At 33.6% G+C, this 57,671-nt stretch carries 50 protein-coding genes, 1 pseudogene and 1 riboswitch (2 of these 52 cut by a window edge); of the genes and pseudogenes, 45 read left to right on the top strand and 6 right to left on the bottom strand.

Annotation, left to right across the window (positions count from 1 at the left end; translation table 11 throughout):
- The 12 genes and pseudogenes from priA to ACM6UH_RS09005 all read left to right on the top strand — a co-directional run.
- Positions 1-1,180 carry the 3' end of a primosomal protein N' gene (gene priA / locus ACM6UH_RS09060; RefSeq protein WP_048787290.1) on the top strand. It extends 1,229 nt beyond the left edge of the window, so 1,180 of the gene's 2,409 nt are visible here — the last part of the coding sequence; its start codon lies off the left edge, out of view; its stop codon occupies positions 1,178-1,180.
- Positions 1,181-1,579: 399 nt separating this feature from the next.
- Entirely contained in the window at positions 1,580-1,894 is a 315-nt protein-coding gene (locus ACM6UH_RS09055) for a hypothetical protein (protein WP_225310421.1), read from the top strand.
- Positions 1,819-2,514, top strand: coding sequence for a GNAT family N-acetyltransferase (locus ACM6UH_RS09050; RefSeq protein WP_002483513.1), 696 nt, complete (start codon positions 1,819-1,821; stop codon positions 2,512-2,514). Before ACM6UH_RS09055 ends, ACM6UH_RS09050 begins: the two co-directional genes overlap by 76 nt.
- Positions 2,515-2,813: 299 nt before the next feature.
- Positions 2,814-3,302, top strand: a complete 489-nt coding sequence (locus ACM6UH_RS09045; protein WP_011303300.1) for a peptide deformylase — start codon at positions 2,814-2,816, stop codon at positions 3,300-3,302.
- Positions 3,295-4,227 (top strand): methionyl-tRNA formyltransferase, encoded by a 933-nt coding sequence (fmt, locus tag ACM6UH_RS09040; RefSeq protein WP_002483511.1) that lies wholly within the window; start codon positions 3,295-3,297, stop codon positions 4,225-4,227. The genes ACM6UH_RS09045 and fmt overlap by 8 nt, the downstream gene beginning before the upstream one ends.
- Positions 4,228-4,229: 2 nt before the next feature.
- Positions 4,230-5,534: a 16S rRNA (cytosine(967)-C(5))-methyltransferase RsmB gene (gene rsmB / locus ACM6UH_RS09035; RefSeq protein ID WP_225310433.1), complete on the top strand. Its 1,305-nt coding sequence runs from the start codon at positions 4,230-4,232 to the stop codon at positions 5,532-5,534.
- 3 nt (positions 5,535-5,537) lie between these two features.
- Positions 5,538-6,631, top strand: a pseudogene (gene rlmN, locus ACM6UH_RS09030) (23S rRNA (adenine(2503)-C(2))-methyltransferase RlmN).
- 4 nt (positions 6,632-6,635) lie between these two features.
- Positions 6,636-7,379, top strand: a complete 744-nt coding sequence (locus ACM6UH_RS09025) for a Stp1/IreP family PP2C-type Ser/Thr phosphatase (RefSeq protein WP_048787288.1) — start codon at positions 6,636-6,638, stop codon at positions 7,377-7,379.
- Positions 7,376-9,430, top strand: a complete 2,055-nt coding sequence (gene pknB, locus ACM6UH_RS09020; protein ID WP_048787287.1) for a Stk1 family PASTA domain-containing Ser/Thr kinase — start codon at positions 7,376-7,378, stop codon at positions 9,428-9,430. Before ACM6UH_RS09025 ends, pknB begins: the two co-directional genes overlap by 4 nt.
- Positions 9,431-9,716: 286 nt before the next feature.
- Complete coding sequence (rsgA, locus tag ACM6UH_RS09015; RefSeq protein WP_048787286.1) at positions 9,717-10,592, top strand: ribosome small subunit-dependent GTPase A; 876 nt, start codon at positions 9,717-9,719, stop codon at positions 10,590-10,592.
- Complete coding sequence (gene rpe / locus ACM6UH_RS09010; RefSeq protein ID WP_011303294.1) at positions 10,593-11,237, top strand: ribulose-phosphate 3-epimerase; 645 nt, start codon at positions 10,593-10,595, stop codon at positions 11,235-11,237.
- A 5-nt stretch (positions 11,238-11,242) separates the two neighbouring features.
- Positions 11,243-11,878: a thiamine diphosphokinase gene (locus ACM6UH_RS09005; RefSeq protein WP_037538558.1), complete on the top strand. Its 636-nt coding sequence runs from the start codon at positions 11,243-11,245 to the stop codon at positions 11,876-11,878.
- Between the two features lie 98 nt (positions 11,879-11,976).
- On the opposite strand, the gene rpmB is transcribed toward ACM6UH_RS09005, so the two are convergent.
- Entirely contained in the window at positions 11,977-12,165 is a 189-nt protein-coding gene (gene rpmB, locus ACM6UH_RS09000) for a 50S ribosomal protein L28 (RefSeq protein WP_002483503.1), read from the bottom strand.
- 250 nt (positions 12,166-12,415) lie between these two features.
- On the opposite strand from rpmB, the gene ACM6UH_RS08995 reads away from it, so the two are divergent.
- From ACM6UH_RS08995 to recG, 5 genes are all read left to right on the top strand, one after another.
- Positions 12,416-12,787 carry an Asp23/Gls24 family envelope stress response protein gene (locus ACM6UH_RS08995; protein WP_002483502.1) on the top strand — a complete coding sequence of 124 codons (372 nt, stop codon included), beginning with the start codon at positions 12,416-12,418 and terminating at the stop codon, positions 12,785-12,787.
- A 14-nt stretch (positions 12,788-12,801) separates the two neighbouring features.
- Positions 12,802-14,460: a fatty acid kinase catalytic subunit FakA gene (gene fakA / locus ACM6UH_RS08990; protein WP_048787285.1), complete on the top strand. Its 1,659-nt coding sequence runs from the start codon at positions 12,802-12,804 to the stop codon at positions 14,458-14,460.
- 333 nt (positions 14,461-14,793) lie between these two features.
- On the top strand, positions 14,794-15,459 hold the full coding sequence (sdaAB, locus tag ACM6UH_RS08985; protein ID WP_011303291.1) for an L-serine ammonia-lyase, iron-sulfur-dependent subunit beta: 666 nt from the start codon (positions 14,794-14,796) through the stop codon (positions 15,457-15,459).
- 12 nt (positions 15,460-15,471) lie between these two features.
- Entirely contained in the window at positions 15,472-16,341 is an 870-nt protein-coding gene (sdaAA, locus tag ACM6UH_RS08980) for an L-serine ammonia-lyase, iron-sulfur-dependent, subunit alpha (protein ID WP_002483499.1), read from the top strand.
- 2 nt (positions 16,342-16,343) lie between these two features.
- Positions 16,344-18,389 (top strand): ATP-dependent DNA helicase RecG, encoded by a 2,046-nt coding sequence (gene recG, locus ACM6UH_RS08975; RefSeq protein ID WP_048787284.1) that lies wholly within the window; start codon positions 16,344-16,346, stop codon positions 18,387-18,389.
- A 163-nt stretch (positions 18,390-18,552) separates the two neighbouring features.
- On the opposite strand, the gene ACM6UH_RS08970 is transcribed toward recG, so the two are convergent.
- Entirely contained in the window at positions 18,553-20,115 is a 1,563-nt protein-coding gene (locus tag ACM6UH_RS08970) for a M4 family metallopeptidase (RefSeq protein WP_069803794.1), read from the bottom strand.
- A 356-nt stretch (positions 20,116-20,471) separates the two neighbouring features.
- On the opposite strand from ACM6UH_RS08970, the gene fapR reads away from it, so the two are divergent.
- The 10 genes from fapR to ffh all read left to right on the top strand — a co-directional run bounded on the left by fapR (position 20,472) and on the right by ffh (position 31,850).
- The gene (gene fapR / locus ACM6UH_RS08965; RefSeq protein ID WP_011303287.1) at positions 20,472-21,041 is read left to right on the top strand and encodes a transcription factor FapR; all 570 of its coding nucleotides are present in this window, start codon (positions 20,472-20,474) and stop codon (positions 21,039-21,041) included.
- Positions 21,034-22,020, top strand: a complete 987-nt coding sequence (gene plsX / locus ACM6UH_RS08960; protein WP_002483495.1) for a phosphate acyltransferase PlsX — start codon at positions 21,034-21,036, stop codon at positions 22,018-22,020. Before fapR ends, plsX begins: the two co-directional genes overlap by 8 nt.
- Positions 22,013-22,939, top strand: a complete 927-nt coding sequence (gene fabD, locus ACM6UH_RS08955; RefSeq protein ID WP_061046346.1) for an ACP S-malonyltransferase — start codon at positions 22,013-22,015, stop codon at positions 22,937-22,939. The genes plsX and fabD overlap by 8 nt, the downstream gene beginning before the upstream one ends.
- Positions 22,932-23,666 (top strand): 3-oxoacyl-[acyl-carrier-protein] reductase, encoded by a 735-nt coding sequence (gene fabG, locus ACM6UH_RS08950; protein ID WP_002483493.1) that lies wholly within the window; start codon positions 22,932-22,934, stop codon positions 23,664-23,666. The genes fabD and fabG overlap by 8 nt, the downstream gene beginning before the upstream one ends.
- Before the next feature lie 243 nt (positions 23,667-23,909).
- Entirely contained in the window at positions 23,910-24,143 is a 234-nt protein-coding gene (locus ACM6UH_RS08945) for an acyl carrier protein (protein ID WP_002483492.1), read from the top strand.
- Between the two features lie 251 nt (positions 24,144-24,394).
- Complete coding sequence (rnc, locus tag ACM6UH_RS08940) at positions 24,395-25,105, top strand: ribonuclease III (RefSeq protein ID WP_002483491.1); 711 nt, start codon at positions 24,395-24,397, stop codon at positions 25,103-25,105.
- Positions 25,106-25,348: 243 nt separating this feature from the next.
- On the top strand, positions 25,349-28,918 hold the full coding sequence (gene smc / locus ACM6UH_RS08935; RefSeq protein WP_047503582.1) for a chromosome segregation protein SMC: 3,570 nt from the start codon (positions 25,349-25,351) through the stop codon (positions 28,916-28,918).
- Positions 28,915-30,135: a signal recognition particle-docking protein FtsY gene (gene ftsY, locus ACM6UH_RS08930; RefSeq protein ID WP_011303281.1), complete on the top strand. Its 1,221-nt coding sequence runs from the start codon at positions 28,915-28,917 to the stop codon at positions 30,133-30,135. The genes smc and ftsY overlap by 4 nt, the downstream gene beginning before the upstream one ends.
- Positions 30,122-30,454 (top strand): putative DNA-binding protein, encoded by a 333-nt coding sequence (locus tag ACM6UH_RS08925; RefSeq protein ID WP_011303280.1) that lies wholly within the window; start codon positions 30,122-30,124, stop codon positions 30,452-30,454. Before ftsY ends, ACM6UH_RS08925 begins: the two co-directional genes overlap by 14 nt.
- 28 nt (positions 30,455-30,482) lie before the next feature.
- Positions 30,483-31,850 carry a signal recognition particle protein gene (gene ffh / locus ACM6UH_RS08920; RefSeq protein WP_011303279.1) on the top strand — a complete coding sequence of 456 codons (1,368 nt, stop codon included), beginning with the start codon at positions 30,483-30,485 and terminating at the stop codon, positions 31,848-31,850.
- A 125-nt stretch (positions 31,851-31,975) separates the two neighbouring features.
- On the opposite strand, the gene ACM6UH_RS08915 is transcribed toward ffh, so the two are convergent.
- A complete protein-coding gene (locus ACM6UH_RS08915) occupies positions 31,976-33,274 on the bottom strand; it encodes an LLM class flavin-dependent oxidoreductase (RefSeq protein ID WP_048787219.1) in 1,299 nt (432 codons plus the stop codon).
- A gap of 21 nt (positions 33,275-33,295) precedes the next feature.
- A complete protein-coding gene (locus ACM6UH_RS08910; protein ID WP_011303277.1) occupies positions 33,296-34,048 on the bottom strand; it encodes a 3-oxoacyl-ACP reductase in 753 nt (250 codons plus the stop codon).
- A gap of 106 nt (positions 34,049-34,154) precedes the next feature.
- Positions 34,155-34,253, bottom strand: a riboswitch (TPP riboswitch).
- Positions 34,254-34,466: 213 nt separating this feature from the next.
- On the opposite strand from ACM6UH_RS08910, the gene rpsP reads away from it, so the two are divergent.
- The 4 genes from rpsP (at position 34,467) to rplS (ending at position 36,656) form a co-directional block, all read left to right on the top strand.
- Positions 34,467-34,733 (top strand): 30S ribosomal protein S16, encoded by a 267-nt coding sequence (rpsP, locus tag ACM6UH_RS08905; protein WP_002483484.1) that lies wholly within the window; start codon positions 34,467-34,469, stop codon positions 34,731-34,733.
- Between the two features lie 225 nt (positions 34,734-34,958).
- Positions 34,959-35,465: a ribosome maturation factor RimM gene (rimM, locus tag ACM6UH_RS08900; RefSeq protein ID WP_002483483.1), complete on the top strand. Its 507-nt coding sequence runs from the start codon at positions 34,959-34,961 to the stop codon at positions 35,463-35,465.
- Positions 35,465-36,202, top strand: a complete 738-nt coding sequence (gene trmD / locus ACM6UH_RS08895; protein ID WP_002483482.1) for a tRNA (guanosine(37)-N1)-methyltransferase TrmD — start codon at positions 35,465-35,467, stop codon at positions 36,200-36,202. Before rimM ends, trmD begins: the two co-directional genes overlap by 1 nt.
- Positions 36,203-36,305: 103 nt before the next feature.
- Positions 36,306-36,656 carry a 50S ribosomal protein L19 gene (gene rplS, locus ACM6UH_RS08890; protein WP_002483481.1) on the top strand — a complete coding sequence of 117 codons (351 nt, stop codon included), beginning with the start codon at positions 36,306-36,308 and terminating at the stop codon, positions 36,654-36,656.
- Positions 36,657-36,794: 138 nt separating this feature from the next.
- Here rplS and ACM6UH_RS08885 read toward each other — a convergent pair whose 3' ends face one another.
- Together ACM6UH_RS08885 and ACM6UH_RS08880 are read right to left on the bottom strand one after the other, a co-directional pair.
- Positions 36,795-39,416, bottom strand: a complete 2,622-nt coding sequence (locus ACM6UH_RS08885) for a YfhO family protein (RefSeq protein ID WP_048787217.1) — start codon at positions 39,414-39,416, stop codon at positions 36,795-36,797.
- A gap of 42 nt (positions 39,417-39,458) precedes the next feature.
- On the bottom strand, positions 39,459-42,038 hold the full coding sequence (locus ACM6UH_RS08880) for a YfhO family protein (protein WP_047503595.1): 2,580 nt from the start codon (positions 42,036-42,038) through the stop codon (positions 39,459-39,461).
- A gap of 367 nt (positions 42,039-42,405) precedes the next feature.
- On the opposite strand from ACM6UH_RS08880, the gene ylqF reads away from it, so the two are divergent.
- From ylqF to pyrH, 14 genes are all read left to right on the top strand, one after another.
- The gene (gene ylqF, locus ACM6UH_RS08875) at positions 42,406-43,266 is read left to right on the top strand and encodes a ribosome biogenesis GTPase YlqF (protein WP_047503598.1); all 861 of its coding nucleotides are present in this window, start codon (positions 42,406-42,408) and stop codon (positions 43,264-43,266) included.
- 6 nt (positions 43,267-43,272) lie between these two features.
- The gene (locus ACM6UH_RS08870; protein ID WP_047503601.1) at positions 43,273-44,043 is read left to right on the top strand and encodes a ribonuclease HII; all 771 of its coding nucleotides are present in this window, start codon (positions 43,273-43,275) and stop codon (positions 44,041-44,043) included.
- A gap of 107 nt (positions 44,044-44,150) precedes the next feature.
- Positions 44,151-45,317 carry an ADP-forming succinate--CoA ligase subunit beta gene (gene sucC / locus ACM6UH_RS08865; RefSeq protein WP_011303271.1) on the top strand — a complete coding sequence of 389 codons (1,167 nt, stop codon included), beginning with the start codon at positions 44,151-44,153 and terminating at the stop codon, positions 45,315-45,317.
- Between the two features lie 21 nt (positions 45,318-45,338).
- A complete protein-coding gene (gene sucD / locus ACM6UH_RS08860; protein ID WP_011303270.1) occupies positions 45,339-46,244 on the top strand; it encodes a succinate--CoA ligase subunit alpha in 906 nt (301 codons plus the stop codon).
- 306 nt (positions 46,245-46,550) lie between these two features.
- A complete protein-coding gene (gene dprA / locus ACM6UH_RS08855; RefSeq protein WP_011303269.1) occupies positions 46,551-47,426 on the top strand; it encodes a DNA-processing protein DprA in 876 nt (291 codons plus the stop codon).
- A 203-nt stretch (positions 47,427-47,629) separates the two neighbouring features.
- Entirely contained in the window at positions 47,630-49,696 is a 2,067-nt protein-coding gene (gene topA / locus ACM6UH_RS08850) for a type I DNA topoisomerase (protein ID WP_011303268.1), read from the top strand.
- 154 nt (positions 49,697-49,850) lie between these two features.
- Complete coding sequence (gene trmFO, locus ACM6UH_RS08845) at positions 49,851-51,158, top strand: FADH(2)-oxidizing methylenetetrahydrofolate--tRNA-(uracil(54)-C(5))-methyltransferase TrmFO (protein ID WP_047503612.1); 1,308 nt, start codon at positions 49,851-49,853, stop codon at positions 51,156-51,158.
- Between the two features lie 118 nt (positions 51,159-51,276).
- Complete coding sequence (gene xerC, locus ACM6UH_RS08840) at positions 51,277-52,167, top strand: tyrosine recombinase XerC (RefSeq protein WP_011303266.1); 891 nt, start codon at positions 51,277-51,279, stop codon at positions 52,165-52,167.
- A gap of 3 nt (positions 52,168-52,170) precedes the next feature.
- A complete protein-coding gene (gene hslV, locus ACM6UH_RS08835; RefSeq protein ID WP_047503615.1) occupies positions 52,171-52,713 on the top strand; it encodes an ATP-dependent protease subunit HslV in 543 nt (180 codons plus the stop codon).
- 112 nt (positions 52,714-52,825) lie between these two features.
- Entirely contained in the window at positions 52,826-54,238 is a 1,413-nt protein-coding gene (hslU, locus tag ACM6UH_RS08830; RefSeq protein WP_047503618.1) for an ATP-dependent protease ATPase subunit HslU, read from the top strand.
- Between the two features lie 23 nt (positions 54,239-54,261).
- Positions 54,262-55,035 carry a GTP-sensing pleiotropic transcriptional regulator CodY gene (gene codY, locus ACM6UH_RS08825; protein WP_011303263.1) on the top strand — a complete coding sequence of 258 codons (774 nt, stop codon included), beginning with the start codon at positions 54,262-54,264 and terminating at the stop codon, positions 55,033-55,035.
- 238 nt (positions 55,036-55,273) lie between these two features.
- Positions 55,274-56,062, top strand: coding sequence for a 30S ribosomal protein S2 (rpsB, locus tag ACM6UH_RS08820; RefSeq protein WP_002483467.1), 789 nt, complete (start codon positions 55,274-55,276; stop codon positions 56,060-56,062).
- Between the two features lie 93 nt (positions 56,063-56,155).
- Complete coding sequence (gene tsf / locus ACM6UH_RS08815) at positions 56,156-57,034, top strand: translation elongation factor Ts (RefSeq protein WP_037538543.1); 879 nt, start codon at positions 56,156-56,158, stop codon at positions 57,032-57,034.
- Between the two features lie 134 nt (positions 57,035-57,168).
- Positions 57,169-57,671, top strand: the 5' portion of a protein-coding gene (gene pyrH, locus ACM6UH_RS08810; RefSeq protein WP_048787216.1) for a UMP kinase. 220 nt of this gene lie beyond the right edge of the window; the window shows 503 of its 723 coding nt (coding positions 1-503); the start codon lies at positions 57,169-57,171; its stop codon lies off the right edge, out of view.

Below are 57,671 nucleotides of genomic sequence, written 5' to 3'. Positions count from 1 at the left end.
ATGGCGTAGTGAGTATCATCAATGTCCTTTAATATTAGGCAGCGCGACACCAAGTTTAGAATCATTTGCACGAGCTGAAAAGGGTGTATATGAGTTACTATCGTTACCTAACAGAGTTAATCAACAAGCTTTACCTGAGGTAGAAATTGTAGATATGAGAGAAGAATTGAACTCTGGAAATCGCTCTATGTTCTCTAATCAATTACGAGATGCAATACAACAACGCTTAGATAATCAGGAACAAATTGTACTCTTTTTAAATCGACGCGGTTATGCTTCATTTATGTTGTGTAGAGATTGTGGGCATGTTCCACAGTGTCCGAACTGTGATATTTCATTGACTTATCACAAATCAACAGATCAATTGAAATGTCATTATTGTGGTCATCAAGAAGTACCACCTAATCAATGTCCTAATTGTGAAAGTGAGCATATTAGACAAATGGGTACTGGCACACAGAGAGTTGAAGAACTTTTACAAGAAGCGTTTCAAGAGGCTCGTATTATACGGATGGACGTGGATACTACTTCTAGAAAAGGTGCTCATGAAAAGTTATTAAATGATTTTGGTTCAGGAAAAGGGGATATCTTGTTAGGGACACAAATGATTGCTAAAGGATTGGATTTTCCTAATATTACGTTAGTAGGTGTTTTGAATGCTGACACAATGTTGAATTTGCCAGACTTTAGAGCAAGTGAGCGAACATACCAATTGTTAACGCAAGTTGCTGGTCGAGCTGGTCGTCATGAAAAAGAAGGACAGGTGCTTATTCAAACATACAATCCAGATCATTATGCTATTAAAGATGTCCAAGAAAATGATTACACAGCCTTTTTCCAAAAAGAAATGAATTATAGGAAAATTGGAAAGTACCCACCGTATTTCTTTTTAATTAATTTTACTATTGCGCATAAAGAAATGAAAAAAGTTATGGAAGCATCCAAGCATATTCATAAAATATTACTGCAACATTTAACAGACAAAGCACTTGTACTTGGCCCATCTCCGGCCGCATTATCAAGAATCAATAACGAATATCGCTTTCAAATATTAGTGAAATATAAACGAGAACCTGCATTACACGAAGCATTAAAATATTTAGACGATTATTATCATGATCAATATTTAAAAGAAAAATTATCTTTGAAAATAGATATCGCACCGCAGATGATGATGTAATATTGAGCACGTTATATAACGAAGCTAATGTATACTGACTTTTGTATAAAAATATTAGAAAAAAGAACAAATTGTTTTGCTAGGTAAATGATTAGCCATTAAAATAGTTTGTTCTTTTTTTTGGACAAAAAAACATAAAAGTTAGATATAAATATGAAGTATAGTGATGGCGCTATGGATATAATCTTAACAATTAACTAATATTTATTAAAATTTATAAAAAATAATTTGCTACATTTTTTTGCATTTAATATTAATTAAAGTTATATTAAAGAGTAACGAGTCACGCATAAATGATTAGAGTACGTATTGAGAACGACAATAACGATTAAGAAAAGCAACCGACTAAGTGAGAAATGAGATCAATATCTTTTTATGTCTAATCTAAGGAGTACGCCTATGAGTTTAATTCGAAATAGAAAAGCAATTGGATTAAGTATCAATGAGTTGTCAAACAGAATTACGTCCTTTTACGATATCGTATTAAATCCAGAGATGATTAAGCAAATTGAACAACAACAATTAACACTCAATCAAAATGACGCTAAAATATTAGCTGAATTTTTAATACGACTGCGGAAGATTTACTTTAGTATAGTAACGTTAGTTTATGCTTTAGGGAAAAAAGGAGTGTTCATGTGCGATATAATGAGTTTAAGCAACCCATTGGTGAAGAACAAAATGAGTTTAAACAAGCTCATTTACCCAATGTGAAAGTTTTAGAAGGGCAATATTGCAGATTAGAAAAGTTAGCGCAATGTCATATTCAAGATTTATTTAATTATTTTTCTGATGAAGCGGATGCGCCGAATTGGACATATTTACCTGATGAGCAACCTCACGATTTTCAAGCATTTGAAAATTATATAGATAAGAAAATCAATTCTACTGATCCGTATTTTTTCGCCATTATTGATAAAGAAACATCTGAAGCAGTGGGCATTTTATCTTTACTCAGAATTGATCGCCATAATGGTTCAATTGAAGTTGGTCATATACATTACGCTAATGTCATGAAACAAACACGTATTGCCACGGAAGTGCAATTTTTATTAGCCAATTATGTATTTCAAACATTAGGTTATAGAAGATATGAATGGAAATGTGATGCTTTAAATGAACCGTCTATTAAAGCTGCCCAACGGCTAGGGTTTAAATTTGAAGGTATTTTTAGAAATCATAAAGTGTATAAAAATCGTAATCGTGACACATATTGGTTAGCAATGATTGATAAAGAGTGGCAGCAAAATAAACTTAAATTTGAAAGTTGGTTAGCAGCACAAAATTTCGATGAACTTGGTAATCAAGTGAATCGGTTAACGATTCTAGATTGATGAAAAACAATAAGCTTAAAGAACGATCAATGCTCAATATATAATGAAAAATGTAAAGGTTTGAAATATGTCTTGTATACTATGAACATCGTTTTAAAGTGCAGTATAGATAAAAAGCCCATTTAAATATGAGCAGATATCTATTTCTGCACTTTTTATATTTTATGAAGATAGATTGAATGAAGACTTATCCTACTACTTACTCAATATGTTCAGTAAAGTATTCTTTCAATGAATGGTGCAATTTCCACTAAAATAAGTTATAATAATATGATGAATTTTTATGAGGAGAAATCGATATGACAATCAAACAACTTGTAACAAGCAAACACCCTATTCTTAATAAGTCTATACCGGATGTGACAAAATTTGATGAAAATTTAGAACAATTATTGTTAGATTTAGAAGATACAATGTATGATGTTGAAGCATCTGCGATATGTGCGCCGCAGATAGGTGTTGCACAAAAAGTAGCGATGATAGATATGGAAATGGATGGATTGTTACAACTGATTAATCCTCAAATTATAAGTGAATCGGATACAAAAGTGACTGATTTAGAAGGGTCTATCAGTATACCTAATGTTTATGGTGAAGTGGAAAGAAGTAAAATGATTGTCGTTAAGAGTAATGATAAAAAAGGTAATGAAGTTGAGATGACTGCATATGATGATATCGCGAGAATGATTTTACATATGATAGATCATTTTGAAGGAAGATTGTTTACTGAACGTGTAGAGAAATTTTTAAGTGAAAGTGAAATGGAGGCGTATTTTGATAATGAGTAAAGTCATTTTTATGGGAACACCAGATTTTTCAACAAAAGTGCTAGAAATGTTAATTGCTGAACATGATGTGATTGCAGTAGTCACGCAACCAGACAGACCAGTAGGTAGAAAACGTGTTTTAACACCTCCACCAGTGAAAGAAGTTGCAATTAAGCACGGTTTACCAGTATATCAACCAGAAAAATTAGCCCAATCATCAGAGTTAGAACAACTTATTGACTTAGAAGCAGATTTAATCGTAACTGCAGCCTTTGGGCAAATATTGCCTGAATCATTATTAAATGCGCCAAAGTTAGGGGCAATCAATGTCCACGCGTCGTTATTACCTAAATATAGAGGTGGAGCGCCGATTCATCAAGCTATCATGGATGGTCAAACAGAAACAGGTATTTCTATAATGTATATGGTTAAGAAATTAGATGCAGGAGATATCATTTCTCAACAAGCAATAGAAATTGAGCACCAAGATGATGTCGGTACCATGCATGATAAATTGAGCTTTTTAGGTGCAGAATTATTAAAAGAGACTTTACCTTCTATTATTAATGGTACAAATAACCGCATTACACAGAATGAAAGTGAAGCTAGTTTTGCTACTAATATAAGTAGAGAACAGGAAAAGATTGATTGGTACCAATCGGCTGAAGTTATTTACAACCATATAAGAGGTCTGTCACCATGGCCAGTAGCTTATACAGTTATGGATGATGGTAACATGAAAGTATATGCATCCCGAATTGAAAAAGGTAAAACAGGTGAACCAGGTACAATTATTGAAACAACGAAAAAAGCAATCATCGTTGCGACAGGTTCCGACGATGCAATTGCATTAACAGATATTCAAGTTGCAGGGAAAAAACGTATGTTAACTGCAAACTACTTAAGTGGCGTGCAAACTTCACTTGTTGGGAAGGTACTAACATGACAATAGAAACAAATGTGCGAGCGTTAGCATTTGAAACCATTCAAGATATTATAAATGATAAAGCCTATAGTAACATCATCATTAATGATGTGTTATCAAATAATGAATTAAATAGAGCAGATAAAGGATTATATACAGAATTAGTATATGGCACGTTAAAAAGAAAATATACTTTAGATTATTTGCTGAAACCTTTTGTTCAAACAAAGTTAAAAGGTTGGGTCAGACAGTTACTTTGGATGAGTATTTATCAATATGTCTATTTAGATAAAATACCTGAACACGCGATTATTAATGAAGCCGTTGAAATTGCTAAATATAAAGGCGGTCCGCATAATGGTAATGTTGTGAACGGTATACTAAGAAATATTATGCGCAGTGACTTACCAGATTTTACTGAAATTACAGATGACAAAAAACGTATCGCGATTGAATACAGTTTACCCAAATGGTTGGTTGATCACTGGACAACGCATTTTGGTATTGAAAAAACAGAAACAATTGCGCAATCATTTTTAGATAAAGTAACTACAACCGTACGTGTTAACTTAACTCGTATTTCAGTAGACGATGCTATTAGAAGACTCACTGATGATTATATTGTAGAACAAGATAGAGAAATCGAAACTTGTCTACATATTAGTGGTAAGCCAATTATTGAATCTCGTATGTTTAAAGATGGACTGATATCTATTCAAGATAAGAGTTCAATGTTTATTGGTGAATTAATGGCATTAAAAGAAGGTGACCAAGTTTTAGATGCTTGTAGTGCACCTGGTGGAAAAGCTTGTCATATTGCTGAAATATTAAATGGTACTGGACATGTTGATGCGACGGACATTCATGAACATAAAATAGATTTAATAGATTTTAATATAAGAAAATTACGTTTATCTAACATTTCTGCATTTGAACACGATGCAACTGAAAAATATGATAAAGTGTATGATAAGATTTTAGTAGATGCGCCATGTAGTGGTTTAGGTGTTTTAAGACATAAACCAGAAATAAAATATGAACAATCGCAACATGCAATTGAATCTTTGGTTGAAATTCAATTGGAAATCTTAAATAATGTGAAATATAATGTGAAACCTGGTGGTACAATGATTTATTCAACTTGTACGATTGAGCAAATGGAAAATGAAAATGTTGTATATACATTTTTAAAAGAAAATAAAGATTTTGAATTCGATCAATTTGAACATCCAATAACTGGAGAAAAAGTAAAAACGATGCAAATTTTACCTCAAGATTTTAACTCTGATGGCTTTTTCATAACTAGGATAAGAAGAAAGGAAAATTAAAATATGATAACTGCAGAAAAGAAGAAAAAAATAAGTTTCTTCCCAATTTTGAAAAGCAATCAATTTATTCATTAAGATACGATGAGATGCAAGATTGGTTGGTACAAAATGGTCAGCAAAAATTCAGAGCGAAACAAATTTTTGAGTGGCTTTACGAAAAACGCGTCGATGACATTGATGATATGACAAATTTATCTAAAGAATTAAGAGAAGTACTTAAAGATAATTTTACAATGACAACCATGACAACAGTTGTAAAACAAGAAAGTAAAGACGGTACAATTAAGTTTTTATTTGAATTACAAGATGGTTATACAATTGAAACGGTCCTTATGAGACATGAATACGGGAATTCTGTTTGTGTAACCACACAGGTTGGTTGCCGTATTGGTTGTACGTTTTGCGCTTCTACATTAGGCGGTTTAAAACGTAACTTAGAAGCTGGAGAAATTGTTTCTCAAGTATTAACAGTTCAAAAAGCTTTAGATGAAACAGAAGAGCGTGTATCACAAATCGTTATCATGGGTATTGGAGAACCATTTGAAAACTATGATGAAATGATGGATTTCTTAAAAATTGTTAATGATGATAATGGACTAAATATTGGAGCGCGTCATATTACAGTGTCAACTTCAGGAATTATTCCAAGAATATACGATTTCGCTGATGAAGATATTCAAATTAATTTTGCGGTTAGCTTACACGGTGCAAATGATGAAATTCGATCACGTTTGATGCCGATAAATAGAGCATATAATGTAGAAAAATTAATGGAAGCTATTCATTATTATCAAGAAAAAACAAATAGACGTATTACTTTTGAGTATGGTTTATTTGGTGGCGTCAACGACCAAATTGAACATGCTAGGGAATTAGCGCATTTAATTCAAAAATTGAATTGTCATGTTAACTTAATACCAGTGAATCACGTACCAGAAAGAAATTATGTGAAGACACCTAAAGAAGATATCTTTAAATTTGAAAAAGAATTGAAGCGTTTAGGGATAAATGCAACAATTAGACGTGAACAAGGTGCTGATATTGACGCTGCTTGTGGTCAATTAAGAGCTAAGGAACGAAAAGTAGAAACGAGGTAGGGACATGCTAAAAGCACAATTTTTTACTGACACGGGTCGATACCGTGATAAAAATGAAGATGCAGGTGGCGTATTTTATAATCGTACAGAGCAACAGCTATTAGTGCTTTGTGATGGTATGGGTGGTCACCTAGCAGGAGAAGTTGCGAGCCAATTTGTCACTGATGAGCTTCAACGTCGTTTTGAAGTGGAAAATCTTATCGAAGCTGATCAAGCTGAAAATTGGTTGAGAACAACTTTAAAAGTTATTAATCGTGAGTTATATGAAATGTCAGTAGAAAACCCAGAATATAAGGGCATGGGTACAACTTGTGTCTGTGCTTTAGTATTTGATAACTATATTGTAGTAGCAAATATTGGTGATTCACGAGCTTATTTAGTGAATAGTAGAGAGATTGAACAAATTACGAATGATCATTCGTTTGTTAATCATCTCATGATGATTGGGCAAATTACTGCTGAACAAGCATTTAATCATCCTCAACGAAATATCATTACCAAAGTGATGGGGACTGATAAGTTAGTGACGCCAGATATATTTGTGAAAAAAACGAATTTCTATGATTATTTAATGTTAAATTCTGATGGTTTAACCGATTTTGTACGTAACCATCAAATTCAAGAAACATTGGTACAAGCGAAAGAATTAGAGACACACGGTCAAGACTTAATAGAACTTGCACTATCTGAAGATACGAATGACAATGTGAGTATTGTATTGGCTGAGATTGAAGGTGATAAAGTATGATAGGCAAAATAATAAGTGAGCGCTACGAGGTCATTAAAAAACTCGGTGGTGGCGGAATGAGTACTGTCTATCTTGCCGAAGACACAATTCTCAATCGTAAAGTAGCGATCAAAACAATTAGGATTCCTGCTGGTGAGAAAGAAGAAACTATTAAACGTTTCGAAAGAGAAGTACATAATTTAACACAACTATCACATAAAAATATAGTGAACGTGTTTGATGTTACGGAAGATGATGATAATTTCTATTTAGTAATGGAATATATAGAAGGACCGACATTATCTGAATACATTCAAAAAAACCAACCTTTGGATACCACAACAGCACTCAACTTTACCAATCAAATTATTAATGGAATTAAACATGCTCATGATACTAAAATCGTACACCGTGATATTAAACCACAAAATATTTTAATAGATAAGCACCAGACTTTGAAGATTTTAGATTTTGGTATTGCGAAAGCTCTAAGCGAAACAACAATGACACAAACGAACCATGTATTAGGTACAGTTCAATATTTATCACCCGAACAAGCACGTGGTGAATCGACAGATAATGGTACCGATATTTATTCAATTGGTGTTGTATTATATGAAATGCTTATTGGTAAACCACCGTTTTCTGGAGAAACAGCAGTAAGTATTGCAATTAAGCATATCCAAGATCCTATGCCTAATATTACTGATGAACGCTCGGATGTACCTCAAGCACTAAGTAATGTTGTACTGAAAGCAACGGAAAAAGATAAGACGGTGCGTTACCAATCAGTAAGAGATATGCAAAGTGATTTAGAAAATGTATTGTCTGAAAATCGTGAGAATGAAGCGAGGTATCAATCCGTTGAGGAGAATACCAAGACAATTCCTATAAATAAATCAGATATTGTCAACCAGACGAGAGATGAAGATAAAGGAAAAAACATAAAAGAAACAATGCAGATTCCTATCGTCAATCAACAACAATTTCAATCAAGTGAAGAACATATTTATGAGGTACCACAAAAAAAGCGTACAAAGAAAAAGAAGTTTTTCTATACACTTATAATCGTCTTATTGCTGTTTGGTTTATTTGGATTCATGGCAATGGGTATGTTTGGAAATAAATATTTAGAAACACCAGATTTATCAGGTAAGACAGAAAAAGAAGCAGAACATATTTTAAAAGAAAATAAATTACAAATGGGTAATATATCGCGTGAATATAGTGATAAATATCCAGAGAATAAAATTATAAAAACGACGCCTGAGAAAGGGGGTCGTTTAGAACAACAAAGTAAAGTTGACATTGTTCTATCTAAAGGACCTGAATTGACGGAAATGCCAAATTTATTTGGTATGACAAAATCCGAAGCTTTAGATAAATTAAAAGATTTAGGCATCAAAGATTCAAAAGTGAAACAAGCGTACACGAAACAAAATATCGCTAAAGGTTTAATTGAATCACAAAATGTGAATCCTGGAGATAAAGTGAAAGTGAATGATAGTAATATAGAGCTTACTGAATCTTTAGGGACAAAACAAGTTTACGTTGATGACTATGAGAATAAAGCTTTTAAAACGGCAAAATCAGAGTTAGAGGCAAAAGGATTCAAGGTAGTTGTCACTCAGGAAACTGAGGACAAGAAAGTTAAAAAAGATAATGTTATCAGCCAATCACCAAAAGATGAAGAAATAGACGAAGGTTCAACAATTGAATTCACCGTTTCAAAAGGCGCTCCAAAATCTGATGATGATAAAGAAGATGAGGAAAAAGACGCTGACGATAAAGATAAAGATGACAAAGAATCTAAAGATGATGAACCAGCGACTAAAGATTATACAGAAACTTATGAAGTTCAATATACTGGTAAAGATGACGACAGCCAAGAAGTAAAAGTGTTTGTAAGAGACAAAGATGGCGAAGGGACATCACCTTCACAAATATTTAAAATAAAAGACAATAAAACCATTAAAATACCGATGACAATAGAAAAAGGTAAAACGGCTGGTTATACCGTTCGTGTAGATGGTAAAGTTGTTGCTGATAAAGATATACCTTATGATTTTTAGCGACACTTAGCGAGCGAAGAGAGCATAGTGTCGCTTATGCAAGAGCGAAAGCTCTAGCGAACCACAAATAGAAGATATAAAATGAGCACCAATTTAGTCGAATTTGGATTAAATTGGTGCTTTTAATTTATTATCTCAATTTCATTCATAGAATAATTAAGTGGAAAAGTATCGTTATCGATATTTACAACTGAAAATTTAGCCGAAATCGTTTCAAATCATATTTAAATCAAAAATGCTTTGCTATAATATAAATGGTAAAAGTATTTAAAAGAGGGGTGCCTAAGTGAAAACAGGACGCATCATAAAATCAATCAGTGGTGTTTACCGAGTTGATGTAGACGGTGAAATGTATGATACAAAACCACGTGGCCTTTTTAGAAAAAATAAATTTTCACCTATTGTAGGTGATGTCGTTGATTTTGAAGTAGAAAATGTAACGGAAGGTTATATACATCATGTACATGAACGAAAAAATGAAATAAAGCGACCGCCTGTTAGTAATGTCGACCATCTCATTATTGTAATGAGTGCTGTAGAACCAGATTTTTCTACACAGTTACTAGATAGGTTTTTAGTAATTGCGCATTCTTATCATATGCGTCCGCGTATTCTTGTAACTAAAAAAGATTTGACATCTTTGGAAAAACAACACGATATTGAAAAATTGCTAGAAGTTTATGAGAATATGAGCTATAAAACACAATTCATAAGTATTAATGAAGATATTGAACAAGTCTTTTCAAGTTGGGGTGATGGTTTAGCTGTGTTGAGTGGTCAATCAGGTGTTGGTAAATCAACGTTATTGAATAAATATTTTCCTAATATAGAGATTGAAACACAACACATTTCTAAAGCGTTAAATCGTGGTCGTCATACAACACGTCATGTTGAATTGTTTGAGAGAGCTAAAGGCTTTATAGCAGATACGCCAGGCTTTAGTGCTGTGGATTATGATCATATACAAAAAGATGAAATCAAAAATTATTTCATGGAAATACATGAATATGGTGCGACATGTAAGTTCAGAGATTGTAACCATATTAATGAACCGAAATGTAATGTTAAAGCTGAATTGGAAAATGGCAATATTGCCCAGTTTAGATACGATCATTATTTACAGCTATTTAAAGAAATTTCAAATAGAAAGGAAAGATATTAAGTGGCAAAATTATATCCATCATTATTATCAGCAGATTTTTTGAATTTACAACAAGAGTTAACTGCTTTAGAAAAGGCAGGCGTTGATGGGGTACATTTTGACGTCATGGATGGACAATTTGTACCTAACATTTCAATCGGACTACCTATATTGGATTCAGTACGTAAAGGTACAGATTTACCTATTGATGTGCATCTTATGATAGAAGAACCTGAAAAATATGTTGAATTATTTGCTGAGCATGGCGCTGATATGATTTCAGTACATGTTGAAGCAACACCCCATATTCACAGAGTGATTGAACAAATTAAGAATAAAAATGTAAAAGCTGGTGTGGTGATTAATCCTGGGACGCCAGTTGATTCAATTCGTCCGGTATTAAAAATGGTAGATTATGTATTGGTTATGACAGTAAACCCTGGTTTTGGTGGTCAAACATTTATAAATGATTGCGTAGAAAAACTGGATCAATTATCTGAAATCAAAAAAGCGCAAGGCTTAAACTTTGATATTGAAGTAGATGGTGGTATTAACAATAACACTGTTGAAACTGTAGTTAACCATGGTGCGACAATGTTAGTTGCAGGGTCATACTTTTTTAAACACGATGATTATCAAACGGTAACTAACACATTGAAAGGTTGACATAGATGAAAGCCAATTTATTATGTGGCAATAGAAATTTGCCCAAGCATATTTTAGTGGAACATAAACATGAACATTGGATTGGTATAGATAGAGGCACCTTGATCTTGCTAGAATCTGGGATTACACCTCAATTTGCAGTCGGTGATTTCGATTCTATTTCTGATTCAGAGAGGAACTTTATACAACAACAGATAGAGATAAATCCTTATAATTCTGAAAAAGATGACACAGATTTAGCTTTAGGTATTGATCAAGCAGTAAAGCGTGGCTATCGAAATATTGATGTTTATGGTGCGACGGGCGGTAGACTAGATCATTTCATGGGCGCCTTACAAATACTGGAAAAACCGGAATATACAAAAATGAATATCAACATTAAATTAATAGATGATACAAATGAAATTCAATTTATACAAAAAGGTCAGTTTAATGTGACGTATAGTGAACAATTTCCATATATTTCATTTATACCAGTCATCTATCCAACTGTAATTTCATTGAAAGGCTTTAAATATAACTTACAAAATGAAACACTGAAACTTGGTTCAACGCTTACTATTTCAAATGAATTAAGTCAATCTTGTGGGAATATAGAAATAATTGAAGGCAGTGTATTGATGATTCGAAGTAAAGATTAAATGAGGATTTTTAAATATACGCTGATATCTAAAAGAAAATGAAATAAAAAAAGACCAATCCTCCACATAAGGATTAGTCTTTTCGTGCATTATATTTATTAAACTCTAGTTACTTTACCAGATTTTAAAGCACGTGCAGAAACCCAAACTTTTTTAGGTTTTCCGTCTACAAGAATTCTAACTTTTTGAAGGTTAGCATTCCATCTTCTTTTAGAAGAATTTAAAGCGTGAGAACGATTGTTTCCAGTTGAAGCTTTACGACCTGTTACGAAACATTGTTTGCCCATGAAAGTACCTCCTTTAATAAATATAAATACACGTATCTACTACATACTCGAATAATGTACCACAAATAAGTATAGATAGCAATAAAACGAGAAAAATTTTTCGTTTACATGAGTAATACTTTTGTTAATATTAAATTATGGTATAATTGTAAACTGTGGATAAATATAGTATTTTTTTAATAAGATAATCAAAACGCATTGTTTATTATTGACGATTATGATATAACCATAAACTTAGGAGGCCCATTTTATGACATTAGAAATCACAAATGATTACGGTAGTATAGACATTTCAAACGAAGTAATATCTTCAGTTGTGGGTAGTAAAGCAGTAGAATGTTATGGAATTGTAGGCATGGCTTCTAGACAACAAGTTAGAGATGGCATTGCAGAAATACTCGGACATGAAAATTATGCTAAAGGTATCATTGTACGAGAAGATAATGGCGTTGTTGACGTAGATATGTACATTATTGTAAGCTTTGGAACAAAAATATCTGAAGTAGCTAGCAATGTACAATCAACAGTAAAATATACATTAGAACAAACATTAAAAATAAAAGTAAATTCAATCAATATATTTGTACAAGGTGTGCGCATTAATAATGGCACGAAAAACTAGGAGGACATTACGCAATGGTAAGCAAAATAGATGGTAAATTATTTGCCGAGATGATTATACAAGGGGCGCAAAATTTATCAAATCATGCAGACTTAGTTGATTCATTGAACGTTTATCCAGTACCAGATGGAGATACTGGGACGAATATGAATTTGACGATGACATCAGGGAGAGAAGCAGTCGAAAACAATTTATCTCAACAAATTGGTGAACTAGGTAAGACATTTTCTAAAGGTTTATTGATGGGTGCTAGAGGGAACTCTGGTGTGATTTTGTCACAATTATTTAGAGGGTTTAGTAAAAGTTTAGAAACATATGAAACAATTAATGCTAAACAATTTGCTGAAAGTTTTAAAGCAGGTGTAGATACAGCGTATAAAGCAATCATGAAACCAGTTGAGGGAACGATTTTAACAGTAGCAAGAGATGCAGCTGATGCAGCTATACAAAAGGCAGAAGAAACCGACGATTGTATTGAATTAATGGCTTACATTCTCGAAGAAGCAGAAGTCTCACTTGAAAACACACCGAATTTATTACCAGTATTAAAAGAAGTCGGTGTTGTAGATAGTGGAGGTAAAGGCTTAGCTATTGTTTACGCTGGATTTTTAAAAGCATTAAAAGGTGAAACGGTATCTGCACAGTCACCAAAATTAAATAAAGAGTCTTTAGTTAATGAAGAACATGATTTTCATGGCGTAATTAATACGGAAGATATCGTTTATGGCTATTGTACTGAAATGATGGTTCGTTTTGGAAAAAATAAAAAAACCTTTGATGAGCAGAATTTTAGAGAAGACATGAGCCAGTTTGGGGATTCTTTATTAGTTATCAACGATGAGGAAATTGTTAAAGTGCATGTGCATACAGAAAAACCAGGTGACGTATTTAACTATGGTCAACAGTATGGTGAATTAATTAAGTTAAAAGTCGAAAATATGCGTGAACAACATCGTGAAGTTGTGAAAAAAGAACATGACGGTGGCAAAGCAATATCTACAGAAGAAACGCAAGCAGTCGACACTGCAGTCATTGCAATCTCCATGGGTGAAGGTATTTCAGAGATTTTCAAGTCAATGGGTGCGACACACATGATTAGTGGTGGACAAACAATGAATCCATCAACAGAAGATATTGTCAAGATTATTGAACAATCACAATGTAAACGTGCAATCATTTTACCTAATAATAAAAACATTCTAATGGCTAGTGAACAAGCTGCTGAAATTGTAGAAGCTGATACTATAGTCATTCCGACCAAATCAATACCACAAGGCATTGCTGCGTTATTTAATTACGATGAAACTGATTCACTCGAATCTAATAAATCAAGAATGGTGGAATCTTTAGAAGCAGTACGTTCTGGTTCAGTGACATACGCTGTGAGAGATACTAAAATTGATGGTGTTGAAATTAAAAAAGACGCATTTATGGGCTTGATTGAGGATAAAATTGTAACAAGTCATGCTGATCAATTTGAAACGGTTAAGGGATTAATGGCAGAAATGATTAATGAAGATAGTGAAATCATTACGATGATCGTTGGTATGGATGCTGATAAAACAGTTACTTCAGACATTGAAGATTGGATGGAAGCAACATATCCAGACGTTGAATTAGAACAACATGATGGTCAACAACCTGTTTATCAATATTTGTTTTCTGTAGAATAATATAAATCACAGCATTAGAATCTTAAAAGAGTATCATTTATACAATAGTATATGACTTCAAAAGGAAAAACATCGACTATATCAGTCATGTTACAGATGGGAGTGAGAAAATCAGATTTTAAAATTTGATTAATTCTTACTTCCATATTTTTTTGAAATAATGACATTTTTTAAATGGTTTTAAGGTTGTCAGCAATTTAATTTTGCATTTAATAAGAACAATACAACCAGTTTTGGTTTATAATGTTTATTGAACTTGTTATAATAAACAAGATGTTTAAGAATGAAAGCGCAACACTTTAGAAACATTAAAAATAAGAGTGGGGTATAATTATGAAATATAAAACAGTCTTCGATATAATTGGTCCTACAATGGTAGGCCCTTCGTCTTCTCATACTGCAGGCGCAGTGAGAATAGGTTTAGTAGCTAGAGACTTATTTAATCAATTACCGAAACAAGCTGATATATATCTTTATGGTTCATTTATGGAAACATATAAAGGACATGGCACTGATGTTGCTTTAGTCGGTGGCTTGTTAGGCTACGATACTGATGATGATCGTATACAAACAAGTTTGGAAACTGCTGAGGAAGCTGGGATGAAAGTCAACTTTATTGAAATGGCAGAAGAAAGATCACATCCGAACACGGCTATTATTAATATGCGTGATGGAGACAAAGAAATATCCGTTGAGGGTGTTTCAATTGGTGGCGGAAAAATTGAAGTAGTAGCAATCAATGGATTCAATATCGCGATTAGTGGTAATTACCCGGCATTACTTGTATTCCATAAAGATACGTTTGGTACTATTGGTCGTGTAGCCAATATACTGGGAGACTCAAGTATTAATGTAGGTAGTATGCAAGTATCTAGGAAAGAAAAAGGCGATCAAGCATTAATGACTTGTGAATTAGATGATGCAGTGAATGATGAAACAATAGAGAAAATTAAAAACGTCGATGGTGTAGTGACGGTTTCACTCATGGGAGACGCCTAATGGAGGTATTGCATGTTTAAAAGTGTGAAAGAATTAGTAGAAATGTGTGAAGAGCAAAATAAAAAAATCCATGAAATTATGCTTGAACAAGAAATGGAAGTTACAGGACTATCTGAAGCAGATGTTTATGCACATATGGACAAAAACTTACAAACGATGGAGAATGCTTTAGACGAAGGTTTAGCAGGGGTTACATCTACAACAGGGCTCACTGGTGGAGATGCTGTACTAATTAAAGAATATTTGAAAACGGGGAAATCACTCGCAGGACCAACTTTGTTAGACGCAGTTAGTAAAGCTGTTGCGACAAATGAAGTCAATGCAGCTATGGGGAAAATTTGTGCAACACCTACAGCAGGTTCTGCAGGTGTTGTACCAGGCGTGTTATTTGGTCTTAAACCGCGTTTAGAACCATCAAGAAAAGATATGTTAAATTTCTTATTAACTTCAGGTGCATTTGGTTTTGTTGTTGCCAATAATGCATCTATTTCAGGTGCTGCTGGTGGTTGTCAAGCAGAAGTCGGTTCAGCTGCGGCGATGGCAGCTGGAGCAACTGTAGAACTTGCAGGTGGAACGCCGCAACAGTCAGCTGAAGCTTTTGCAATTTGTTTGAAAAATATGCTAGGTTTAGTATGTGATCCAGTAGCTGGTTTAGTAGAAGTACCTTGTGTTAAGAGAAATGCTGCAGGTGCATCAAACGCAATCGTATCTGCGGACATGGCTTTGGCAGGTGTGACTTCAAGAATTCCTACAGATGAAGTGATTGAAGCAATGTATAAAATCGGTCAAACGATGCCATCCGCTCTACGTGAAACAGGTCGTGGAGGTTTAGCAGGTACACCTACGGGTCAGCGCCTAAAACAAGAAATATTTGGTGATTAATTATGTCAAAAGTCAATTTAATTGAAAGTCCATTTCCATTATCTCAAATAAAAGGATTAGGTCGGAAACGCTTAGCAGTATTGAATGAATTAAATATTCATACTGTTGAAGATTTAATTCTATATTTACCAACACGTTACGAAGATAATACTGTAATTGACTTAAATGAAGCTGAAGATCAAGCGATAGTGACAGTGGTGGGTGAAGTTTATTCAACACCAACTGTCGCTTTTTTTGGTCGTAATAAATCTAAATTAACAGTACATATCATGGTCGACCAAATTGCTGTGAAATGCACATTTTTCAATCAGCCTTATTTAAAAAAGAAAATAGAATTACATGGAACCGTAACAGTCAAAGGAAAATGGAATAGAGCAAAGCAAGAAATCAACGGTAACAGAATGTTTTTTAGCCAACAAATGGATGAGAGCGGACAATATGAACCTGTATATCGCATTAAAGAAGGTATTAAACAAAAGCCTTTAAGAGATATGATTAGACAGGTACTAGATCAGGTGACGATTCAAGAATGGCTCTCTGAAGACTTAAGAAAAAAATACAAATTAGAAACTTTAGAAGATACAATTAAAGCTTTGCATTTTGCAACTGATAAAGCATCTTTACTGAAAGCACGTAGAACATATGCTTTCACAGAATTATTTATGTTTGAATTAAGAATGCAGTGGTTGAATCGTCTTGAAAAAACATCAGATGAAGCAATTGACGTAGACTATGATATTAATTTAGTTAAACATTTTATAGATAGTCTACCGTTTGAATTAACAGACGCTCAGAAACATAGCGTGAATGAAATATTCAGAGATTTGAAAGCACCCATTCGCATGCATCGTTTATTACAAGGCGATGTAGGTTCTGGTAAAACAGTTGTCGCTGCTATTTGTATGTATGCCTTGAAAACAGCAGGCTATCAGTCAGCTTTAATGGTTCCGACAGAAATATTAGCGGAGCAACATGCAGAAAGTTTAGTTGACCTATTTGGTGATAGAATGAACGTGGCTTTATTGACTGGCTCTGTTAAAGGCAAAAAACGGAAGCTGTTATTAGAACAACTGAATAATAATGAAATTGATTGTATCATTGGAACACATGCATTAATTCAGGATGATGTTAAGTTTAATAATGTGGGTCTTGTTATTACAGATGAACAACATCGTTTTGGTGTTAATCAGCGACAGTTGTTAAGAGAAAAAGGTGCTATGACCAATGTCTTATTTATGACAGCAACGCCGATACCAAGAACATTAGCCATTTCAGTATTCGGTGAAATGGATGTTTCTTCAATTAAACAATTGCCTAAAGGTAGAAAACCAATCATCACTTCTTGGTCTAAGCATGAGGCTTATGAAAGTGTATTAAATCAAATGACTTCAGAACTGAAGAAGGGTAGACAAGCTTATGTCATTTGCCCACTGATTGAAAGTTCAGAGCATCTTGAAGATGTACAAAATGTTGTTGAATTATATGAATCATTGCAATCATATTATGGAGTTGAAAAGGTTGGTCTGCTTCATGGTAAATTACATTCAGATGAGAAAGATGAAGTGATGCAACGATTTAGCAATCATGAAATTGATATATTAGTGTCAACAACGGTAGTTGAAGTAGGTGTGAACGTGCCAAATGCGACGTTTATGATGATATATGATGCTGATCGTTTTGGTTTGTCTACGTTACATCAATTGCGTGGACGAGTGGGGAGAAGTGAACAACAAAGTTACTGTGTATTAATCGCATCACCGAAAACAGAAACAGGTATTGAACGTATGAATATCATGACCCAGACTACAGATGGCTTTGAACTTAGTGAACGTGATTTAGAAATGAGGGGGCCAGGCGATTTCTTTGGTGTAAAGCAGAGCGGTTTACCTGATTTCTTGGTTGCAAATGTAGTGGAAGATTATAAAATGCTAGAAGTTGCTAGAGATGAAGCCGCCGAATTAATACAGTCGGGTGTCTTCTTTGAACCACAATATAATATATTAAAATCTTTTATTGAAGAAAATTTATTGTATATGAGTTTTGATTAAAAATTGTTGGTTTGTATTTCATGCAAATCCATTGTATACTTTCTATTATATTCTAAATAAAAATGACACTCGTAAATAATTTAATTATTTACGAATGCCATCCGAAGTTAGAATATGATTTATTGTGGGAGTCTGTTAGATAATTAATTATCTAACAGGCTTTTTAATTTACGCCAACTTCTGTCCAAGCCTTATCAATAGCGTCAGCTTCAGCGCTATTATCACCATAAAGTTTATTTGCGGCTTCTTTTAAAGCTGTTTTAGCATCTGAAAATTCTGAATTTTGCGTCAGATATTGAGTTAATGCAAGGTAGTAAATTTGTTCAGCTTTATCTTTTCCAATTTCATTAATTGTCAGATATGCAGTCTTGTTAGGAATACCACTATTTGTGTGTACACCACCATTATCCTGACTACCTGATTGATATTGATCCATGTGTGCCGGTTGATTATATCTTTCAGGGTCTTTTAAGCTTCTAAGACCATCTCCTTCAGTTCCAGTTGTATATACATCTTCACCCATTAACCAGTCATCTGGATCTACAAAATACCCAAATACATCTGAAAATGATTCATTCAAAGCGCCTGATTGATCTTGATATTTTAAGTTAGACGTACGCTCAGTTACGGCATGTGTTAATTCATGAGCGATGATATCATTGGCTCCTGATAATGCTTTGAAGGTTTGTCCATCACCATCACCGTATATCATATATTGCCCTGTCCACGCAGCATTATTGTAATCTTTATCATAGTGTACGACAGAGTCAATCTTTCCTCCGGCGTTATCATAACTATCACGATGATGTTTATCTAAATAATAGTTATACACTTCATTAGCATAATAATGTGCATCTACGCCAGCCTTGTGTTCTTCCTTGTCGAAATTATTACTATCGTTTGTGATTTCTGAAAAATCATCTGTAGTATTATTAGCAGTTTGTGTATGCATTTCTGCATTTTGCGTTGTATCTTTTAATGTGTATTCACCATTATTCTCTGTTAAATTCAATGGTGACTTTTCATCATCGTTCACGCCTGTACCTTTTCCTGTTGCTGAGGCATTTTTGATGACATTTTCTTTATTCAATATTTCTCCAGTGCTAGCATCGACTTGAATTTTCCAATGAGCGGCCTTAGGTGAAATATAGTTTAATTCAACATCGTATACAAGTTTTTGACTGTCGCTGTTAATATCTAATTTGTTTTTATTTACGATATCATAGCCTTTGATATTGTTAACATCTGCCTTGTTTTTTCCTATAGCTTTAAATGCGCTATTTTCAGCATCAACTGCAGAAATTTTCACTTCGTTGTCAACCTTGACAGTTGGTTTATCAATGCTACCGTTTATTAAAGTGACATCACCTTGTTTGTTTACATGAACTTTTAATGCGCTATCTTCAGCAGTTATACCATTGACTTTGGGTTTCAAGGTATAATGAGTGATTCCAGTAGCGTCTTGTTGTTTATCTGTAATTTCATATTGCTCAAATGCATTATCTTGAACATTAGCATTTCCAGATTCTTTAGATTCCTTGATAATCTTTGATGCATTATTTTGTAAATATGCTTTTACATCTTGATCATTATGAACTTTTGTATTTATGGGTTTCTTGAGACTTTCTGGTTTGATGCTATTGTTTTCTTGCGCGTGTGCTTGTAATGATGTGACAGATATCAGTGAACATGTTAAGAGTGTTGTGGTAATCAATTTCTTCATCATGTAACCCTCCTAATTATTAATCTTTTGGCTTTAGAAACAATTGCTTTTCATATAAATATTTATTTACATAAAATATCACACCCCTTTAAATTATTTTGAATTATACGTTCCAAATATTTTTATTTCAATAGTGCACTACAAATAATCTTTTAATTGTTACATTTGTAATAAAATAGTAATGTTAAAAGAGTTTTTTTGATACTATATAAAAAACTTATTATTAAATTGAGCTAATGCTAAAGCAAATTTAATTTAGCGACAGCATATGTTTTTTGTTGAGCAAATGAAATAGAAAGTGTTATGATATGTTAGGAATGTTTAAGACTTGGTACTAAAAACATGGGAGTTTGAATGCGATGAAATTAAAAAAACAAGAACGACGTAATGAAATAAAAAATGAAATAGAGAAAAATCCTTTTATTACTGACTTAGATTTAAGTGTTTTGTTCTCGGTGAGTATTCAAACGATTAGACTTGATCGTACACATTTAAATATTCCTGAGCTAAGAACACGCATTAAAACTGTTGCAAAAGAAAATTACGAAAGTATTCGCTCTATAGAAGGTAGTGAAATTATTGGGGATGTAATCAATGTACAACCTGATCAAACTGCCACTTCAATTATAAGAATAGACGAAAAATCTGTGTTTACTAGAAATAAAATTGCTAGAGGACATGTATTGTTCGCACAAGCAAACTCCCTGTGTGTGGCACTGATACATAAACCAGTTGTTTTAACAAGAGATAGTAATGTAACATTTATAAAAACAGTAAAATTAAATGAAACGGTACGTGCTGATGCACAAACTATTGAAATTAGAGATAAATTTTATACGATAAAAGTGCGATCATATGTAAAAGATACGCTCGTTTTTAAAGGAACTTTCAAAATGTATTATACAAGTGAGGATGAACAAAATGGTTAAATTAGCGATTGATATGATGGGTGGAGATGATGCACCTGGAATCGTTTTGGAAGCTGTTGAAAAAGCGGTTAATGATTTTAAAGATTTAGAAATAATTTTATTTGGAGATTCATCGCAATGTACATTAGAACATGATCGTGTAGAAGTGCGTCACTGTACGGAATCTATCACGATGGATGATGAACCAGTAAGAGCAATTAAACGTAAAAAAGACAGCTCTATGGCGCGTATGGCTGAAGCAGTTAAGTCGGGTGAAGCCGATGGATGTGTTTCTGCTGGTAATACTGGCGCACTGATGTCTGCTGGACTATTCATCGTTGGTCGTATTAAAGGTGTAGAACGACCTGCATTGGTTGTTACGCTACCGACTGTATCAGGTAAAGGTTTTGTATTTATGGATGTAGGTGCTAATGCTGATGCAAAAGCAGAACATTTATTGCAATATGCTCAGTTGGGTAATATTTACGCTCAAAAAATTAGAGGTATTGCTGAACCATCTGTAAGCTTGTTAAATATTGGTACAGAAGCAGCGAAAGGTAATAGTTTAACTAAGAAAGCATACCGTTTAATGGAAGATCAACATGATTTTAACTTTACAGGTAATGTCGAAGCGAAAGGTTTAATGAATGATGTTGCTGATGTTGTAGTCACTGATGGCTATACAGGTAATATGATTCTTAAAAATCTAGAAGGTGTTGCAAAAGCAATGGGTAAAATGTTTAAATCTACACTGTTAAGTAGTTTTAAAAATAAAATGGCAGCACTGATTTTACGCAAAGACTTGAACGGTTTAATGACAAAAATGGATTATGCAGAATATGGTGGTTCAGTATTGTTAGGATTAAATGGTACGGTAGTAAAAGCACATGGCAGTTCAAGTGCAAAAGCATTCTATTCTGCAATTCGTCAGGCAAAAATTGCTGGTGAACAAGAAATTGTGAAAACAATGAAAGAAACGGTGGGTACAGAAAATGAGTAAAACGGCAATTATCTTTCCAGGTCAAGGTTCTCAAAAAGTTGGTATGGCGAATGATTTATACGAACATAATGAAGCAGCGACTACAATTTTAAATCAAGCCCAAAACGCTGTGGATTTTGATATTTTAGAAACGATGTTTACAGATAAAGAAGCAAAGTTAGGCCAAACAGAAAATACGCAACCAGTTTTATTAACGCATAGTTCAGCTTTATTAAACGCCCTTAATGATTTAAATGCAGATTATACTATGGGACATAGTCTGGGGGAATATGTGAGTTTAGTTGCAAGTGGTGTATTGAAATTTGAAGATGCAGTAAAAATTGTAAGAAAACGTGGTCAACTTATGGCAGAAGCCTTTCCAGATGGTGTGGGTAGTATGGCAGCCGTACTTGGACTGGATTATGAAGCGGTTGACGCAATTTGTAAACAGCTTTCTACAGAGAGTGAAATTATTGAACCAGCTAATATCAATTCACCGGGTCAAATTGTTGTATCTGGCCATAAATCATTGATTGATCAGTTAGTTGAAGAAGGGAAATCGCTAGGTGCTAAACGTGTAATGCCATTAGCAGTTTCAGGTCCATTCCATTCATCAATGATGCAAGTTATCAAAGATGATTTTGCAGATTTTATTGACCAGTTTGAGTGGTCTGATGCTCAATTCCCGGTTGTACAAAATGTGCATGCACAAGGTGAAACAGATGCAAATGTAATTAAAGCGCATATGATTGAACAATTATATTCACCAGTTCAATTTATTGATTCTACAGAGTGGTTAATTGAACAAGGTGTTGATAATTTCATCGAAATTGGTCCTGGTAAAGTACTTTCAGGATTAATTAGAAAAATTAATAAAAATGTAAAAGTTACCTCAATTCAAACATTAGAAGATGTGAAAGGTTGGAATGAAAATGACTAAAAGTGCATTGGTTACAGGTGCTTCAAGAGGAATAGGACGCAGTATTGCTATACAATTAGCGGAAGAAGGCTATAAAGTTGCAGTGAACTATGCTGGAAATAAAGAAAAAGCAGACGCTGTTGTGGAAGAAATCAAAGCTAAAGGCGTTGAAGCTTTTGCAATTCAAGCAAACGTTGCAAATGGTGACGAAGTTAAAGCGATGATTAAAGAAGTCGTTAGCCAATTTGGTTCAGTAGATGTGCTTGTTAATAATGCAGGTATCACACGCGATAATTTATTAATGAGAATGAAAGAACAAGAATGGGACGATGTCATTGATACAAATTTAAAAGGTGTATTTAATTGTATTCAAAAAGTAACACCACAAATGTTAAGACAAAAGAGTGGCTCAATTATTAACTTATCAAGTGTCGTGGGTGCAGTAGGTAATCCTGGACAAGCTAACTATGTTGCTACAAAAGCGGGTGTAATTGGATTGACTAAATCAGCAGCTAGAGAGTTAGCTTCTAGAAATATTACAGTGAATGCTGTAGCACCTGGTTTTATTGTTTCTGATATGACAGATGCTTTAAGTGAGGAACTCAAAGCACAAATGTTAGAACAAATTCCATTAGCTAAATTTGGTGAAGATTCTGATATAGCCAATACTGTAGCGTTTTTAGCTTCAGAGAAGGCAAAATATATTACTGGACAAACGATTCATGTCAATGGCGGCATGTACATGTAAGTCGATTTAGAAAAAATAATCATCGCTACAAGCTTTTAAACAATAGTGGTATGACTGATTATATTTTTTAAGTAAAATGTCATTTTGGATGTCTGACACATGCGTCATGATACGGTATAATTGTCAAATTTAGTAGATTATGTGTATTTCTAGTGTATCAATTGAAATACTACTTGTATTTCAATTGATAAAATGGGAAAATATAAAAGTCTATCAATAGACTTTTAAAGGAGGTGAATCGACGTGGAAAACTTCGACAAAGTAAAAGATATCATCGTTGACCGTTTAGGTGTTGACGCTGAAAAAGTAACTGAAGATGCATCTTTCAAAGATGATTTAGGCGCTGACTCACTTGATATCGCTGAATTAGTTATGGAATTAGAAGATGAATTTGGTACTGAAATTCCTGATGAAGAAGCTGAAAAAATCAACACAGTTGGTGACGCAGTTAAATTTATCAACAGTATTGAAAAATAATAAACAAATATCTGAGTCGTTGTCATTACGGCTCAGATTTTTTGTTTTTTTGATAGAATCAATGAAACTTAACGCATGATTTTTTGTACCTTCGATATTAACTACATCCATGACTTGTCGCTGTTTTACATGCGAAAAACAACAGTTTTTTCTTTAGTTTTGATGTGATTTAACGTAAAATATAAAGGTATACAGAATCCTAGCGCTATTTCTGAGGAGGAACTAGATTGACCAATAAAAAAAAGAAAGAAATGGTACAAACATTCCAAAATAAGTTTGAAAAAAAGATGCAAGAATTAAATTTAGATTTTAACCGAGTGGATTTATATCAACAAGCTTTTTCTCATTCAAGCTTTATCAATGACTTTAATATGAACAGGCTTGACCACAATGAGCGATTAGAATTTTTAGGAGATGCGGTATTAGAATTGACGGTTTCACGCTATTTATTTGATAAATACCCAGAATTGCCTGAAGGTAATTTGACTAAAATGCGTGCAACAATTGTTTGTGAGCCCTCACTTGTAATATTTGCGAATAAAATTCAGCTCAACGATTTAATTTTATTAGGTAAAGGCGAAGAAAAGACAGGTGGTAGAACACGACCTTCACTTGTATCCGATGCGTTTGAAGCATTTGTCGGAGCGTTGTATTTAGACCAAGGATTAGAGGCAGTCTGGCAATTTTCTGAACAAATCATTTTCCCATATGTGGAAGATGATGAATTGGACGGTGTTGTAGACTTTAAGACGCAATTTCAAGAATATGTACATAGACAAAATAAGGGAGATGTCACATATCGTCTGATAAATGAAGAAGGACCGGCGCACCATCGTCTTTTTACTTCTGAAGTGATTCTAGAAGAAGATGCCGTAGCAGAAGGCAAAGGTAAAACAAAAAAAGAATCTGAACAAAAAGCTGCAGAACGTGCATATAAAATATTGAAAAATAAAAACGCTTAACATTGGATGCGTTTAAACATCATGATTCACTAGATGGAAATATCATAGTTATAAGTATGATTAATGATGACATAGCATTTATATAATGAAAAATTGCGTTTTTAAATATACAGCTAAGATTAAATAATTAAGTTAATCATAATAAGATGGAATAAGTGTTATGAATGGCGAATGAAGTTAAAATGAATTAGCCATTTCATTCCCGTGCTGTAGAACAGTCAGGAATATTTAAAGGAGAATAGTATGGTTTATTTAAAATCTATAGATGCCTTTGGTTTTAAGTCATTTGCTGAACATACAAATGTCCAATTTGATGAAGGTGTAACAGCAATTGTTGGACCTAATGGTAGCGGTAAAAGTAATATTACTGATGCGATAAAATGGGTGTTAGGTGAACAGTCAGCTAAATCATTACGTGGCGCCAAAATGGAAGATATTATATTTTCAGGCGCCGAGCATAGAAAAGCTCAAAATTATGCAGAAGTAAAATTGAAATTAGAGAATAGTTCTGGAAAGTTACAAGTTGATTCAACTGAAGTAACAGTTACACGTCGTTTGTATCGAAGTGGCGAAAGTGAATATTATTTGAATAATGATAGAGCAAGATTGAAAGATATCATTGATTTATTTTTAGATTCAGGGTTAGGAAAAGAAGCGTTCAGTATTATTTCGCAAGGACGTGTAGACGAAATATTAAATGCTAAGCCTATAGATAGAAGGCAAATATTAGAAGAATCTGCTGGAGTTTTAAAATATAAAAAAAGAAAAGCAACTTCTGTTAAAAAATTGGATCAAACAGAAGATAATTTGTCACGCGTAGAAGATATACTTTATGACTTAGAAGGTCGTGTAGAACCATTACGTGAAGAAGCCGCGATTGCAAAAGAATACAAACACTTATCCAAAGAAATGGAAAAAAGTGACGTCTTAGTAACGGTCCATGATATAAAACAATATAGTGACAATATTAATGAATTAGATGATAATTTAAACCATTTAAAAAGTCAGCAGGCAACAAAGGATGCTGAAAAAGTACAACATACACAATCTTTAAATAAATATAAAGCTGAAAGACAACAATTAGATATACGCATCGAGTCATTAAATTTCGAGTTGGTCAAAGCAACTGAAGAAGTAGAAAAATTCACAGGACAGCTCAATGTATTGGAAGAACGAAAAAGAAATCAATCGGAAACGAATGCACGCTTTGAAGAAGAACAAGAAAGTCTATTAAATCAAGCTGAGAATTTAAATAAAGAGAAGACAGAAGTTCAGTTAGAAATCGATAGATTAAAAGCTCAACAAAAAGAATTAAATGAAAAAGTGCAATATTTAGAATCACAATTGTATGTTACTGATGAACAACATGATGAAAAACTTGAAACCATTAAAGATGAATATTATCAACTTATGTCTGAACAATCAGATGTAAATAATGATATTCGCTTTTTAGAACATACGATACAGGAAAATGAATCAAAACAATCACGTTTAGATTCAAGGTTAGTAGAGGCGTATGAACAATTAAAGCATATTCAATCTGATATTAATGAGGCAGAAAAGCAAAGCACAACAACGAAAAAAGAACTGAAAAACGCAGAACAACAATTGAATGAATACGAACGTAAATTAACACAATTAAAACAACAACGTAGTGAATATGAAGAAAAATTACATCAAGCATATCGTTTTAATGAAAAGTTAAAGTCTCGTATTGATAGTGCGGCAACACAACAAGAAGAATATAGTTACTTTTTTAATGGTGTAAAGCATATTCTGAAAGCTAAAAACAAACAACTTACAGGTATACGAGGGGCAGTTGCTGAAGTTATTCAAGTACCTTCTGATTTAACAAAAGCGATTGAAATAGCTTTAGGCGCCTCTTTACAACATGTAATAGTAGATTCTGAAAAAGATGGCAGACAAGCGATTCAATATCTTAAACAAAATGGATTGGGTAGAGCGACCTTTTTACCTTTAAATGTGATACAACCAAGACATATTGCGAATGATATTTTAAATTCTGCAAAAACGTCCCAAGGATTCATTAATATTGCATCAGAGGCTATCCAAGTCGATTCAGATTATCAGAATGTATTACAAAATTTATTAGGAAACACCATTATTGTCGATGAATTAAAAAATGCAAATGAGTTAGCAAGAAAAATTCGTTATCGCACTAGAATTGTTACGCTCGAGGGCGATATCGTTAACCCAGGTGGATCGATGACTGGTGGTGGTGATCGTAAAACTAAAAGCATATTGGCACAAAAAGATGATCTAGCTAAAATGCGAGCACAACTAGAAGACTATCAACAACAAACCATTGAATTCGAAAAGCAATTTCAAGCAATTAAAGAAGCGTCAGATCAAATTAGTGAAAATTATTTTGAAACAAGTCAACAATATAATTCTGCAAAACAAAGATTACATGATTTTGAATTAGAATTAGACCGTTTGAGAAAAAGTGAAGCACATTTGAAAGATGAACATGAAGAATTTGAATTCGAAAAAAATGATGGTTATCAAAGTGAAGCAAGTAAGCAGACGTTAACAGAAAAGAAACAAAGACTTGACCAAATTAAAGCGCAATTACTTAAACTTGAAGAAGACATCAATCTTTACACTAAATTATCAAAAGAAGGTAAAGCAAGCACCACTCAAACCCAACAACAATTACATCAAAAACAGTCAGATTTAGCTGTCGTAAAAGAACGTTTAAATGCCCAAAAACAATCTCTTACAAAAATCACTAAACAATTGGAAAGTGTAGAGAAGCAACAAGAAAAATTGGATGAGCAAATTAAATTATTTAACTCAGATGAAATGACTGGGGAAAAAGCATTTGAAACGATTCAAAGTCATATTGAACAAAGTAAGGTTACTAAAGAAAAACTTACTGTTGATATAGAAGACGTTAAATCGCGCAGACTAGAATTGAATGATACAATTGAAGAGACAGATCAAAAACTTCAAGAGGCTAACCAAGATATATTATCTATTGAAAATCGCTATCAAGATATCAAGGCAGAACAGTCACGTTTGGATGTGTTAATCAATCATGCGATTGACCATTTGAGCGATGATTATCATTTAACTTATGAACGTGCAAGTGAATTATATGAATTAGATGAAGCGATTGATGTATTACGTAAAAAAGTAAAATTAACAAAAATGTCAATAGAAGAACTAGGGCCTGTTAATTTGAATGCAATTGAGCAATTTGAAGAAATTAATACGCGCTATACGTTTTTAGATGAACAACGTGCTGATTTAAGAGCAGCTAAATTAACTTTAGAACAATTGATTGATGAAATGGATCAAGAAGTAAAAGATCGTTTTAAAGAAACGTTCCATGCAGTACAAGGCCACTTTGCTGATGTGTTTAAATCTCTTTTTGGTGGTGGACAAGCAGAACTACGCCTTACTGATGATGATTATTTATCAGCGGGTGTGGATATTATTGTGCAACCACCTGGTAAAAAACTACAGCACTTATCGTTATTAAGTGGTGGGGAAAGAGCACTAAGTGCTATCGCATTATTATTTGCCATACTTAAAGTACGCTCAGCACCATTTGTAATTTTAGATGAAGTTGAAGCCGCTTTAGATGAAGCTAATGTAATACGTTACGCGCAATACTTAAAAGAATTATCAGATCAGACTCAATTTATAGTTATTACACATCGTAAAGGCACAATGGAATTTTCAGATAGATTATATGGTGTGACGATGCAAGAATCTGGCGTATCTAAATTAGTGAGTGTTAATTTAAATACAATTGATGAAGTCATTAAGGAGGAACAAGTATGAGCTTTTTCAAACGGTTAAAAGATAAATTTGCTTCTTCATCAGAAGCGGAAAATAAGCAAGAAGATTTAGAGCAATTATCTGAATTAGAACAACAAGATACGGATCAAACGAAAGAAGACGAACCAAAGAAAAAACCTAAAAAATTAAAAGAAGCCGATTTTGATGATGATGGTCTAATTTCTATAGAGGATTTTGAAGAGATAGAGGCACAACAATTAGGTGCGAAATTTAGAGCAGGTTTAGAAAAATCAAGAGAAAATTTCCAAGCACAACTAAACAACTTAATCGCACGTTACCGTAAAGTAGATGAAGAATTCTTTGAAGCATTAGAAGAAATGTTAATTACTGCAGATGTTGGTTTTAATACAGTTATGCAGTTAGTTGAAGAATTAAGAGAAGAAGCACAAAAACGTAATATATCAGAAACAGAAGATTTACGTGAGGTTATCGTAGAAAAAATTGTTGAAATATACCATCAAGATGATGAACACTCAGAAGTCATGAATATAGAAAACGAAGGTCTGAATGTTATTTTAATGGTTGGTGTAAATGGCGTAGGTAAAACGACTACAATTGGTAAGTTGGCTCATCGTTACCAAGCTGAAGGTAAAAAAGTTATGCTTGCTGCAGGTGACACTTTCAGAGCAGGCGCAATCCAACAGTTAAAAGTATGGGGAGAACGCGTTGGCGTTGATGTTATGAGTCAAAATGAAGGTTCAGATCCTGCTGCTGTGATGTACGATGCAATTAATGCAGCGAAAAGTAAAGGCATTGATATTTTAATTTGTGATACAGCGGGTCGTCTACAAAACAAATCTAATCTGATGAATGAATTAGAAAAAGTAAAACGTGTTATCAGCCGTGCAGTACCTGAAGCACCACATGAAGTACTGTTATGTTTAGACGCAACAACTGGACAAAATGCCTTATCACAAGCTAAATCGTTTAAAGAAGTGACTAATGTAACAGGGATTGTGTTAACTAAACTAGATGGAACTGCTAAAGGTGGTATTGTATTAGCGATACGTAATGAATTGCACATACCAGTTAAATATGTTGGCTTAGGTGAAAAATTAGATGACTTGCAACCATTCAATCCTGAAAGTTATGTATATGGTCTGTTTGCTGATATGATAGAGCAAAATGTAGAAGAAGTCGATGATGTAACTGATGAACAATCGAACGAAATTGAAGGTCAATCTGATGAGTCAAAATGATTTAATAAAAACAATTCGTATGAATTACTTGTTTGATTTTTATCAAGCCTTGCTCACTAAGAAGCAAAGAAATTATTTAGAATTATTTTACCTGCAAGACTATTCATTGAGTGAGATAGCTAATACATTTGATGTGAGTCGCCAAGCAGTGTATGATAACATAAGAAGAACTGGCGATTTAGTGGAAGATTATGAGGAAAAATTGGGATTATATCGAAATTTTGAACAAAGACAGAACTTATATGAACAAATAAAACAACATATTAATGATCCAGAACAAATAAAAAAATATATTCAAGCACTTGAAGATTTAGATTAATTAGAGAACAAAAAGGAGGGTATTTGATATGGCATTTGAAGGATTATCCGATCGTTTACAAGGAACGATGCAAAAAATCCGTGGTAAAGGTAAAGTGACAGAAGCAGACATTAAGCTAATGATGCGTGAAGTTAGACTCGCATTATTAGAAGCCGATGTTAACTTTAAAGTTGTAAAGGATTTTGTCAAAACTGTATCAGATAGAGCTTTAGGTTCAGATGTTATGAAATCATTAACACCTGGACAACAAGTGATTAAAATTGTTCAAGAAGAACTTACCCAATTAATGGGTGGGGAAAATTCAACAATTACGATGGCAAATAAACCACCTACTGTTGTGATGATGGTTGGTTTACAAGGTGCCGGAAAAACAACAACTGCAGGTAAACTCGCATTATTAATGCGTAAAAAATACAATAAAAAACCTATGCTGGTAGCTGCTGATATTTATCGTCCGGCTGCAATAGATCAATTGCAAACAGTTGGTAAACAGATTGATATACCAGTTTATAGCGAAGGTGACCAAGTCAAACCGCAGCAAATTGTAGAAAATGCAATTAAGCATGCTAAAGAAGAACATTTAGACTTTGTTATTATTGATACAGCAGGTCGTTTACACGTTGATGAAGCTTTAATGCAAGAGTTAAGTGATGTTAAAGAAATCACAAAACCTGATGAAATCATGCTTGTCGTGGATGCAATGACAGGTCAAGATGCAGTTAATGTTGCACAATCCTTTGATGAACAATTAGAGGTATCTGGTGTAACGCTAACTAAACTCGATGGTGATACGCGCGGTGGTGCTGCGTTATCCATTAGATCCGTAACTCAAAAACCAATTAAATTTGTTGGTATGAGTGAAAAATTAGACGGTTTAGAACCATTCCACCCTGAACGTATGGCATCTCGCATTCTCGGTATGGGTGACGTACTAAGTCTAATAGAAAAAGCACAACAAGATGTAGATGAAGACAAAGCAAAAGATTTAGAAAAGAAAATGCGCACGTCTTCCTTCACTTTAGATGACTTTTTAGAACAACTTGATCAAGTGAAAAATCTTGGTCCTTTAGATGATATTATGAAAATGATACCGGGTATGAACAAGATGAAAGGTATCGATAAACTTAATATGAATGAAAAGCAAATCGATCATATTAAAGCAATTATACAATCCATGACACCAAGTGAACGTAACGATCCAGATACTTTAAATGTATCTCGAAAAAAACGTATCGCTAAAGGCTCAGGACGTTCAGTTCAAGAAGTTAACAGATTGATGAAACAATTCAATGATATGAAGAAAATGATGAAACAATTTTCCGGTGGCGGCAAAGGTAAAAAAGGAAAACGTAAACAGATGGAAAATATGATGAATGGTATGAATTTACCGTTTTAAAATGTGTTTCTTAAATTGAGTAATAATTAAAAAGTAGTAATCCACAGCAGAGTCGTGGATTACTACTTTTTTTGTGCTACATCCAATCTATAAACTAATAGAAAGCGTACGATGTTGAATCACTATTAAATTCCAATATTTTCTCTAAATGTTGTACCTTCGTATTCAGTACGATACAATCCACGTTTTTGTAATTCAGGCACAACATCATCGACAAAATCTTCTAAACTATTTGGAAATTCTGGAGGCATTAAGTTAAAACCATCCGCAACACCCGCGTCAAACCAGCGTTCCATTTCATCTACAATATCCTTTGGTGTTCCGATGAGTGTTAAATGCCCACCTCCAGCACTTAAATAACCTAATAACTCACGTAATGTTGGATTTTTATCTTTAATGATTTCTAGCACAGTTTGATAGCGTCCTTTAGGTCCTTTAAAAGATTCGACAGGTGGTAATGGTGGTACCGGTTCATCCAAATCCCAGCTATGGCAATTTTGACGAATAAAAAAGGCTAATTGATTTAAAGCGGTATCAACTTCTAAAGATTCATCGAGTTTTTGTTTTTTTGCATAAGCTTCTTCATAAGTTTGTCCGACATATGTAACTAATCCAGGAAATACTTTCAAACTATCTTTGGGCTTACCTTCTTGTATCAATTTTTGATTTAATTTGTTCTTGAAAGCGCTAGCTTGATTGAAATTCCAAGCAACAGCATAAACTGCATCAGCATATTTAGTTGCTAATGCGATACCAGGATCGGAGGCGCCCGCTTGCATTGCAATGGGTTTCCCTTGAGGGCTACTTGGGGTTGTTAAAGGTCCACGGACATTGAAATGTTCTCCTTCATGATTAATAGCGTTGATTGCTGATGGATTGATTAACTTATTATCTTCTTTATCGTGTAAAAAGTCATCCAATGACCATGATTCGAGTAAACGATTCATCACTTGTGCAAATTCATCTGCTTTTTTATAGCGTTCCTCGTGTTCAGGTAAATGGTCCATACTATGATTAGCAGCTTCCATATCAGTCATTGACGTTACTAAATTCCAACCAGCACGACCTTGACTCATATGGTCTAGACTGAGTAGTTGTCTAGCAGCTGTGAATGGATTGGAGAATGTACTAGATATCGTAGCAACTAGGCCCACATGTTGTGTAACTTGCGATATTGCTGCTAAATTAACGAGGGGATCAAACCAAAATGCAGGCATATCACTTTTCGAACTAGCTGGAAAAGATTGATTGTCAGCAAAAAATATGGCATCAAATAAGCCTTGTTCTGCAGTTCTTGCTAATGATTGATAATAAGTAATATCACCAATACGCTCAATGCTTGAATGTGGCATACGCCATGCAGCCTGGTGATGGCCACAAGCATAGATAAGTACACCAATGTTTAAATGTTGTGCTTGTGTCATTGAATGACTCAGTCCTCCTTATTAGTTCATTGTTAAGCCACCGTCGACTGTAAAATTTTGACCTGTGATGCCATTTGCTTCATCTGATACGAGATATGCAACCATATTAGCAACATCTTGTGGTGCGGTTACCTTTTTTATTGGAGTGGTTTGAGCAATTAAATCGAATACTTCAGTAGTGGTACTTGCACTTGCATCCGTTGTCTTTAATAAGCCGCCAGAAACGACATTAGATGTGATACCATATTGACCTAATTCTGCAGCTAAATTGCGTGAAAAACCAATCAAACCAGCTTTAGCTGTTGTATATTCATGATAAGGGACGACAGGATTTTGAAATAAATTTGTACCAATTGAAATGATATGGCCATTTTGTCTTTCGATGAATTGAGGTATAACACTTTGACACAAATTAAAAGCAGCTTTCAATGTACCATCAATTTGTTGTTGATAATCCTCCCATGTAAGGTCAACAAATGCTTGTTGTTGAACAGGGTCAAATTTAAAGCCAACAAGTGCATTATTGACTATAGCATCTATGTGACCAAAATATTGCGTAGCTTTCTCAACTAACGCGTCTATTTCATTGCGTTTTGTAACATCTGCTTGGATAGCGATTGATTGATGAGTTCCAATTTCATCTACAAGTTGTTGTGCAGCTTGTCTGCTGTTGTGATAGTTTATGACAACGTTATGTCCTTGTTGTGCTAATGTGTTCACGATTGTCGCACCTAATCCTCGACTGCTACCAGTTACAATTACAGTTTTTTTCATTTTATACACTCCTTATTTTCTATAAAAAAATACACAACGCTCCTGAAAGAAGGTTGTGTATAATGAATATCGACATATGTATCAAAGTACTTCAAAATATTGAAATATGCTAGACTTCACACTTTCCTCCGCTAGTTTAAACTAGATCAGGTTCAAAGGGTTTGAGTCAGACTCATCTCAGTTAGAAACACCCCTAGTGCATTTGTTATGTAATTTAAGTTAAATGTATATTTTTTAGTGAATTATGTCAAGTTAAGGGTGATTAAGGAGATGTGGCTTCCCAAGAATTAAAGTAGAAAAAGAATTTTGCGTAATAATGAAATTGGTAAAGAAGAAACTCTTTACAAATTATTGAATTACTGTTATTATTATTTCTTGTAGAAAATAAAAACTATGAAAACAAAAGGAGCGAATATAAATGGCAGTTAAATTACGTTTAACACGTTTAGGTTCAAAAAGAAATCCATTCTATCGTATCGTAGCAGCTGATGCTCGTGCACCACGTGACGGTCGTAATATCGAACAAATCGGTACTTACAACCCAAACAATGTGAATGCAGCTGAAGTTAAAATCGACGAAGAATTAGCACTTAAATGGTTAAAAAATGGTGCGAAACCAACTGATACAGTTCATAATATCTTATCAAGAGAAGGCATCTTGAAGAAATTTGACGATCAAAAATAGGATTTCGACAAATAAACAAATATATGATTTGTAAGGGTACCTTGAAGGGTACTCTTTTTTTATAGACATTATCGATAATAATATAAGCAAGTTGATATTTTAAAAATGTCATTACATGAATATTGTATTTGTGTCACTGCGTATAACTTCACATGTTATAATAATAAGACAAATCATAGCATACATAATCAATTTTAATAGATAAATAATAGTGGAGGCACGTATATGAAGGTAGAGATAGGTAAAATTGTTAATACACATGGTATTAAAGGAGAAATAAAAGTAAAATCAAATTCAGATTTTACAGAAACACGCTTTCAGCCTGGAGAGCTTGTAATTATTGAACGTAAAAATAAAGAGCCATTAGAATTCACAATTGCTTCTTATCGTATGCATAAAGGTCTTCATATGTTGACATTTGAAGGCATTAATAATATTAATGATATTGAATATTTAAAAGGTGAAACCATTATGCAAGAACGAGATCATGAAGAAATAGAACTCGGTGAACATGAATTTTATTATTCAGATATCATTGGTTGCACTGTATTTGATGACGATGATACACCAATTGGACGCGTTACAGAAATTTTCGAAACAGGCGCAAATGACGTGTGGGTAGTTAAAGGTGACAAAGAGTACTTGATTCCATATATCGCTGATGTTGTTAAGGATATTGATGTAGAGGGTAGACGTATTCAAATTACACCAATGGAAGGATTGTTGGATTAATGAAGATTGATTTTCTAACTTTATTTCCAGAAATGTTTAATGGTGTTTTAAACCAATCCATTTTAAAGCGTGCACAAGATAAAAATATGTTAACAGTCAATACAGTTGATTTTAGACATTTTGCAGAAAATAAACATAATCAAGTGGATGATTATCCTTTTGGTGGTGGTCAAGGCATGGTATTAAAGCCTGAACCCATTTTTAATGCAATGGAAAGTATTGAAAAAACAGATGACACAAGAGTGATTTTAATGTGTCCGCAAGGCAAACCATTTACACAAGCGATAGCAAATGAACTAAGCCAATCAGAACATGTAGTGTTTATTTGTGGTCATTACGAAGGCTATGACGAAAGAATACGTGAACACTTAGTTACAGACGAGATTTCTATGGGAGACTATGTATTAACGGGAGGCGAATTACCTGCAATGGTGATGACAGACGCCATAGTGAGATTATTACCAGGTGTTTTAGGTAACCAACAATCTCATGAAGATGATTCATTCCAAGATGGCTTATTAGAATTCCCACAATATACAAGACCACGAGAATATAAAGGGATGAGTGTACCGGATGTATTACTTTCAGGTAATCATGCTCATATTGATCGATGGCGACATGAACAAAAAATTCTACGTACATTTGTAAAACGACCAGATTTATTAGAACGGTATCCAATGACAGTTGAAGAAAAAGATATTGTAGAAAGATACAAAAAGCAATTGAAAAAAGACTAGCAATGTGCTAACATATTTTAAGTGTGCGACACACGAAAAATCACTATGATCCGCTGCTATATTTTGTCGAGGCAAGAACATAGGTTGAAGGAGAGAAAAAATAATGAGTAATCACAAATTAATCGAAGCAGTAACTCAATCGCAATTACGCACAGATTTACCTTCATTCCGTCCAGGTGACACTTTAAAAGTGCACGTACGTATTATTGAAGGTACACGTGAACGTATCCAAGTATTCGAAGGTGTAGTAATCAAACGCCGTGGTGGAGGTATTTCAGAAACTTTCACTGTTCGTAAGATTTCTTCAGGTGTAGGTGTGGAACGTACTTTCCCATTACACACACCAAAAATCGAAAAAATCGAAGTTCCACGTCGTGGTAAAGTTCGTCGTGCTAAATTATACTACCTACGTGAATTACGTGGTAAAGCTGCTAGAATTAAAGAAATTCGTTAATCAGCATATTAAGCATATAAAAAGCGGTTCTCATTATGAGAATCGCTTTTTTATTTAAATATATAGCCCACGACGATTAGTAAATGGCAAAGTCGTGGGCTTTTAATATGACCAAATAGGGACTAAAAAAATATGTCCTTAAATTTCTCTTTTTGAAGATTTTGAAATGCGCTTTGTAAAAATAATACTTGAGATGATACCTATCACCGTCAAAATAATTAATGTTTTATGGTAAGGTGGTGCATATTTGAGTTTGATTATTTCTTGTCCTTTATCAACAGGAATGACAGTCATTATACCATTACCTTGCTTTACAGTGACTTTTTTATCTCCTTCATAGGCTTGCATCCCATCTCTATACGCCATTGGCAAGACTAAGTAGCCTGCATCATTTTTATGCTTATGAATCGTATAGCCATTACGTTGTTGTGTGACTTTAACAGCGTCTAATGAACTAGATGCATGGCGCAAGGTATGATAATCTTCGCCATATATGCCTTTAACATTCACTCGATACTTACCTTTAGACAATTTAAGATTAAGTTTTTCGTTTGCTTTAACCCTCATTGTGACTGGTGTTACAAAACGTCTATATTTATAAGATAACTCATTACGATGTTGATTGTATTCGTTAATACCAACGTCATGTTCCTTATCTGGAGAAAGTAATTCAACATCCATTTCAACGTACATATCTTTATATTTATTAGCAATAGACGAAGGCAATTGGTAACTTATACCACCATTGTCTTTTTCTATAATCAGTTGATGATTATCTAATCTGTGTGCATCTTTTAGTGTTGCAGAAGCATCGGATAATAAGTTTTTATTCGGCTTGAACGATTGATTGGCTTCTGTATTATTGTCAAAAACGACACCTTGTAGCATGGCTTGTTCTTTATCTAAGGGTGATTTTAAATCATTCGCATTATAAACCTTATCTGTAATGTGTGCACTTGGATAATGGATTTGATTAACTGAATGTATAAATGATTCTTTTTTAGAATGATGAACTATATCTTTCTGTGTAAATCCATAGGGCATATTTAAATCATCAGGCCGACGAATACGGTCCTCTACATGCCATAAAGCCATTAAGTTGGCGCGATTAGATAATAAACGATACGTGCTGTTTTTATCTGTATGCATATTGATTTGTAGTGTTTTATCATAATATTTTAAAATATCGCCATCGAAAATACTTGAATATAAAGCAATGCCATTAAAATGGTAAATCATTGGTGAATTTAATCCATATTGAGACATATAATCGATACGATGTAATGGATCATCTTGCTGGTGGTTTATTGCATTTATTTTTTTGGCTAAAGCTGGGCTATGATAATCAGAGTCCTGTATGGCTTGTTTTGTAGATTCATATCTTTTCACATTATTATAGTAATCATTAGATAATATGAATGCTTGTTGAATTACAAATAAAACTATTATGGATACCTTAAACCAATGATTTTGTAATAAGTTTTTCTTAAATAATAATAAAGCGATAAATACCATAAGTATGAAACAAATAATCATCCATGACATTTTTTGATCTGTAACGATAATATTCATGACTAGCATGATGAGACATACTGGAATGCAGGTTAAGATATAGGCTTTCAGAGTTAATTCCGATAGGTGCTGGATAAATAGGGCGATTAAGCCAGCAGACATGATTGCAAATATGTATACCCATCTACGTTCTGGAGTTGAAAATCCATTGAACATGCTATCGAAATGTGGTGTAAGTGACCCAATCAACATGATCCACGTAGCAATTGCAAATAATCTATAATAATAATGTTTGTATAGTTTAAAAGATAATAAAGCGACCACAGTTATTATAGACACTGTAATATAAAAACCATTTGTGAAAAAATGCTTTTGACGTGCGAAATCAGTGAACAGTGGAATTTTAAAATACGGGTTACTAACTCGATCGTTATTGAAAAATGAAGTAACGCCCGTATAAAAGCCCCAGATGCCTATTAAAGTACTTAAAATAACTGCAATAGGAATCAAAATAAGTTGTTGTTTCCGAGAAACCAAATCAGTTGGATGTGGAAAGATAAACCTATAAGCGACGTATGCTAGGAGGACAATCGCTTCGTAATAACTAAAATAAAAATTTGAAAATAAGGTTAGTGCAATGGCGAATATGAATAAACCAATTTTCTTTTCTTTATAAAATCGTTCAACACCTAGTAATGATAAAGGAAGGAAAATAAGTAAATCACCGTAATACGACCAAGTGAAATTAAAATAAATCGCAGTCGTTGATGAAGCATAAAGCATTGCAGCAAGCAACGTAGCATAATTTTTAAATTTTAAATATCTAAAAAAGTAAAATGAAATGACAAACGTGACAACACCTTTGACAAAAGCAACAATAATTTGATTGCTTGCCCAATAACTTATTTGGTTAGGATGACTATTAAATAAAATCTCTGAAAACCAAACAAAAATGAAGTTAATCCATGTTAAAGGTGAGGTCGAATAATAATATGATAAGTCTTTAACATAATCGCCACCTAGCCCAAATGAGTGATCATAAAATTGTTTGAATTGGCTAAAGTGTTCATAAAGGTACATTTGAAAGGGCATCATTTGCCTAAAACCGTCACCTGATCCACTAAATACATTACCTTGCGTTATATATCGATAGATGTACGGTGTAAATGTTAATAGTGCAACTAAAATGCCCATTGCTATAATACAAAATAATCTTGAAACTTTGTGAGACCAAAGTTTACGAAACATGGTTATACCTCATCTCCGACAAACTCCTTTTAAATTATGAATTTATTTGTTTTTATATCTCTTTCTCATAAACCATGATAGCGATCCTATAATGAAAATAATTGAAATAGCAGTAACCGTATACCAATATTTTGGACGATATTTGATTATGATTTCTTTGCTATCTTTTGAAACTGGCACGCCAGTCATCATATAATTCACATTTAATGGTTTAATTTTTTTGTTGTCGACATATGCAGTCATGCCTTCACGATACGGTATATTAATCGTAGCGATTCCTTTTTCGTGAGGACCTAACTTAACCTTCACGCCATTTTTAATATCTGTATAATGTCCATCGTTATTTTGCTTTGCATATGCTGATTTTAAATGATTGTAGTTTTCACCATGCAAACTTTGAATATCTAGATAGTAATTACCTGTTGGGCTTAGCCCAACATTTATATTACCATTTTTATCAGGTTGTGTTCTATAAAGTTGTGTATCCACACCTGTTCGATAAGTCGAATTGTTGTACAAGCGGTTATTTGTATAGTTATTTATTTGGACTGAAAAATTACTATCTGGTAGACCACGTTTGACTTTAATCGTTAAATAAAAGTCATGATAACGTTGTCTTAAATGTTTAGGTATATGAATTTGTACATGGCTATCGTTTTTAGAAGCATGTATTTGATGATTGCGTTTGTTATTTATATCTTTGTACGTGATACGAGTTTGATTTAATAAATTTGGTGCCTTTGCCGTATAAGATGCACCTTTATTATTTAAAATAACGCCATCCATCATTGCATGTTCTTTATCAATAGGGTTATGTAAATCATTTGAATTATACTTTTTATTAGAAACACGTACAGATGGTAAATTTAAAGTGTTTTCATAAATTTCATATTGACCATCGTTTTTAATCTTTTTGAAGTATGCAGGAATATTATGTTGATAGCGCTTGACCATTAGATATTTAATAGAAAATAAACTGCTCATATTTTGACGCCCATTGGTTGATTGATATCTACTCACTGATTCTTCTTGCATATTGATTTTTAGCTCATCATAGTAAAAATCTAATATGTGATGATCAAATATACTAGAATAGATACTTAGTCCTTTAAATTGTTGATACATCGGCGTATTGTCTTGTTCATTGACACGCCAATCTATGCGCTCATCTTCAAGTTTATGTGTATTCATATCTTTAACTAATTGCTGTTGTAATGGTGTGTTAAAAAGGCTTGCATTCACAAAATAAGCATTAGCACGTTTGACATGGTCTTCAAAATAAATTTGATTTCGTATAAATACAGTAGAAACTAAGACTGTTAAAATCATTATTGATAAAACAAATAAATGTGTAAGTTTAAGTTTGATATGAGATTCATTGATTAATAGAATTAAAAAGCCAATTAAACTCACTATGGGTGCGAACCAAACCCATGCTACAACATCATCATAATACCATGCACTTAAGCCAATAATACTTAATGAGATAACGGATGAAAAAATATAGTTTGGTATAGAAATTGTCCGAAAATATTTTACATATAAGCCAATTAAAACTGCAGAATTAAATGCTATTAAATAATGCCAACGTTTTTGTGGCGCTGAAAAGCCATTAAATATCTGATCGATAAAAGGAACAAAACTAGCACAAATTAATATAAGCGTAGAAATTGCAAATAATTTGAAATAATAATGTTTGTATAATTTGAATGATAATAACGCCTGACCAGTGATAAATAATATTACGATTAAATAATTATCATAAAAAACATTGGTATTTTGATTGAATGGCTCAAATAAATCTACATTGCCGTCAAAAGGTGTGCGTCTATTATTAAAGAAACTTTGAATTGCTGGGAAAAAGAATGGAAGACTACATCCTAATCCAATAACTGATGCAATAAATAAAGACATGAAAGACTTGAACCTAGGAATGATATCAGCTTGATGTCTAAACACTAGTCTGATAGTTAAATAAATTAATCCAGTTAATAATTGATAATATGCAAAATAAAAATTATTGATTAATGTAATGGCTACTATAATGATAAAGAAACCAATCTTCCCACTTTTTAAAAAACGTTCGATTGACCACAATAACAACGGTAACCAAATAAAAACATCACTGAAAAATGGCCAATATACTGTGAACCTGAAATAGATTGGTGAAATTACAAAAATGAACGCAGCTAGAACGGCAATTTTTTTATTTAAAGCTATATAACGGACATATAGATAAGTCGCAAGCATTGCAATCGCAGATTTAAAAATAGAAACAATGAGTGCATTGGTCATCCAAAACATAATATGAGTAGTATCCAGTGTTATAAACGTCTTTAATAAAACAATTACAATCACATTTATGATAAAAATAATATTTGTGGAGAAGTAATAGCTTAAGTCACTAAAAAAATCACCACCGAGTCCAAAATCTGAAGCATAAAAGAAATTACCATGATGCCAGTTATCAAATAGATACATTTGAATCGGCACCATTTGTTCCATACCATCATTAGGACCCGTGAATAAAACACTATCATGAATAAATCTATATATGATGTAACTATGGCCAACGACTGCCAATGTTACGAATAAACAAAGATATAATAATTTTTGTTTCATAGGCAATCTCCTATTTATTTGTTTAATATAATTCTATTGTATCTACATTTTTAGTATTTAGATAAAAATAACTATTATTATTTAGAAAAATTTTAATTTTGAATGTTAGGTTTTTAATTTTTACAAAGAAAGGTTAGAAATTCAAGTTATTGTTTAATGAATCATTGGTATTGTAAATAAAAATGAAAATATCATGCACTTGCTGTTTTTTTTGTTGTAAAATTAAGAATGAACAGTGATTATCTAATTAATTTGTTTATAACACATGCACCAACGTGTTATGATGCTAAAGCAAACTAAACGGTATGAACGAATAAAATAATAAACAAAATTGATAAAAGTCATAAGTAATAGAAGGGTGAGATATATGGTAATTCAGTGGTATCCAGGTCATATGGCCAAAGCAAAAAGAGAAGTTTCAGAGCAATTAAAAAAAGTAGATGTTGTATTTGAACTTGTAGATGCGCGCATACCTTATAGTTCTAGAAATCCAATGATTGATGAGGTTATACAACAAAAGCCTAGAGTCGTTATTTTAAATAAAAAAGATATGGCGAATTTAAAAGAATTAGAGAAATGGGAATCATATTTTAAAGAAAAACGCTTTTATCCAGTTGCAATTGATGCGAAGCATGGTAAAGGTCTAAAACAAGTTGAACAAACTGCTATCAAAGCAACCAAAGAAAAATTTGAAAAAGAAAAACAAAAAGGATTAAAACCACGTGCGATTAGAGCAATGATAGTAGGGATACCCAATGTAGGTAAATCAACATTGATTAATAAATTAGCTAATAAATCAATTGCAAAAACGGGTAACACGCCTGGTGTTACAAAGCAACAACAGTGGATTAAAGTAGGTCAATCGCTACAATTATTAGACACACCAGGTATATTATGGCCAAAATTTGAGGATCAATTGGTTGGAAAAAAATTAAGTGTTACGGGTGCAATCAAAGATAGTATTGTTCACTTAGATGAAGTGGCAATCTATGCGTTAGACTTTATGAAAGCACATGATTATGACGGTTTAATACAGCACTATAAAATAGATGTTTCAAAAGAAGCAGAAAATATAGAGTGGTTTGATGCGATAGGCCGTAGAAGAGGATTGTTAAGACGAGGTAATGAAATTGATTACGAAGCGGTCATAGATTTAATTATACACGAAGTGAGAAACGCTAAAATCGGTACGTATACATTTGATATTATTTCCGAAATGGACGTGTAATGGATTATGAGCGAAACGATAAAGGACATTAAAAGTAAGTTACAGCATATGCTGTCAATAAGTGAATTAGAGCGAAGTGAATATAATAATGATGCACGCAAAGGTGTGCAAAATGCAATGATACAAAGACGTAAACAATTAGAAAAAGAACAAGTGTTATTAGATAATTATGTGAAAATGACGGAATTTGAAAATAGCATCTTAGCAGAAAATCCAGACGCGCTTATTTGTGGTATAGATGAGGTGGGGCGTGGTCCATTAGCAGGTCCAGTTGTTACATGTGCAGTTATTTTAAATAAAAATCATCATTTCACAGGGTTAAATGATTCTAAAAAACTTTCAGCAAAACAAAGGCATTCAATCGAAGGTCAATTACTGAATGATGTGTATGCTTATGCATATGGATATGCTTCGGTGGAAGAAATAGATGAAATAAATATTTATGAGGCAACGAAATTAGCAATGCACAGAGCGATTGAAGGATTGAGAATTAAACCAACACATCTACTTGTAGATGCTATGACATTGGATATTGATATACCGCAAACATCTTTAATTAAAGGTGACGCTAGAAGTGTTTCGATAGCTGCTGCTAGTGTCTTAGCTAAAGAACACAGAGATCAATATATGCGAGATTTAGGTAGAAAATACCCAGGTTATAGTTTTGAAAACAATGTTGGATATGGTACGCAACAACATTTAGATGGAATTAAAAAATATGGCATTTTAAATGAACATCGAAAAACATTTGAACCAATTAAATCTTTGGTAAATTAATAGTTAAAATAAAATAATTGGATTAAGTAGGATAAATGAGTTTACAATAGCGCTTTCATTTCTTATAATTGAATATGAACTTAACCTAAGAAACAGGAGGATGGAGAATGAATATCCACGAGTATCAAGGTAAAGCAATATTTCGTTCTATGGGCGTTGCTGTCCCAGAAGGACGCGTAGCATATACTGCTGAAGAAGCAGTAGAAAAAGCAAAAGAATTAGATTCAAAAGTTTACGTGGTTAAAGCACAGATTCACGCAGGGGGCAGAGGGAAAGCAGGCGGTGTTAAAATCGCTAAATCTCTTTCTGAAGTTGAAACTTATGCTAAAGAATTATTAGGTAAAACACTTGTTACACATCAAACTGGTCCAGAAGGTAAAGAAATTAAACGCCTTTACATAGAAGAGGGCTGCGATATTCAAAAAGAATATTATGTTGGTTTTGTCATCGATCGTGCGACAGATAGAGTTACTTTGATGGCTTCAGAAGAAGGCGGTACTGAAATTGAAGAGGTTGCTGCTAAAACACCTGAAAAAATATTCAAAGAAACAATTGATCCTGTTGTAGGATTAGCACCATATCAAGCTAGAAGAATTGCTTTTAACATTAATATTCCTAAAGAATCTATAAATAAAGCAGCTAAATTTTTAGTATCACTTTATAATGTTTTCATCGAAAAAGATTGCTCAATCGTTGAAATCAACCCACTTGTTACTACGGGTGAGGGTGAAGTTTTAGCATTAGATGCTAAAGTTAATTTTGATGATAACGCATTATTTAAACATAAAGATATTCAAGAATTACGTGATTTAGAAGAAGAAGATCCAAAAGAAATCGAAGCTTCTAAATACGATTTATCATATATCGCTTTAGATGGTGATATTGGTTGTATGGTTAACGGCGCTGGTTTAGCAATGGCAACTATGGATACAATCAATCACTTCGGCGGTAATCCGGCTAACTTCCTTGACGTAGGGGGCGGCGCAACTAAAGAAAAAGTTACTGAAGCATTTAAAATTATCTTAGGTGATGAAAATGTAAAAGGTATCTTTGTAAATATCTTTGGTGGCATTATGAAATGTGACATTATCGCTGAAGGTATTGTTGCTGCAGTTAAAGAAGTCGAGCTTACTTTACCACTTGTCGTACGTTTAGAAGGTACAAATGTTGAAAGAGGTAAAGAAATTCTTAAAGAATCTGGATTAGCAATTGAACCAGCAGCTACAATGGCTGAAGGCGCACAAAAAATCGTAAAACTTGTTAAAGAAGCATAAGGAAAGGATGGGAGCACGAAGATGAGCGTATTTATTGATAAAAATACAAAAGTAATTGTACAAGGTATCACAGGGTCAACTGCCCTTTTCCATACAAAACAAATGCTTGAATATGGTACACAAATTGTTGCTGGGGTAACTCCAGGTAAAGGCGGACAGGTTGTTGAAGGCGTTCCAGTATTCAATACAGTTGAAGAAGCACAAAAAGAAACAGGTGCAACAGTATCAGTTATTTATGTACCAGCACCATTTGCTGCTGATGCAATTTTAGAATGTATCGAAGCTGAACTAGATTTAGCGATTTGTATCACAGAACATATTCCTGTAATTGATATGGTTAAAGTAAAACGTTATTCAGAAGGTAAGAAAACACGTATAGTAGGACCTAACTGTCCAGGTGTCATTACTGCTGATGAATGTAAAATTGGTATCATGCCAGGATACATCCATAAAAAAGGTCATGTAGGCGTTGTATCACGCTCTGGTACATTAACATATGAAGCGGTACATCAATTAACTGAAGAAGGTATCGGTCAAACGACTGCGGTTGGTATTGGTGGCGACCCAGTTAATGGTACAAACTTTATAGATGTATTAAAAGCATTTAATGAAGATGATGAAACTAAGGCTGTCGTTATGATTGGTGAAATCGGGGGTACTGCAGAAGAAGAAGCTGCTGAATGGATTAAAGCTAATATGACGAAACCTGTTGTAGGCTTCGTAGGCGGTCAAACAGCTCCTCCTGGTAAACGTATGGGCCATGCTGGTGCGATTATCTCAGGTGGTAAAGGAACTGCAGAAGAGAAAATTAAAACACTTAACAGTTGTGGTGTAAAAACAGCAGACACACCTTCTGAAATTGGTACAACTTTAATTGATGCAGCTAAAGAAGCTGGCATCTATGAACAATTATTGACTGTAAAATAATTTTATTTATTAAAAGTCAGCGCAAATTCCGATAGTATGTCGGAGTTTGTGCTTTTTTAGGTTGTATGAGCTGATATTAAAATAAAAAAATGCATTTGATAAAGTATTTTATATAGTAGAAATGCGACCGCTAAATTAAAGATAAATACAATTAATATCTCCAATTGAAACATCAGATGTTGTCAATTTAGGAATTTAAAATTACTCTTTAAAATCATATGACTTATTACGATCATTTGACAAAATTTTGTAATACGCAGCATATATATTTTATCGTATAATATGAGATATAAAGGAGTATGATAAATGAACGATTTAGACCTTTTAAAGCTTCGATTTGCTGGACTATCTACACAACAAATACATCGATTATTAAGATTTTCTCCCTCTTTTATGAAATATAGTAAGGTAGATAAACAATACATACTCAAACAATTTTTGGGAACAGTAAAAATAACTGCAAAAAATGAAAATGTATACCGATTATATGTGACAACTAATTTAGAAGTACTATTCAAACAATTAAAAGCATGGAAAGTTCATTTCATAACAATTAATCACCGTTTATATCCACAGTTATTGCGAGAAATTTATGATCCACCCCTAATCCTATTTTATCGCGGTAAGCTCACTTTAATGCAATCTCCTCGTACCCTAGCTATTATTGGATCTAGACAAGCGACACAATATACATGGCAATCACTTCAAACATTTTTTCCTTCATTTAAAAAACATCATTTGACGATAATATCAGGGCTTGCAAAAGGTGCAGATATGATGGCGCATCAACATGCTTTGTTATTTAAGTTACCTACAATTGCGGTATTAGGATTTGGACATATGCATCATTATCCGAAAGAAACTAAAGAGATAAGACAGCAAATTGAAAAAGATGGAATAGTTATAAGTGAATATCTCCCTCTCGAAAAGCCCAAAAGATACCATTTCCCAGAAAGGAATAGATTGATTAGTGGACTTTCTAAAGGTATCTTTATCACAGAATCTGCAGAAAATAGTGGTACAAGTATCACGACGCGATTTGCATTAGAACAAAATAGAGATGTGTATGTCTTACCTGGTACAATATTTAATAAAATGACATTAGGCAATTTGCGTAGTGCTCAAGAAGGGGCGAAAATTGTATTGAATGCGGATGATATATTAGAAGATTTTATTATATGAAAAGTAAATAGCACACAACTTTAAAACAGATTTTATTTAACGCTTTTTTTTAATAATATATGAAAAAATACTGCTGATTGATAAAGTTTGGGATGAAATAACGGTATAAATTTAATCAAGTCAAAATTAAAAACATTGACAAAAACAAAATACACCGTTTATCATTTATCTTTGTAATTAGAAAATGCAAGGGGGTAACTACTTTGGCAGAAAATTTAGTCATAGTTGAATCGCCTGCAAAAGCTAAAACCATTGAAAAATATTTAGGTAAAAAATATAAAGTAATCGCATCAATGGGGCACGTTAGAGACTTGCCTCGTAGTCAAATGGGTGTAGATGCTGAAAATGATTATGAACCCAAATATATTACGATACGTGGTAAAGGTCCAGTTGTAAAAGAATTGAAAAAACATGCTAAGAAAGCGAAAAAAGTATTCTTAGCGAGTGACCCCGACCGTGAAGGTGAAGCTATTGCTTGGCATTTAGCGAATATATTAAACTTGGAAGATTCAACAGAAAATAGAGTAGTGTTTAATGAAATAACAAAAGATGCAGTAAAAGATAGTTTTAAACATCCAAGAGGCATCGAAATGGAACTCGTTGATGCGCAACAAGCACGACGTATTCTAGATCGTTTAGTCGGTTATAATATCTCACCCGTATTATGGAAAAAAGTTAAAAAAGGGTTATCTGCTGGTCGTGTACAATCTGTGGCATTAAGACTAGTTATAGATCGTGAAAATGAAATTAGAAATTTCAAACCAGAAGAATATTGGAAAATTGAAGGCGAATTTAGATATAAGAAAACAAAATTCACAGCTAAATTTCTTCATTTTAAAAATAAACCATTTAAATTAACTGAAAAAGCAGATGTTGAAAAAATTACTACGCAGTTAGATGGCGATCAGTTTGAAGTGACTAAAGTGACTAAAAAGGAAAAAACGCGTTATCCAGCTAATCCTTTTACAACGTCAACACTTCAACAAGAAGCTGCTCGTAAATTGAATTTCAAAGCACGTAAAACAATGATGTTAGCCCAACAACTATATGAAGGTATAGATTTGAAAAAGCAAGGTACAGTTGGTTTAATCACTTATATGCGTACAGATTCAACAAGAATCTCAGACCAAGCGCAATCAGAAGCGAAAAATTACATTCAAGAAACATATGGTAATGACTATACATCTAATCGAAAATCAAAAGGTCAAGGCGATCAAGATGCCCATGAAGCCATCAGACCGTCTAGTACTTTACGTACACCAAATGAAATGAAAAATTTCTTAACTAGAGATCAACATAGATTATATAAATTAATTTGGGAACGTTTTGTTGCCAGTCAAATGGCACCTGCAATTTTAGATACAGTTGCAATGGATTTGACGCAAAATGACATCAAATTCCGAGCAAATGGACAGACAATCAAATTTAAAGGTTTTATGACTTTATATGTTGAAACCAAAGATGACAGTGAAGATGGTAAAGATAACAAATTACCAAATATTGGTGAAGGTGAAATGGTTACAGCTACGAACATTGAACCATCACAACATTTTACTCAACCACCACCACGCTATACTGAAGCGCGTTTAGTGAAAACAATGGAAGAATTGAAAATTGGACGTCCTTCCACATATGCACCAACGATCGATACAATCCAGAAAAGAAATTATGTGAAAAATGAAAGTAAACGTTTTGTGCCAACTGAATTGGGCGAAATTGTTCATGAACAAGTTAAAGATTACTTCCCAGAAATTATCGATGTTGACTTTACAGTAAACATGGAAACATTATTGGATAAAGTTGCCGATGGTGAGATTGGCTGGAAAAAAGTGATTTCAGATTTTTACAGTAGTTTCAAACAGGATGTAGAACGCGCAGAAGAAGAAATGGAAAAAATAGAAATAAAAGATGAACCTGCTGGTGAAGACTGTGAAGTCTGTGGTTCACCTATGGTTATTAAAATGGGTCGTTATGGTAAATTCATGGCTTGTTCAAATTTCCCAGATTGTCGAAATACAAAAGCTATTGTTAAGACAATTGGTGTGACTTGTCCTAAGTGTAAAGAAGGCGACGTTGTAGAACGTAAATCTAAAAAGAATCGTATTTTTTATGGTTGTTCTAAATATCCAGAGTGTGATTTTGTAACTTGGGATAAACCGATAGGAAGAGATTGTCCTAAATGTGAGCATTACTTAGTTGAGAAAAAACAAGGACGTAAGAGCCAAGTAGTATGTTCAAATTGTGATTACAAAGAAGAAGAGCAAAAGTAATATAGTATAGCGAATTTACGCTTGCAATCGTATTTATGAAAGAAATAGTTTAAACAATAACAGCAACTTATGACACATATATATAATGTAGATGCATGTATTTATATTTATGATACGATGTCTAAGTTGCTTTTTAATTATGGGAGGAAATCGAATGACTCAAGTTGTAAATGTAGTAGGTGCTGGTTTGGCTGGTTCAGAAGCAGCATATCAATTAGCGCAACGAGGCGTAAAAGTAAATCTTATAGAAATGAGGCCGGTGAAACAGACACCTGCACATCATACCGATAAATTTGCAGAACTCGTATGTTCGAATTCACTACGAGGCAATGCTTTAACAAATGCTGTCGGTGTACTTAAAGAAGAAATGAGACAGTTAGATTCTTTAATTATCAGTGCAGCGGATAAAGCGCGTGTGCCTGCCGGTGGCGCTCTAGCAGTCGATCGACATGATTTTGCTGGCTATGTGACTGAAACATTAAAAAATCATCCAAATATCACAGTTTTAAATGAAGAAATTAATAGCATACCTGAAGGATATACGATTATTGCAACAGGTCCTCTAACGACAGACAAGTTAGCAAACGAAATTGTGGAGGCAACTGGAAAAGATCAGTTGTATTTCTATGACGCTGCGGCACCAATTATTGAAAAAGACAGTATTGATATGAATAAAGTGTATTTGAAATCCCGCTATGATAAAGGTGAAGCCGCATATTTGAATTGTCCTATGACAGAAGATGAGTTTAATACATTTTACGATGCGCTCATGGAAGCTGAAGTTGCACCTGTAAATGAATTTGAAAAAGAAAAATACTTTGAAGGTTGTATGCCGTTTGAAGTAATGGCTGAACGTGGTAGAAAAACATTATTGTTCGGTCCAATGAAACCCGTGGGTCTCGAAGATCCTAAAACAGGCGAAAGACCATACGCTGTCGTACAACTACGCCAGGATGATGCTGCAGGAACACTATACAACATTGTAGGTTTCCAAACACATTTAAAATGGGGAGCTCAAAAAGATGTCATCAGATTAATTCCAGGATTAGAAAATGTTGAAATAGTTAGATATGGTGTCATGCACCGTAACACATTCATCAATTCGCCTGATGTTTTAACTGAAACTTATGAATTAAAAGGAAGAGAAGAACTTTATTTCGCAGGTCAAATGACTGGTGTTGAAGGGTACGTAGAGAGTGCCGCTAGTGGACTCGTTGCAGGTATCAATGTAGCACATAAAATGCTTAACAAGGGAGAAGTCATTTTCCCTAGAGAAACAATGATAGGTAGCATGGCATATTATATTTCACATGCCAAAAATGAAAAAAACTTCCAACCAATGAATGCTAACTTTGGTTTACTACCAACATTGGAAAAGAAAGTAAAAGATAAAAAATTACGTTATGAAAAATTAGCAGATCGTGCTTTAACATATTTAGATAATTACAAACAAACGCTATAAAATATTGTATTTTTATAATTCTTTCCGAAAATTTTGAAAGTTTTACTCAATTTAATAGTTATTTTTCGCAGACCCCTCTGTCAATATGCTACAATTTATGTTGATGGAGGGGGTTTTATTGGAAAAAATCCAACAAGCGTATTTATATATGCTAAAAGTAGAAAAACAATTTTCAGAGCACACTTTAAAATCCTATCATGATGATTTAGAACAATTTAATGTTTTCTTAGCTCAAGAACATTTAGATTTGAATGCGTTTGAATACAAAGATGCTAGGAACTATCTCAGTTACTTATATTCAAAAAACTTGAAAAGAACCTCAGTTTCACGTAAAATTTCTACGCTGAGAAGTTTTTATGAATATTGGATGACACAAGATGAAGCGGTGGTAAATCCGTTCATACAATTGGTACATCCGAAAAAAGAACATTATTTACCACATTTTTTCTATGAAGAGGAAATGGAAGCATTATTTGACACGGTTGAAAATGATGCAAAAAAAGGCTTGCGAGATAGGGTAATCTTAGAACTACTTTATTCTACTGGTATTAGAGTTTCAGAGTTAGTGCATATAAAAGAACAAGACATAGATATGACGTCGCCAGGTGTAAAGGTATTAGGTAAGGGTGGCAAAGAACGTTTTATCCCCTTTGGCGAGTTTTGTAAACAAAGTATGGAACGATATTTAGCGTCATTCAAACCTAAATTAAATAGTAATCACGATTATTTATTAGTTAATATGAAAGGCGATCCTATCACTGAACGTGGCGTTCGTTATGTATTGAACGACGTAGTGAAACGAACGGCTGGTGTTACAGAGATACATCCTCATAAACTTAGACATACATTTGCGACACACATGTTAAACCAAGGTGCAGATTTAAGAACAGTGCAATCTTTGCTCGGTCACGTTAATCTGTCAACAACTGGTCGATATACACATGTGACAAATGAACAATTAAGAAAAGTATATTTAAATGCACATCCTCGTGCAAAAAAGGAGAATTAAATAATGAGTACATCTATACATGCAACAACAATATTTGCAGTACAACATAATGGACATGCAGCAATGGCTGGAGATGGTCAAGTTACTCTAGGTGAACAAGTCATCATGAAACAAACAGCGAGAAAAGTGAGACGTTTATATAATGATAAAGTATTAGCTGGTTTTGCTGGAAGTGTAGCAGATGCGTTCACTCTATTTGAAAAATTCGAAACAAAATTACAACAATTTAGTGGGAATTTAGAAAGAGCTGCAGTGGAATTAGCACAAGAGTGGAGAGGCGATAAACAATTACGTCAGCTAGAAGCTATGTTGATTGTAATGGATGAAACATCAATCTTAGTAGTTAGCGGTACAGGAGAAGTAATCGCACCAGATGATAATTTGATTGCAATTGGGTCAGGTGGTAACTATGCGTTAAGTGCAGGTAGAGCGCTAAAACGTAATGCAACACATTTGTCTGCGAGCGAAATGGCTTATGAAAGTTTGAAAGTTGCTTCAGATATTTGTGTATTTACAAATGACCGAATTATAGTTGAGAATTTATAGCTGAGTAAATAAATTAATGAAAATGTCTAAATTTAGAATTAATTGGCAATAGTAAACATGTATAAATTATAAGTTGTTTTAAAGCACAAAATTAATGGAGGTAACGTATCATATGGAGACAAATGGAATAAAATTAACACCTAGAGATATTGTATCAAAACTTAATGAATATATTGTTGGTCAAGACGATGCTAAACGTAAGGTTGCAATTGCATTAAGAAATAGATATAGAAGAAGTCTATTAACTGAAGAAGAAAAACAAGAGGTCGCACCTAAAAATATTTTGATGATTGGACCTACGGGTGTAGGTAAAACGGAAATTGCAAGACGTATGGCTAGAGTAGTTGGCGCTCCATTTATTAAAGTTGAAGCAACTAAATTTACAGAAGTAGGTTATGTTGGACGTGATGTAGAAAGTATGGTTAGAGACCTTGTAGATGTTGCTGTTAGACTTGTAAAAGATCAAAAAAAGGCATTGGTACAAGATGAAGCCCAAGATAAAGCGAATGAAAAGTTAGTGAAATTGTTAGTACCTAGTATGAAGAAAAAAGCTAATAACAATACGAACAGTAATAACCCATTGGAATCTTTATTTGGTGGTTCAATCCCTAATTTTGGTCAAAATAATGATGACGAAGAAGAAACACCCACTGATGAAGTGAAAACGAAACGTTCAGAAATTAAGCAACAATTATTAAATGGTCAATTAGAAGATGAGAAGGTACGCTTAAAAGTTGAACAAGATCCAGCTGCTATGGGCATGTTAGGTACGAACCAAAACCAACAAATGCAAGACATGATGAACCAATTAATGCCTAAGAAAAAAGTTGAAAGAGAAGTTCCAGTTAAAACTGCACGTAAGATATTAACTGATGAATTTGCTGATGAATTGATTGATCAAGAAACAGCTAACCAAGAAGCTATTGAATTAGCTGAACAAATGGGCATTATATTTATCGATGAAATAGATAAGGTTGCGACAAATAATCAAAATTCAGGGCAAGATGTATCTCGCCAAGGTGTTCAAAGAGATATATTACCAATTCTTGAAGGTAGCATGGTTCAAACAAAGTATGGTACTGTTAACACTGAACATATGCTATTTATTGGTGCTGGAGCATTCCACGTGTCTAAACCAAGTGATTTAATTCCAGAGTTGCAAGGCCGTTTTCCAATTCGCGTTGAACTAGAAAGTCTTTCAGTTGAAGATTTTGTTCGAATCTTGACGGAACCTAAATTATCACTTATCAAACAGTATGAAGCGTTACTACAAACAGAACAAGTAACGGTTAAATTTACAGATGAAGCAATTAAACGATTAGCAGAAATTGCATTCCAAGTAAACCAAGATACTGATAACATTGGTGCACGTCGATTGCATACTATACTTGAAAAAATGCTAGAAGATTTATCATTCGAAGCACCAAGTATGCCTAATGCGGTTGTAGATATTACACCACAATATGTTGATGATAAGTTGAAATCAATTTCAACAAACAAAGATTTAAGTGCATTTATTTTATAATATAAATATAAAGGAGTAGGAATATGAGCTTATTATCAAAAACGAGAGAATTAAATACACTTTTGCAAAAGCATAAAGGTATTGCGGTAGATTTTAAAGATGTAGCACAAACGATAAGTAGTGTGACAGTAACAAATGTTTTTATAGTTTCAAGAAAAGGTAAAATTTTAGGTTCGAATTTAAATGAATTATTAAAAAATGAACGTATCATCCAAATGTTAGAAAATAGACATATACCTGTAGAATATACAGATCAATTGATGGATGTGAAAGAAACACAATCCAATATTGGTATTGATAATGTACTAACTGTTTTCCCACCTGAAAATAATGATTTATTCGGTGATAGCAGAACAACAATTTTCCCAATTTTAGGTGGTGGCGAAAGACTTGGTACATTAGTTCTAGGACGTGTGACAGAAGATTTTTCTGAAAACGACTTGGTATTAGGTGAATACGCAGCTACAGTTATCGGTATGGAAATATTACGTGAAAAACATAATGAAGTAGAACAAGAGGCAAGAGATAAAGCAGCTATTAGTATGGCGATCAACTCATTATCATATTCTGAAAGTGAAGCGATTGAACATATATTTGAAGAACTAGGTGGTAAAGAAGGCTTACTGATCGCTTCAAAAGTTGCAGATAGAGTCGGCATTACACGTTCAGTTATTGTAAATGCCTTGCGTAAACTAGAAAGTGCGGGTGTAATCGAATCACGTTCATTAGGTATGAAGGGTACATTTATTAAAGTTAAAAAAGACAAGTTCTTAGATGAACTAGAAAGAATCAAATAAAATTTTATTGCGTAACGACTTAATTGAGAACGACTAATAGATGGGCTTAGTCGTTCTTTATAATGTGTAAATTAATGGACAAAAACTATTGATTTGCATAGGTAAATATGATATATTTATTGACGGCTATGAAGCCAATACACACACAGAAAGTTAAAGTATAAAGGGTGCGATATTTAATTGTCGTGTTTATATGAGCTTTTTGTGGAGGTAATAAACCAATAGGAGGAATTTTATTATGGCAGTAATTTCAATGAAACAATTGCTAGAAGCAGGTGTTCACTTCGGTCACCAAACACGCCGTTGGAACCCAAAAATGAAAAGATACATTTTCACTGAGAGAAACGGTATTTACATTATCGATTTACAAAAAACAGTGAAAAAAGTAGAAGAAGCTTATAACTTCATTAAACAAGTATCAGAAGATGGCGGAAAAGTTTTATTCGTTGGTACGAAAAAACAAGCACAAGATTCAGTTAAAGCTGAAGCAGAACGTGCTGGTCAATTCTATGTAAACCAAAGATGGTTAGGTGGAATCTTAACTAACTATAAAACAATTTCTAAACGTATTAAACGTATCTCTGAAATTGAAAAAATGGAAGAAGATGGCTTATTCGAAGTATTACCTAAAAAAGAAGTTGTAGAACTTAAAAAAGAATATGACCGTTTAATTAAATTCTTAGGCGGAATTCGTGATATGAAATCTATGCCTCAAGCATTGTTCGTTGTTGACCCTCGTAAAGAGCGCAACGCAATTGCTGAAGCACGTAAATTACACATCCCAATTGTTGGTATTGTAGATACTAACTGTGATCCAGATGAAATTGATTACGTTATCCCTGCAAACGATGATGCTATCCGTGCCGTTAAATTATTAACTGGTAAAATGGCAGATGCAATCTTAGAAGGTCAACAAGGTGTATCAAATGAAGAAGTAGCAGCTGAACAAAATATTGATTTAGATGAATCAAAAGAAGCTACTGAAGCAGAAACAACTGAAGAAAACACTTCTGTTGAATCAAACTAAGAATAATGTAAAATGGGTGATAAGATATTGAAGCTTATCACCTTTTTTTAAAATAAATAAAATAAAATTCATTAAATAATGGAGGAATTTGAAATGGCAATTTCAGCTAAACTTGTAAAAGAATTACGTGAAAAAACTGGCGCTGGTATGATGGACTGTAAAAAAGCGTTAACAGAAACTGATGGTGACATCGATAAAGCGGTAGACTTCCTACGTGAAAAAGGTATCGCTAAAGCTGCTAAAAAATCTGACCGTATTGCGGCAGAAGGTTTAGTACACGTTGAAGAAAGAGGAAACGAAGCAGCAATTGTTGAAATCAATTCTGAAACTGACTTCGTTGCTCGTAATGAAGGTTTCCAACAATTAGTGAAAGAAATTGCTATCCAAGTATTAGATACTAAAGCAGAAACAGTTGAAGCACTTTTAGAAACAAACTTACCAGATGGTAAATCAGTTGACCAACGTGTTAAAGAAGCTATCTCAACTATCGGTGAAAAATTAAGTATCCGTCGTTTTGCTGTTAGAACTAAAACAGACAACGATTCATTCGGTGCTTATTTACACATGGGTGGACGTATTGGTGTATTAACTGTAGTTGAAGGTTCTACTGATGCTGAAGCAGCTAAAGATGTTGCAATGCACATTGCTGCAATCAACCCTAAATATGTTTCATCTGAACAAGTAAGCGAAGATGAAATCGCTCATGAAAGAGATGTTTTAAAACAACAAGCTCTAAATGAAGGTAAACCAGAAAATATCGTTGAAAAAATGGTTGAAGGTCGTTTACGTAAATATCTACAAGAAATTTGTGCAGTTGACCAAAACTTTGTAAAAGATCCTGATCAAACAGTTGAAGCTTTCTTAAAATCTAAAGGTGGTAAACTAGTTGACTTCGTACGTTATGAAGTAGGCGAAGGCATGGAAAAACGTGAAGAAAACTTTGCTGACGAAGTTAAAGGACAAATGAAATAACTTTTCATAAGTTAAAACAAGGAAGAAGACACCTTTTGTGCTCCGTATGAAAGATTCACTTTTGTATTGGAAGACCTATTGTGTCTTCTTTACTTGTATAATTTACATATTTTTACAATAGAGAGGATAAGACAATGGCTCAAACTTCTAAATACGAACGTGTTGTATTAAAATTAAGTGGCGAAGCACTCGCAGGTGACGATGGATTTGGAATTAACCCAATTATAATCAAAAGTATTGCAAAACAAGTAGCTGAAGTAGCTAAATTGGACTGTGAAATTGCTGTTATCGTTGGTGGCGGTAATATTTGGAGAGGTAAAACTGGTAGCGATTTAGGCATGGATCGTGGTACAGCAGACTACATGGGTATGTTAGCTACAGTAATGAATGCATTAGCATTACAAGATAGCCTCGAACAATTAGAATGTGACACACGTGTTTTAACTTCAATAGAAATGAAACAAGTTGCAGAACCTTATATTCGCCGTCGTGCAATCAGACATTTAGAAAAAAATCGTGTGGTCATCTTTGCAGCAGGTATAGGTAACCCTTACTTCTCTACTGACACAACTGCAGCATTGCGTGCAGCTGAAGTTGAAGCTGATGTTATCTTAATGGGCAAAAATAATGTCGACGG

The sequence above is a fragment of the Staphylococcus sp. LKG4-2 genome, assembly GCF_050955665.1.
GTDB classification, from domain to species: Bacteria; Bacillota; Bacilli; order Staphylococcales; family Staphylococcaceae; genus Staphylococcus; species Staphylococcus saprophyticus.
Note: the sequence above shows the minus strand (reverse complement) of the source record. Positions and strands in the feature narration are given on the sequence as shown.

Coding starts and splice junctions, on each gene's coding strand:
- trmFO (WP_047503612.1), top strand. CDS start 49,851: ATGACTCAAGTTGTAAATGTAGTAGGTGCTGGTTTGGCTGGTTCAGAA.
- ffh (WP_011303279.1), top strand. CDS start 30,483: ATGGCATTTGAAGGATTATCCGATCGTTTACAAGGAACGATGCAAAAA.
- hslU (WP_047503618.1), top strand. CDS start 52,826: ATGGAGACAAATGGAATAAAATTAACACCTAGAGATATTGTATCAAAA.
- tsf (WP_037538543.1), top strand. CDS start 56,156: ATGGCAATTTCAGCTAAACTTGTAAAAGAATTACGTGAAAAAACTGGC.
- rnc (WP_002483491.1), top strand. CDS start 24,395: ATGGTACAAACATTCCAAAATAAGTTTGAAAAAAAGATGCAAGAATTA.
- smc (WP_047503582.1), top strand. CDS start 25,349: ATGGTTTATTTAAAATCTATAGATGCCTTTGGTTTTAAGTCATTTGCT.
- dprA (WP_011303269.1), top strand. CDS start 46,551: ATGAACGATTTAGACCTTTTAAAGCTTCGATTTGCTGGACTATCTACA.
- pknB (WP_048787287.1), top strand. CDS start 7,376: ATGATAGGCAAAATAATAAGTGAGCGCTACGAGGTCATTAAAAAACTC.
- ylqF (WP_047503598.1), top strand. CDS start 42,406: ATGGTAATTCAGTGGTATCCAGGTCATATGGCCAAAGCAAAAAGAGAA.
- codY (WP_011303263.1), top strand. CDS start 54,262: ATGAGCTTATTATCAAAAACGAGAGAATTAAATACACTTTTGCAAAAG.
- ACM6UH_RS09025 (WP_048787288.1), top strand. CDS start 6,636: ATGCTAAAAGCACAATTTTTTACTGACACGGGTCGATACCGTGATAAA.
- rpsB (WP_002483467.1), top strand. CDS start 55,274: ATGGCAGTAATTTCAATGAAACAATTGCTAGAAGCAGGTGTTCACTTC.
- ACM6UH_RS08880 (WP_047503595.1), bottom strand. CDS start 42,038: ATGAAACAAAAATTATTATATCTTTGTTTATTCGTAACATTGGCAGTC.
- fmt (WP_002483511.1), top strand. CDS start 3,295: ATGAGTAAAGTCATTTTTATGGGAACACCAGATTTTTCAACAAAAGTG.
- recG (WP_048787284.1), top strand. CDS start 16,344: ATGTCAAAAGTCAATTTAATTGAAAGTCCATTTCCATTATCTCAAATA.
- ACM6UH_RS08925 (WP_011303280.1), top strand. CDS start 30,122: ATGAGTCAAAATGATTTAATAAAAACAATTCGTATGAATTACTTGTTT.
- rpsP (WP_002483484.1), top strand. CDS start 34,467: ATGGCAGTTAAATTACGTTTAACACGTTTAGGTTCAAAAAGAAATCCA.
- ACM6UH_RS08970 (WP_069803794.1), bottom strand. CDS start 20,115: ATGATGAAGAAATTGATTACCACAACACTCTTAACATGTTCACTGATA.
- ACM6UH_RS08870 (WP_047503601.1), top strand. CDS start 43,273: ATGAGCGAAACGATAAAGGACATTAAAAGTAAGTTACAGCATATGCTG.
- ACM6UH_RS09005 (WP_037538558.1), top strand. CDS start 11,243: ATGAAAGCCAATTTATTATGTGGCAATAGAAATTTGCCCAAGCATATT.
- fabG (WP_002483493.1), top strand. CDS start 22,932: ATGACTAAAAGTGCATTGGTTACAGGTGCTTCAAGAGGAATAGGACGC.
- trmD (WP_002483482.1), top strand. CDS start 35,465: ATGAAGATTGATTTTCTAACTTTATTTCCAGAAATGTTTAATGGTGTT.
- sucC (WP_011303271.1), top strand. CDS start 44,151: ATGAATATCCACGAGTATCAAGGTAAAGCAATATTTCGTTCTATGGGC.
- rpmB (WP_002483503.1), bottom strand. CDS start 12,165: ATGGGCAAACAATGTTTCGTAACAGGTCGTAAAGCTTCAACTGGAAAC.
- ACM6UH_RS09055 (WP_225310421.1), top strand. CDS start 1,580: ATGAGTTTAATTCGAAATAGAAAAGCAATTGGATTAAGTATCAATGAG.
- fapR (WP_011303287.1), top strand. CDS start 20,472: ATGAAATTAAAAAAACAAGAACGACGTAATGAAATAAAAAATGAAATA.
- fakA (WP_048787285.1), top strand. CDS start 12,802: ATGGTAAGCAAAATAGATGGTAAATTATTTGCCGAGATGATTATACAA.
- sdaAB (WP_011303291.1), top strand. CDS start 14,794: ATGAAATATAAAACAGTCTTCGATATAATTGGTCCTACAATGGTAGGC.
- ACM6UH_RS08910 (WP_011303277.1), bottom strand. CDS start 34,048: ATGAAAAAAACTGTAATTGTAACTGGTAGCAGTCGAGGATTAGGTGCG.
- sdaAA (WP_002483499.1), top strand. CDS start 15,472: ATGTTTAAAAGTGTGAAAGAATTAGTAGAAATGTGTGAAGAGCAAAAT.
- hslV (WP_047503615.1), top strand. CDS start 52,171: ATGAGTACATCTATACATGCAACAACAATATTTGCAGTACAACATAAT.
- ACM6UH_RS09045 (WP_011303300.1), top strand. CDS start 2,814: ATGACAATCAAACAACTTGTAACAAGCAAACACCCTATTCTTAATAAG.
- plsX (WP_002483495.1), top strand. CDS start 21,034: ATGGTTAAATTAGCGATTGATATGATGGGTGGAGATGATGCACCTGGA.
- ACM6UH_RS08995 (WP_002483502.1), top strand. CDS start 12,416: ATGACATTAGAAATCACAAATGATTACGGTAGTATAGACATTTCAAAC.
- sucD (WP_011303270.1), top strand. CDS start 45,339: ATGAGCGTATTTATTGATAAAAATACAAAAGTAATTGTACAAGGTATC.
- rimM (WP_002483483.1), top strand. CDS start 34,959: ATGAAGGTAGAGATAGGTAAAATTGTTAATACACATGGTATTAAAGGA.
- ftsY (WP_011303281.1), top strand. CDS start 28,915: ATGAGCTTTTTCAAACGGTTAAAAGATAAATTTGCTTCTTCATCAGAA.
- ACM6UH_RS08885 (WP_048787217.1), bottom strand. CDS start 39,416: ATGTTTCGTAAACTTTGGTCTCACAAAGTTTCAAGATTATTTTGTATT.
- ACM6UH_RS08915 (WP_048787219.1), bottom strand. CDS start 33,274: ATGACACAAGCACAACATTTAAACATTGGTGTACTTATCTATGCTTGT.
- rplS (WP_002483481.1), top strand. CDS start 36,306: ATGAGTAATCACAAATTAATCGAAGCAGTAACTCAATCGCAATTACGC.
- fabD (WP_061046346.1), top strand. CDS start 22,013: ATGAGTAAAACGGCAATTATCTTTCCAGGTCAAGGTTCTCAAAAAGTT.